The following is a 57,671-nucleotide window of genomic DNA, read 5'->3' on the forward strand; positions in this document are numbered from 1 at the left end:
CATCTTTTACATTAGTTGAATTGTTAATTTTATCAATAGCTTGATCTTTAAGTTTTTGAACTTCAGCTTTAGCTTGTTCTTTTTGCTGTTCGGTTAAAATTTTATCATTATCAATTTCATCTAACTTTTGTTTAGTAGCTTGATCAATTTGTTGTGATGCTTCATCTTTTGCAACTTGAAGTTCTTTTTCAATAACATCTACAGGGACATCGACAATAACTGATGTATCGTTCGCAAGAGTCACTTCAACTTTCGCAGTTAGGTTATCTGCAACTTTACCTGTGTTAGGTAATGAAATGATTCTTACTTTAAGACCATCAGCTAAAGTCATGGCACTTTCAATTTCACTAAGTGTAATCGTAGCACCTCTATGCACGATGACTTTTCCTGTAACTAACGCATTTTGTAAGCTTAAATCAGGACGATGAAGTATTGATGGCTGTTGATCAGTATCCCATATTACAATTTTCGCAATGTGGTTAAGACTATCATCTTTAACTTTGTTAATTTGATCTACAGAATTAGAGTTCTCTATTTGTTTAATAGCCTCTTTTTCCGCTTTATTGATTTCAGCAAGTGCGTGTGCTTTTTGCTGGTCAGTCAAATCAGGATTGTTATTGATTGCATCTCGCTTACGTTGTGCTAAATCTTTAATTGATTGTTTAGCTTGTTCTTTTGCAGATATGATATCTTGAGTACCTTTCATTAATTGATCTGCTTTAGCTTTTTCATCTGCAACAGCTTGTTTATTAGTAGCACGATCAATCTCGTTTTTAATGTTCTCGATTGCATGATTTAAATCATCTTTGAGTTTCTCTTTTTCTTGATTAGATAAATTAGGGTTTTGATCAATATTATTCAATAAACCTTTTAATTTTTGATCGATATCATTATTAGCATCAATTTTAGCTTTTGGTAATTCATCAGCATGCGTATGTTTAATAGCTGTTGTTCCTTCATTTTCAGCGTTATAAACGCCTGTATTAGAACTTGCATGATCAATATCAGCATTAGCATGTTTAGCTGCATTCTCTACAGATTTAATAGCTTGTGCTTTTGATTCATCTGTAGCATTAGCATGATTGATTTCATCAAGTTGATGTTTAAGTGCATCGTCAATAGCTTTATGTGCAGCTTGTTGAGCATTTTTAAGGCGTTGTTCACCATTAAGTGCGTCTTTAGCATCTTTAATCGCTTGAGTCATACCTTCAATAACAGTGATATCTAAGTTGTCGCCATCTTTTTTGTTTAAAACATTATTAGCTATATTTATCGCATTATCAAATTGTAATTTTAAATCTTCGTCTGCATTTTGATAATTAATACTATCTTTAGTAGATTGGTTTAATTGTGCAACGGTATCTCTAAGGTCTTTCATTGCATCATTTAGACTTGAAGCATTATCTACTATGTTTGTTATATCTTTAATATTATCAGATTTATTAATCTCATTTGTTAAATAATTGTTTTGAGCATTATTAAGAGTATCAAGTTGTTTTATAAATTGTTTAGATTTCTCTTTAGCTTCGGCAAGACGTTGTTCACCATTTAATGCATCTTTAGTGCTATCAATTGCTTGAGATAATCCTTGAATATCTCTTTCGTTGAGGTTGGCGCCTTTAGTTTTACTTAATGCTTCTCTAGCGTCTTTAATTGCTTTATTAAATTGACGTTTTAAATCATAGTCGGCATTAATGTAATTGATGCTTGATTTAACAGGATTAACTGTTTCTTTTAATTTGGCTTTTAATTCTGACATAGAATTATTTAAATCTGATGCAGTAGAAACGATTTGCGATAAATCTTTTAGATTATCAGTATCATTTGCTTGTTTAATTGAGTCTACACGTTGAGCATTATTTAAATCTTTTAATTGATTAATAAATATCTCAGCTTTAAATTTAGCTTTAGCAAGACGTTGATCACCATTTAATGCTTCTTTAGTATCTTTAATAGACTGAATTAAGCCTTGAACTTCTTCAATTGAAGCAGGTTTACCTGTAGCTTTAGACAATGTATTTCTTGCTTGTTGAAGCGCTTGATCAAATTGATTTTGTAAATCCTCGTCTGCATTGATGTAGTTAACACTCGCATGAACAGGTGTTGCATTACTTATTAAAGCATTGTGTAAATCTTCCATAGCTTTATTTAATTCAGTAACTTTCGAGATTGATTCAGCTAGTGAATTAAGATCTTCTGAATTAGTGATACTATTTTCAGCAACTTTACGTTGAGCATTATTTAAATTTGATAATGTTTGAACGTATTCTTGTGCTTTAGCTTTAGCTTTAGCAAGACGTTCTTCCCCGTTGAGAGCATCTTTCGTATCTATAATTGCTTGTTTTAAACCGTCTACTTGATTTTCATCTAAGTCTTTACCTGTTGATTTGGCTAGGGCTTTTCTAGCGTTATTTAATGCTTCATCAAATTGATTTTTAAGATCGTTATCAGCATTAATATAATTTGAGCTCGCTTGAACAGGTGCAGCATTATTGATTAAGCTATCTTTTAATGCATTCATAGCGTCGTCTAAGTTCATAGATTTGTTAATTAGACGAGATAATTTAGTTAATGAATCTGTACTTGCTACATCTTTGAGTGCATGAGTTAATTGAGCTTTATTAATTTGATTTAAACCTTCTATAAATTTATCTGCTTTCAGTTTTGCAGCTTTCAAACGTTCAATACCATTTAAAGCGTCTTTAGTTTCTGAAATTGCATCTTTAAGTGCGTCAACAGCTTCGAAATCTAGGTTTTGACCTTTAGTTTTATTAAGAACATTTCTAGCATTGTTAATCGCTTGTTTAAAGTTATCTCTTAATTGTGTATCTGCATTAATATAGTTGATGCTCGCCTTAGTTGGTGCATAGTTATCGATAATTGATTGAGCTAACTCGTGCATGATGTCATTTAAGTTTGTTCCATCATCAACGATGTGATTAATTTCAATCAAATCATGAGATTGATTGATCTTATCTACTAAAGCGGTTCTTTGAGCATCATTAATTTTATCTAATGAATTAATGTAAGCTAAAGCTTTAGGTCTAGCCCCCACTAATCTAGCGATACCATTTAAGTCATTTTTAGCGTGGCTAATTTGATGAATTGCTTCTTCTATTTCTTGTTGTGTTGCATTTGTTTTAATTACGTTTTGAGCGTGCTCTAAAGCATCATCATATGCTGTGATTCTATCATCATCTGCTTGACGATAATTATCTCCATGCTCAACAGAATCAGCATCATCGATAAATTGTTTTAATTGTCCCATTGCTTTATTTAGAGCTTGGGCATTTGCTTTAGCAGTTGCTATTTCATCAAGTTTAGTAGCATGTTGAACGTTATCTTTGGCTGTTTGTTGTTGACTCGCATTTAAATATTTAAGTTGATCGATAGTATTATTTGCGTCAGTTTTAGCTTCTTGCACACGTTGATCACCATTAAGGTTTTCAGAAGCTTGATTAAGTTGATTTAGAACTTGCTCTACTTGTTCTTTATTAGCATCTGTACCATTAGTTTTATTAATTATAGCTTCTGCATTATTAAGTGATTGATTAAGTGTTTCTTTTCTATCATCTGAAGACTCAGTATAGTTAGGTGACGCTTTATCTATAATCACTTGTTGGGTTTTATCCTTAAGAGCTTTCATGTCGTTATCAAGATCTTTAGCTTGTTGGAGCAATTGTTTTACTTCTGTTCTTAAAGGCGCATTTTTAATCGCTTTAACAATTGATTGTTTTTGTGCGTCATTAAGGTTTTTCATATCATCAATGTCATATTGTGCTTTAGCTTTATCGTAGGCTAATTTTTCAGCGCCAAGTAGATTGTTCTCAGCAGCCAATACTCTATTTTTTATAATATCAACTTTATTAGGTTCTAATGTTGGATTAGTAGTTTGATTAATCAAATCTTTAGCTTCTGTTACTTTTTGATCATACTGGTCTTGGAATTTAGAATCCTCGTTTAAGTACTTACTACTATTTTTCACATTATTACTTTCAGCTACGACATTTTCTAAAGATTTCATTGCTTGATCAAGTGCTTGCGCGTTATTTAAGTTTTCTGCTACTTCACTACGAGTTTTAGAATTAGTATTTTTGTTGATGATTTGTTCGCGTTGTGCTGTATTAAGATGAGTTAAACCATTAATTGTGTTTGCAGCATCTTGTTTTGCTTGGGCAAGTTTTTGATCACCGTGTAGGTTGCTTTGAGCAGCTTCAAGTCCATGCGTTAAGTTATTTATTACAGTTGGATCCATTTCAGGGTTATCCTGTCTATAAATAACTTTTTCTATGTTTTGAAGTGCTTGTTTATAAGCATCTTGTTCAGGTTGATCTTCATTGATAAATTGACTACTATTTAAGACATTTGTACTTTGATCATACACATGATTAAGTCCATCCATAGCGTTATTTAATGCTTTGGCTTTATCTAAAGCTTGAGTCACTTCAGCTCTTGTATCTGCGCCATAGATTTGTTTAGCAATGTCGCCACTTTGAGGTGAAGTTAAACTTGATAATTTACGTAATTGTTTAGCAGCTTCGTCTTTGGCAATGTTAAGTTTATTTAGGCCATGAAGGTTATTTTTCGCATTTCGAACATTATCAATAGCACTTTGGATGTCGCTAACAGACATTGTTGGTTGAGTCGTTTGATGCAATATATTCTCTACGTTTGTGACAGCATTATCATACGCCTGTTGTTCGGCAGGGTCTTCATTAATATAATCACTAGAATTTTTAACTTGATCTTTATCTTTGATACTATTTTCCAAAGCTTTCATCATGTTATTTAAAACATCTGCTTGTCCTATGATTTGTTGAACCTCAGCTCTCGTTGGTGCATTGTTAATTTGTTCATTAAATGCTTGTTGTTGAGCTGTGTTTAAATGATTCAATGTAGAAATAGTTTGATGAGCAGTTTGTTTATCTTCGTTTAGTAATTTTACACCATTTAAGGCATCTTTAGCCAGATTAACTTGTTGAGTCAACTGTTCAATTGTGTCTTTATTTAATGTTGGATTGTGCTCATTGATAACACTTTCTGCATCAGTTACTGCATGATTATAAGCTTGTTGTTTATCTTCGTTTTCATTGATGTATCTACTTTCTTGTCTAACAGTGGCTTGATCTTGAATACTGTTTCTTAGTTTACCCATTGCATCATTAAGTTCTTCTGCAATATGCATTTGCTGAGTAACGTTATCTCTGGTTGTAGCTTTATTAATAAGTGCTTTTTCAGCAATTTTCTGAGGAGTGTTTAAATTACTTAAGCTATCGATAACGTTATTGGCATTTTCTTTAGCTACTTGTAATTTATGTTCTCCCTCAAGAGTAGTAACTTTTTGTTTTATTTTATTAATCGTATTTTCGATTTCGTCATTTGACATAGTAGGTTGTGTCGTTTGATCAATGATTGCTTGGCCCTGTGCAATAGCATCGTTATACGCTTGTTGCGCTGTACTATCTTCATTAACATAATTGCTAGTTTTTCTTACGCTATCTTGTTGTCCCACAATGTCTTTAAGTTTTTGCATTTCGGAATCTAAAGCTCTAGCTTTGCTGTAGACATTATTAACATCAGAAACTCTAGTTGCTTGTTGTATTTCATGTGTTAAAGCTTCTTTTTGAGCTTGGTTAAGATTATCTAAATGATTTACTGCATATGTTTGTGTGCGTTTATCATCATTAAGTACACGTTCGCCGTGAAGGTTATTCTTAGTTGTTTGAACATTTGACGTATCACGCTCTATTACTAAAGGATCCATAGTTGGATTAGAAGTTTGATTAATAATTTGTTGAGCATGATCTACAGCATTGTCATAAGCATTTTGAATACTTGGTACTTCATTGATGTAATTGCTTGTTTGTTTAATATCATTAGCATCAGCAATACTGTCTCTTAATTTTTTCATTGCTGTATCTAATGGTTTAGCTTTATTAACTGTAGCAACGATGTCTGGTCGTGTTTGGGCTTGTTGAATTTCATGATTTAGCTCGTCTTTTTGAGCATGGTTCAAGCTCTTCATTTGATTAATACGTTCAGTTGCTTGTTGTTTATCTTGTTCTAATTTTTGTTCTCCATGAAGATCATTTTTAGCAGCGTCTAGTTTTTGAGTAATTTCGTTAATATTTTCTGGAGACATATTAGGGTTATCTTGTTGATCTACAATTTGTTTAGCTTGGTTTACATAGTGATCATAGTTTCCTTTTTGAGCTGTATCTTCATTAATGTAATTACTAGTTTGTTTTACAGTTTCATTGCCAGCTAATGCGTCTTCTAATTTTTTCATCGCATCGTTAAGTTGGTTGGCTAATTTAGCTACACTTTGAACACCAGGTCTCGTAGTTGCATCACGAATTTCTTCCTCAAGTTCTTGTTTTTGCGCATGGTTTAAATGCGTTAAATGATCTAAAGTATCTTTTGCATTTGTCTTATCAGTCGCAAGTTTTTGATCTCCATGTAAATTGTCTTTAGCTTGAGTAACTTCATTTACAATATTTTGAACATCACTATTGGATAATGTAGGGTCAGGATTGTCGTTGATAATGTTCTTAGCTTTTGTTACCGCTTGATTATAAGCTGCTTGTTGTTCAGGGTCTTCATTAATATATTTGCTACTATGAAGAACTTGTTCATTATCAGCAATTGAATCTCTCAGTGCTTTCATTGTGTTGTTAAGTTGTTTTGCATTTTCCAATACTTGAGCAACTTGAGTTTTAGTCGGTGCATTGAAAATGTCATCAACTAGCTTGCCATGTTGACCGTTAGTCAAATTGTTAAAGTTGTTTAATTGTGATGAGGCTTCTTTTTGGGCTTCAAGCAATTTATCGCTACCATGTAAATTATTAAGTGCTTGATTAACATTTGCTAAAGCTTTATCTATTTCTCCTTTGTCCATAGTAGGAGGTTGAGCATTGATTAAATCTTTAGCAGCTTGAATTGCTTTATCGTAAGCATCTTTTTGAGTAGGATCTTCATTAATATAATCACTACTTTGTTTAACGTTACTAGCGTTGTTGATAGCTTGTTGCAATTGTTTCATTGAGTCATTTAATTGATTAGCGTCGTTAATGATGTTATTCACTTGTGCTTTAGTTGACGCTTGATTAATCAATTCACGTTCTTTATCCTTTTGAGCCTCTGTTAGTCCATCTAATTTATCAATAGCTTGATTACCAGTTGTTTTAGCTTCAGTTAACTTAGCTTCCCCATTTAAGTTGTTTTGAGCATTAATGATAGTCTGAGTCGTTTTATTAATTACATCTTTATTAAGCTCTGGTGGTTGTGATGTTGTAATAATTTGAGTACCTTGGTTGATGGCAGAATCATAGTTAACTTGATTAGTGTGATCAGCATTAATGTATTTACTTTCTGTTTTGACTTGATTTTCTTTATCTACTTCAGCTCTAAGAGATTTCATGGCTTCATTTAGTTCTTTCGCTTTTTGAAGTGCCTCTTGAACACCAGGTATAGTTTGAGATTGATTAACTAATGTTTTTTCTGCTAATACTTGTCCAGGATTAAGTGATTCTAATCGATCAATTTGACTATTAGCTTGATTTTTCGATTCTTGTAGTTTTTGTTCACCATGTAAAGCTTCACTTGCACTTTGTAATTGATTTAATGCTTGCTCAATTGTAGTTTTATCTAAAGTTTTATCAGGTACTGCATTAATGATATTCTTCGCTTTTTGTAAAGCATCATTATAAGCATTTTGAGAGGCTGGGTCTTCATTAATATAGTTACTTGATTGTTTAATGCTATTCTCTAGATGAACTTCGTTCTCTAACTGATGCATCGCTTCATTTAATGCTTTAGCGTTATTTAAATCACTTTGAACTTCTGTTCTTGAAGGTGCACTATTAATTTCATTGTGCTCTGCTTGTCTTTGAGGGTCATTCAAGTTTCTTAATTGATCTATTTCGTTATTAGCATCTTGTTGAGCTTTTTGTAATTTTTGTTCTCCATGAAGATCGCCTTTTGCTAGTTCTATATTTTGAATAGCATTACTAATATCATTTTTACTTAATACATCAGTAGTATTTCCACTGATGATGTCTTGTCCGCTTTGAATAGCTTTATCATATATTCTTTGAATTTCAGGGTCTTCATTCAAATAATTGCTTTGCTTATGAACGCTAGGTTGTTGTTCAACTAATGATTTGAGTTTGCCCATTTCGCTATTAAGTTCATTTGCTTGGTTAACAATTTCTGCTACTTTTTGTTTAGTTGTAGCTTGATTAATTAAATTATTTAGAGCTTGTTTTTGTTTATCATTTAAGTTCGGTAAATGATTTATAGTTTCATTAGATTCATTTTGGCTTTGAGTTAATTTATCTGCACCATGTAATGCATCTTTAGTTTCTTTTACTTTTTGAGCAGCAGCATTAATTTCTCTTGGATCCATCGTTGGATCATTTTGTTGATTTAACAAATGTTCAGCATTACTCAAAGCATTATCATAAGCTATTTTCTTATCTGGATCTTCGTTAATGTAGTTACTAGAGTTAAGCGTATCGTTTTTGTCGGCAATACTTTGTTTCAATTCTTTCATTGCTTGATTTAAAACTTTAGCTTGTTCTAATTGCTGTTCCACAGCTGTTCTAGTTTCAGATGCTTGGATATCCTGAACTTCTTTGGCAGTTTGAGCACGATTTAAGTTATTCAAACCATAAACATCATTTATTGCGTTGTTTTTGGCTTGTTGTAATTTTTGTTCTCCATGTAATCCATGTTCAGCGCTATTAATTTGTTGAATAACATTACTAATGTCACTTCCATTCATTGTTGGATCGTTATGTGCATCAATAATTGCTTGTCCTTTTTTAATAGCATTATTATAAGCTTCTTTTTGAGGTGTATCCTCGTTGATATAGTCACTAGTTTGTCTAATATTAGAAGCTTTTGCGACAGCTGCTTTTAATTCTTCCATTTCATTATTAAGGAATTTAGCTTCTTTTAATTTTTTACTTATCTCAGTTCTATGTGTTAACTGATCTATAGCTTCATCTAAGGCGTGTTTTTGAGAATCAGTTAAACCTGTTAAGTTTCCAATTTCTTGTTTAGCATTATTTTTATCGTCTTGAAGTTTTTGAGCTCCATTTAAAGCATGTTTTGCGTTCTCTAATGCTTGAGTAGCTTGATTAACACTTTGAGGATCCATAGTCGCATTAGTTTCAGTAATAATATTGTTGATATTATTAACAGCATTATCATAAGCGTGTTGTTGAGTAGAATCTGCATTCGCATAATCACTACTTTGTCGTACTTGATCTTGATCCTTAATACTAACTCTCATAGCCTTCATAGCGTTATTAAGCTCTTTAGCTTTTTGTAATTCTTGAGATAATCCATCTAATGTCGTTGCATTGTTTAAATTATCTTCAAGTTTTTTACGTTGCGGTTGATTAAGGCTATTTAATGTACCAAGTTCTTTGAGTGCCTCTTTTTGAGCAGCGTCAAATCTTGATTGACCATTTAATGCGTTTTGAGCATCATCAATTTTATTAATCAATTTTTGAAGTTTAAGATGATCTAATGTATCAGGATGATTATCTATTAATTCTTTAGCTTCTTTAATAGCATTATCATAAGCCTGTTTAGTAGCATCGTCAGCATTAACATAATTACCTGATTGGTGTACTATGCTTTGTTTTGCTATTTGATCTTTAATGTCTGACATATCACTATTTAATTGTTTAGCAATATCTAGTTGTTTTTTAACTTCGGCTCTAGTATCAGCGTTATCAATTAATGGTTTAAAGTGAGCTTTTTGTTCATTAGTTAAATCATTTAAATGATTTAATTGATCATTTGCTTCTTGTTTAGCTTGTTCTAATTTTTGCTCGCCGTGTAAATGATTAACAGCATTCTGGATATTGTGAAGCGCATCATCAATTTTATTTTTATCTAATGTTGGATTAGAAGTTTGATTGATAATATCTTTAGCAGCGTTTATAGCGTTGTTATATGCTTTTTGTTGTTCTGTATCTTCATTCTCAAACTTACTACTAGATGTAATTGCTGGATCTTGATTAACTTGATTTTCAAGTTGTTTCATGGCATTATCCAGTGCTTTTGCTTCTTTAAGTTTTTCTGCTACTTGCTCTCTAGTTGTAGCGCCATCGATAGCTTGTTTTAAAGCATCTTTTTGTGGTTGATTAAGATGCGTCATATGATCAATTGAATTATTAGAAGTGTCTTTTTCATTTTGTAGACGTTGCTCACCATGTAAATTATCTGTTGCTGTTTTAATATTATTTAATGCTTTAATGATATCTTGTGGATTGATATTTGGATCATTAGTATTTTTGATTATGTCTTCAGCATGTTTAATCGCGTCGTCATATGCTTGTTTTTGAGCAGAATCTTCATTGAAATAGTTACTACTTGAATGAACGCTATCCTTAAGGGCAACTTGATTTTTAAGTTGTTCCATTGCGTTATTAAGTTGCTTAGCTTGTTCAAGTTCTTGTTTGATATCATCTCTACTATCAGAATGGTTAATTAATTCTTTAAGTTTCTCACGTTGGGCATCTGTTAAGTTAGTCAAATTATTTAGCTCTTTTGAAGTAGTAGTTTTATCTTGATTTAATTTTTCTACTCCATGAAGGGCTTGTTCAGCATTTTGTACAGCCTGAGTAGCTTGTTCTATAGTGCCTTTATTGAGTTCTGGATTTTGAGTCGCATTAATAATATCTTCAGCACGTTGAACAGCTTGATCATAATTTGCTTTTACAGTTGGATCTTCATTTAAATATTTGCTTTCGGATTTAACTTGATCTTGGTTAGCGATACTTTGTCTTAAAGATTCCATAGCATGATCTAAATCTTGAGCAGTTTGCAGGTGTTGTTGAACTTGCTCAAGTGTAGTTGATTGATTAACTAAATGTTTTTCAGCATCTTTTTGAGCGTTATTTAAATTAGAAAGATTAGTTATCGTTTGAGTCGCATTTTGTTGAGCTGCTTCTAATCTATGATTACCATCTAATGCATCTTTCGTAGTATTTACTGTTTGTGATGCTCTAGAGATATCACCTTTATTAATAGTAGGTTGATTTGTACCATTAATGAGGTCGTTGGCATGTTGAACAGCTTGATCGTATGCTTGTTTTTTCGTTGGTTCAGCATTAATGTAATTGCCATTTGAAATAATAGTCGCATTATCTTTAATACTCTCTTTTAAAGTCCCCATTAAACCGTTTAATGCTTGAGCTTCTGATAAATCATGAGCCACACTCGTACGTGTGTGTTGACTATCAATGAGTGAATCTTCCATGTGTTTTTGAGCGTTATTAAGATTTGGTAATTGTGAGATAGTTTGCTTAGCACTGTCTTTATCTTGTTGAAGCTTAACATCACCGTGTAAATTAGACTTCGATTGTGTAACGGCGTTAGTTAAATTATTAATAGTGTTAGTATCTAATGTTGCTTGAGTTTCATCTACAACCTGTTGTGCATTGTTAACTGCGTTATCATACGCTTGTTGTTCAGGTTGATCTTCGTTTATATACTTACTACTATTTTTAATCTCTGCTTTATCTTTTATGCTTTCTCTTAAACCATGCATAGCAGTATTTAAAGTTTTTGAAGATTCAAGTAATTGATTAACCTCTGTACGAGTTGTTGCAGCTTTAACTTTTGCAATTTCCGCAGTTTTTTGTGGGTCATTAAGACTCGTTAAACCACTTATCTCAGTTTCTGCTGATTGTTGATCTTTTTTGAGTTTTTGAATACCATGTAAAGCATTTTCCGTATTATTAACAGTGTGAGTTAATTGTTCTATTTCTGCTTTATCTAAGACTGGATGAGTATTGTTATTAATAGTACTTTCAGCATTATTAACTGCAATATTATAATCACGTTGTTGAGTTGGATCTTCATTGATATAATTACTACCTTGTTTGACTTGGTTTGTATTTTGAATGCTATCTCTTAAAGCTTTCATCGCAGTATTTAATCCATTAGCTTGAGTTAATAGTTCTTGAACTTTAGGTCGAGTTTCTGCATTAGAAATGAGTTTATTTATTTCGCGTTTTTGACCATCGTTAAGACTAGTTAAACCATTTACATTCTGAGTTGCAGATTGTTTAGCTGAAGCTAATTGACTTACACCATCGAGTGCTTGTTGAGTTTGTTGAACACGTGTTAACGCTTGTTGAATTTTATCTTTATTTAATTCAACTTGAGGTGCGGCGTTAATGATGTTTTCAGCATTTTGTAGAGCTTGGTCGTAGGCGGAAATCTTTGTAGGATCAGCATTGATATAAGCACTACTATGTCTTACTTCATCTTTATTGTTAATACCATCTCTTAAGGCTTTCATTGCATCATTTAACGCTTTAGCAGATGCTAAATCTTGTGCAACGTCAGTTCTTGTTGTTGCTTGATTTACTTGATTCTTTTCAGCACTTATTTGTTGAGGATTTAAGCTCGTTAATCCCTCTATCTCCCTATTAGCATTTTGTTGCTCAGTGTGTAATTTATTTTCACCATCTAATGCATTTTTAGTTGTGTTGATTTGGTTAGTTGCTTGTTCAATTTCACTTTTATTCATTACTGGATCGTGTGTTTTATTAATAATGTTTTGTCCAGCTCGAATAGCTACATCGTAATTATTTTTAGGTTGTTGATCTTCATTGAAATAGTTACTTTGTTGATGAACTTGATTTTGTTGATTAACAGCATCTCTTAACAATTTCATAGCATTATTTAATTCTTTATCAGTAGTTAATTGTTGATTAACATCTGGAATTGTGGTTTGTGCTTGAATATTTTGGATTGCTTTTTGACGTTGTGCATCGTTTAATCCTGAGAGTTTATTAATTTCACTAATAGCATTATTTTTAGCATTGTCAAGAAGACGTGCTCCATGTAATGCATTTTGAGCATTAGTTAAGTTTTGAACTTTTTGTTCAATTACTGTGTTATCTAAAGTAGGCTTACTACTTTCATTAATAATTGATTGTGCTTGTTGAAGCGCTTGATCGTATGCGCTTTTATGTTCAGGAGTCTCATTAATATAATCACTACTTTGTTTTACTCTAGTACTTTCGCCAACTTTATCTCTCAACTGTTTCATTGAGTTATTCAAAGCTTTAGCTTCGTTAAGTTGATTTGCAACGTCAGTTCTAGTAGTTGAACTATTTACAAGAGCCTCTTCTCCAGTTTTTTGAGGATCATTTAAATAACCTAATTGATTGATAGTTTGATTAGCTTCATTTTTAGCTTGTTGTAATTTATTAGCACCATGTAAAGCATTTTTAGCGTTATTGATTTGATTAATAGCTTGGTCAATTGTTGTTTTATTCATAATTGGATTTTGTTGACCGCTAATAATGTCTTCGCCATTATCAATTGCATTATTATAAGCATTTTGTTGAGCTGTATCTTCATTAATATAGTCACTTGAATGGTGAACTTGATCCTTAGCGTTGACCAAATTACGCAAAGTTTTCATAGATTGATCTAATGCTTGAGCTTCACTTAAAGTGCTAGAAACTTGGTCTCTAGTTTTAGCTGAACTTATAGTGTTATTTTCATTGGATTTTTGGGCATTAGTTAAACCATTGAGATTGTTAATTGTTGCTTGAGCATCTTGTTTAGCTTTAGCTAATTTAGTTTCTCCATTTAAGTTATTAATCGCTGAATTAATTTGATTAATAGCTTGTTGAATTGAATTTTTATCTAATTCAGGGTTCTGAGTTTTATCTTTAATTGCTTCAGCATTCGCTATGGCAGAAGTATAAGCGTTTTGTTGAGCTGTATCTTCATTTATATACTTACTACTACTTAAAACATTATTCTTATCATTTATAAGATTATTAAGTTGTTCCATCACTTTATTAAGTTCTTTAGCTTTATTTAATTGTGATGCAACTTCTGGTCTTGTTTGAACTCCATTAATCAATTCTTTTTCTTTAGTTCTCTGAGCATTTGTAAGTTGATTTAATGAATTTATCGTATTATCCGCATCTTCTTTAGCTTTACGAAGCTGAGCTTCACCATCTAAGGCATTTTTGGTAGTTATAATAGCTTGTGCTTTTTGATTAATAATATTTGGATCTAAAGTCGCTTGTTTTTCATCAATAATACCTTTAGCTGTATTAATAGCATCTGTATAAGCTTGTTGTTTATCTGGTTCAGCATTAATGTAATTACTTTGAGTCGGTACATTAGCGTTATCAGTAATGTTTTGTCTTAGCGTATGCATTGCATTGTTAATAGTTTTAGCTTTTTCCAACTCTGATGATATCTCAGTTCGTGTATTAGAGCTATCTATTACACCTTTAATAGCCTCTTTTTGAGGTGTGTTTAAATTAGATAATTTATTTAAAGAATTATTTGCACTAGTTTTATCAGCTTCTAATTTTTGTTCACCATGAAGTTCTGATTTCTTAGTATTAATATTATTTATTGCTTGTATAACAGTATTGTTATTTAATATTGGATCAGAAGTTTTATCAATGATAGTTTGTCCCTCAGTAATAGCGTTGTTATAGGCAGTTTTCTGAGGTTGATCTTCATTAATGTAGTTACTTGTTGATTGAACTTGACTTTGATCATTAACTAATGATTTTAAAGAGCCCATTGAACTATCTAAAGTTTTAGCATCATCAAGTTGTGTTTGAACTTCTGTGCGAGTGTTTTTGTTATTGATTAATGCTTTTTCAGCTGATTTTTGTGCTGGTGTTAAGTGAGTTAAATTATCTATTTCAGTGTCTGCATTATGTTGTGCTTCTTGTAATTTTTGTTGACCATGTAAATTATTTTGAGCTGTAGTCACAGCTTGAGCTTTTTCATTTACAGTGTTTACGCTCATAACAGGATTGCTTGATGCATTTATTAATGTCTGAGCATTTGTTACAGCTTGATTATATGCTTCTTTAGATTCATTATCTTCGTTGATATAATTACTACTTGCTTTAATATGATTAACATTATTTACGCTCTCGCGTAACGATTTCATAGCATTATTCAAGTTAGCGTAGTCTTGTAATTGGCTAGTAATATTTGATCTAGTAGTAGCATGCTCAACATTCTCTTTAGCTTTAGCACATTGTGCATCATTCAAATATGTTAAACCATCAATTGTATTCTTAGCATTAGTTTTAGCTTCAGCTAATTTATTATTACCGTTCAAATCATTTTTAGTTGAGTTAACTTTTTCAGTAATTTTACTTATCTCACTAGGGTTTAGTTGAACATTATTTTTATTGGATTCATTAATGATTTGTTTAGCTTGATTAACTGCACTATTATAAGCGTCTTGTTTATCTTTATCCGCATTTATATAGTTGCCTTGTTGAATTTCACTATTGTTGTCTGTGACACTTTGTTTTAATCCAGTCATTGCTGTATTAACGACATTTGCGTTGTCTTTAATATGATTAACTGATGTTATGTTATCTGAATGATTAATTTGATCAGTTAAAGCTTGGCGTTGAGCGTTATTCAAATCATGTAAATCACTTAGATGATTAATAGCATGTTCTTTAGCTTCAGCTAATCTTTGTTGACCGTCTAACGCGTCTTTAGTTTGTTGTACCTTTTGAGCTTTTTGATTTACTACATCACTACTCATTGTTGGGTTATGAGTTTGATTTAAAATCTCATTAGCTGAATTAACAGCGTCATCATAAGCTAGACGTTTATCATTTGATGCATCGATATAATTTTCAGTTTGTTTAACATTTTGATAATTAGAAATGCTGTCAGCTAAAGTTTTCATAGCTTGATTTAATATGTCAGCGTTATTTTGAATAGCTTTTAAATCACGATAATTACCAGCGCTATTAATTTGTTGAATAAAGTCCTCTTTTTGTGGTGCGTTAAGATTTCCTTCACCATTGATATGTGTAATAAATGGCTGTCTATCTAAAACTAATTGGGATCTTGCGTTATCTAAAGCCTGTTGAATTTTACTTGTCTCACGTGCGGCTGCTCTAATCTCTGCTACTGTAGGACTTCCGCTTAATATACCTTTATCTTTATTTAATTCTTGTTTAGCGGCTTCTAATTTTTCATTATAGTTTTGTAAAGATTGTGTAGTCATACCCTCTGTATCAGTTTGCTGAGTGATGCTATTTTCAAGTGCTTGCTTAGCTATTTCGAGTGGATCTTTGTCAGGTATTAACGAATCACGAGCGTGATTTAGATCCTTAATGACTTGATTAGCATCTGCCACTGCTTGGTTGACTTGTTCTACTGTTAGAGTATCTGGGTGTCTTGTTAATTTATTGATTTTTGTTTTTTCACTAAGTGCTTCACTCAACGAATCATTAAAATCTTCAACTGAGTCGGCTGTCATACCGTCAGTGTTAGTACCTGCGTCAATTGCTGTTTGAATATTTTTCATAGCTGTTTTTAAAGGTTGTATATCAACTTTGAGCGTTTGTTTAGCTTGAGTTAATTCATTATTAATTCGCTCTGCGGTCGCTTTATTAGTATTAATAGCTTCAACATTAGGGTTGTTAGCAAGTACGTTATTAATAGTATTGATTTCATCTTTAGCCGCTTGCAGTTTTTGATTGTAGACTTGAACAGACTGCTTTGTCATACCCACAGTACTAGGGGCAGAATCGATATTGTTTTGTAATTGTTGTTTTGCTGATTCTAGAGGTTCTTTATTAACAGTTAAACCATTTATCGCTGATGATAAATTATCAAGTTTTTGGTTTACTTTTTCTATTTCTGTTGAAATCTCTTGATCAGTAGCATTACCATTATTAATTAAAGCTTGAGCTAAATTTGACTCAGTTTGAGCTTCTTGTTTGGCATGTTGATAGGCATTTACAGACTGTTGCGTCATACCTTCCGTATGAACAATTTCATTTATTTTATCTTCAAGTTTAGTTCTCGCTACTTTCAGTGCTTCATTATTTGCTAAAGGTTGAAGTTTATTAATCGCTTCAGTTAATTGTTGGTTAACTTGATTTACTTCTTGTAAAGCTTGATCCACTTCATTTACAGTGCGAATAGCCTTTTGAATTACTGTATTTGCATTATTTTTAGCAGCAGTAATTTGAGATTGTAATGCTTGCATCGCTTTATTATAAGATTCAATACTATTTGGTTTTTTATTGTTAGTATCACCTGTTCTATTCAATCCATTCAATGCATTTTGTAATTTACTTGTATCAGCAGTTAAATGTTGCTTAGCATCATTAAGTGCTTGCAATGCTTGATTAACTTTAGATTTTTCATCCGCAATTTGTTGAGCAGTAGCATCTCCGTTATCAATTATTGAGTTTGCTAGGTTGATGGCACTTTGTGCATCAGCTCTTTTAGCATTGTAATTATTAATAGAGTCTTGAGTCATACCTGTAGTGCTAGGTTGATTATTAATCGCTTCCTGTAATTGATTTCTAGCAGTAACTAATTCGTTATTGTTAGCCTTGTTTTCTAGTAAATGTATTGCACTGTCTAACTTGGGTTGAACAGCTTTAATGTTGTTTAATGCGTTATTAACTTGTTCTAGTCTTGATACTTTTTAATGCTTGCAGGCGTTTTACCCTCAGTACTAACTTGTTCAGTTAATGTATTGTAAGCGTTTTGAAGTTCTGTCTTATCAGCTCTCAAATCATTTTTAGCACTATTCAATGCTTGTAAAGCTTGATCAACTTTATCTTTTTCAGCTGAAATTTGTTGAACATTAGCATCACCGTTTGCAATTACTTGCTCAGCTGTTTGAAGTTCAGCTTGTGCCGCTTGTTTTTTTACATTGTAATTTTGAACAGATTGTTGAGTCATTCCAGTAGTTGAAGGAGTTGAATCAACAGCTTGTTGTAATCGTTGTTTAGCGTTAACTAGTTCGCTATTGTCTGCTTTTTGATGTAATAAGTTGACTGCTTTAGTAACTTCAGGTTGAATAGCTTGGATTTTTCTAAGAGCTTCCTTGACAGCATTAACTGTAGGGTTATCATTCTGAAGTACTGAATTAGCTTCACTTTTAGCATTGTTTATTTGTGAATTAATTTGTGCTATCGCTTTATTATATTCTTTAATACTAGCTGGTGTTTTATCAGAAGTATTAACAGGTTTTGTTAATTCATTATAAGCAGCTTGTAATTGAGATTTATCAGCTCTCAAATCATTTTTGGCTTTATTTAAAGCTGTAGTAGCCTCTTCAACTTTTGTTTTTTCATTAGAAATTTCACTGGCTGATGCATCGCCGTTTGCAATTACTTGATCAGCTTTTTGAAGTTCAGTTTGTGCCGCTTGTTTTTTGGCATTGTAATTAGCTATTGACTGCTCAGTCATACCTTCTGTTGAAGGGACTTGGTTTATAGCGTTTTCTAGTAGTTGTTTTGCATTTACAAGTGCAGAATTATTTTCTTTAGGTTGCAATAAAGCTTCAGCTTGATTTACTTTTGTTTGGACTGCATTAACCTTATTAAGTGCATTTCTAACTTGTTCAACTGAAGGATTATTATTATTAATTACACTATTTGCCTCAGCTTTAGCACTGTCTAGTTCATTTTTAAAGCCATTTAATTCTCGTTCATATCTTTCAACTGACGATGGTTTTTTATCTGTTAAGTTAACTGATTGATTTAAATGATTATAAGCATTTTCTAATTGAGTTTTATCTGCTCTTAAATTATTTTTAGCTTCTGTATACTCTCTTTCGGCTTGGTCAACTCTATTTTTAGCTTCAGTAATTTGTTGAGCAGTTGCATCCCCATTATTAATAACATTAGTGGCATTTTGAATCGCTTGTTCAGCTGCTTGATGTTTATTATTGAAGTTTTGAGTACTTTGTGCTGTCATACCATCAGTTGATACAGTTGTTTGTAATGTTCGTTGTAGTTGATTTTTAGCAGAAACTAATTCACTATTATCTGCTTTATTTTCTAGCAAGTTATTGGCACTAGTTATTTTAGGTTGAACAGCTTTAATTTTATTTAAAGCATCATTAACTTGCGAAACTGTTGGGTTACTGCTATCTAATACATGTTTTGCCTCATTTTTAGCAGAATCAATTTGTGATTGAATTTTAGCAATAGCATCATTGTATTTATGAATACTAGCTGGTGTTTTACCCTCTGTGCTAATATGTTCAGTTAATTTGTTGTAAGCAGTTTGCAATTGAGATTTATCGGCTCTTAAACCATCTTTTGCATTATTTAAAGCTTGTAACGCTTGATCGACTTTAGTTTTTTCTGCAGCAATTTGTTGAGCACTAGCATTACCATCATCTATTACATGTTGAGCATTATTGAGTTCTGAACGAGCTGCTGCTTGTTTAGCGTTATAAATGTCTACAGTTTGTTGAGTCATTCCTGTAGTTGAAGGAACTTGATTTACGGCATTTTGTAATTGCTGTTTAGCTTGAACTAATGCAGTATTGTTTTCTTTATTTTGTAATAAAGCTTTTGCTTCATTAACTTTAGTTTGCATTTCTCTAACTTTACTTAATGCGTTTCTTACATCTGCTACGCTTGGGTTACTAGCTTTGAGAACATTATCTGCCTGTGCTTTTACATTATTATATTCATTTTTAAACTGATTAAATTTATTATTATAAGCTTCTATTGAAGCAGGTTTTTTATTATTTGTATCTGCCGGTTGAATTAATTGATTATAAGCGCTTTGTAATTCTTCTTTATTAGCTCTCAAACCACTTTTGGCGTCGTTTAGAGCTTGTAAAGCCTGATCGACTTTAGTTTTTTCTGCAGCAATTTGTTGAGCAGTAGCATCGCCATTATTAATTACATTCTGAGCTTCTTGTATTTCGTTTTGAGCAGCTTGTTGTTTTGCTCTATATACATTAATACTTTCTTGAGTCATTCCTGTAGTTGAAGGAACTTGATTTACGGCATTTTGCAATTGTTGTTTAGCATTTACAAGTGCAGAATTATTCTCTTTATTTTGTAATAAAGCTTCAGCTTGATTAACTTTTGTTTGAACAGCATTAACTTTATCCAAAGCGTTTTTAACTTGTGAGACTGTAGGATTGTTATTGTTAAGTACACCACTAGCTTCAGATTTTGCAGCGTTTAATTCATTTTTAAAACCTTCTAAGGCTTGTTTATATCTTGTAACAGAAGACGGTGTTTTATCTGTTAAGTTCACTTGTTGATTTAAGTGATTATAAGCTGTTTCTAATTGAGTTTTATCTGCTCTTAAATTATTTTTAGCTTCTGTATACTCTCTTTCGGCTTGGTCAACTCTATTTTTAGCTTCAGTAATTTGTTGAGCAGTTGCATCCCCATTATTAATTACATTAGCAGCATTTTGGATCGCTTGTTCAGCTGCTTGACGTTTAGCATTATAATTTTGAGCACTTTGTTGAGTCATTCCATTCGTAGAGGCAGCTGGTTGTAAAACTTGTTGTAAATGATCTTTAGCTCTTACTAATTGACTATTATCAGCTCTATTTTGTAGTAAACTTTTAGCTTCATTAATCTTTGCTTGTGCTGCTTTAACTTGGCTCAAAGCGTTATTTACTTGTTGAGGTGTTGCAAATTCTGTATTAATAACTTTATCAGCTTCATTTTTAGCTTGATTAATTTGAGCTTGAGCTCGAGCCATAGCTTGGTCAAAGTTTCTAATACTAGCCGGTGTTTTATTTTCTTTACTGATAGTATCATCTAAGTGATTACGAGCATTAATTAATTCAGTTTTATTAACTTTTGTTCTAATAGTTTCTGTGATCTCTTGCGTACTACCATCATTATAGTTAATGGTTACAGGTATTTGAGTTGTACTTCCTCCTGCAAGGTGAGTGGGAAGTGTTGCACCCCTTTTAATTACTGCATTACGTTTATTGGCTACTTGAACAGCATTATTCACATCCTCATTACTTACATTTTGACCTTGTTCTTTAATGATTTCATTAATAACTACGGTGTGAAGTGGAGGTGCAGCTACTGTGTTAGTACTGCTGCTCTCAGTGTTTCCGCTTCCTGCTCTAGAGATAATTGTTACTTGTGATTCAGGTTTAATGCTATTAGCATTGAAAATAATTATTCCGTTGCTTTGATTGAAGGAAACATAGCTAGGTTTGTTAGTAATTGACCAAGTGCCATTATTATTATGAGTAACTGTAAATGATTTAGATAACTCATGGCTATTTTCTAATTTTTCTGTATAAGTAACTTCTACTTTAGCAGTTGGATTATTAGAATGAGCTCTATTATCTGGTGTTATTTCAAATGTACCGTTTTCCCATACTTTAGCACTTGCTTGCTCTGGCTGAGGAGCTTTTACAGTGAATAACCCGCTCTCTGCTGTTGGACTAATAGTTTCCCCAGATCCTTCAGTAGCTAATGCTTGAAGTGTGTCTCCTGTCGCGATAGCAGGTCTATTTATTAATATTGAACTACCATTATCGCTAGCCAATACTCCTCTTACATTTGGCTCACCATTTTGAACAATCCATCGACCTTCATTATTTTTAATAAATGTTGTTAGTTTGTGGCCGTTTTTATTAATTACAATCTTATCTGCAATCGATTGAGTGTGAGAAGTTGTGCCTTCAATTGGTACTTCTCTCACTGCACCTGGAGTTATGGTAACTTCTCCTGAATTAGATTCAGTGATAATTGCATTGTTAGGCTGAGCACTCGTTACTATGAATGTACCAGGTTGTGATTCTTGCCAAGGGTGACCACCAGCATCTAATACATCGTAAGTACCTGTCTTTACAAACGTTTGACTAGTATAAGCTAAACTTTGCCATTGTGAAGTATTTGAACCTGTAGTTTTAGGGTTCCAGTAAAATAAAAAGCCGTTTGTAGGTAAGTCGTCTCCATTTTCTAAATGTACATATTTTTTAACCCAAGTACCTCCAGGGAAGGTTTGGCCAATTTGAATTTTATATACTGAATTAGCAAAGTCAAATTTATACACCCATACTTTTACTGGTACTTCTACTGGTGTGTCAATACCTGGATAATGAATTAAAGCAGTTAAGTTTTGTATACCTGCAACATTTTTGTCTGGTTGGCGATTATCCTTCCAAGAAGTTGTTGCTCCATATCTATTATTACCTTCAAAAATTATATAGTTGTTTACATCAGTTCCTCGACTTAAATCAATACCAAATTTATCTCTATTTGGTGTAACAGCAGATATTGTTGGATAAACCATTACTGGAATATTAACTGTTCGTGTACCTTGATGATTCGGTAAAGTGACATTTATAACTTTTTCTGATTCTCCGATAGTATTTTTCCAAGTGTCAGGACTGTCGACCCAAGAGAACTGTGAACCTGATGGAGCATTACTTATAAAGTTATTAAAGTTATTAAAATTGAAATTAGAACCTTTTACAAATTTAATACCACCATTTTTAGCATGTATACCTTCTGTAACATTAACAGGATTACTAGCATCAGAGGTAACAGTAATATTCTCAGTCACATTATTTACACCATTACTAGTGACTTTTGCGTAAGTTAAATTATTTTCAGTAATTGAGACTTTTGCTGTTATATTACCTGTAGGTAATATGCCTTGAATAGTTACAGTAGCCACACCATTAGAATCTACTGTTTGCGTTGTATTTTGAATAATTGAACCATTAGATTGGTATAGAGATACATTAGCATTATTTGGTACGTTTCTAACTAAAATTTGCTGATGAGTTAATCCGCCTCTATAAATAACGCTATTACTATCTATGACTGGTTTATTAGGTTTAACTTCGTAAAGTACATTCACATTTTCTCTTTCGCCATTAGGATAAATGACTGTTGCAACTCGAGTAAATGCCCCAGGAGTTCTTGAACTTGGTGTTCCTAGGTTGTCTCCCCATTCAAAGTTCATACCTTGTGTCCATGAATGATTGAATGGTTGCACATATGAACCAGCAAAATCAGCATTATCTGGACGAAAAACAAATTGTCCATTTATCGTCGTTTCAAAAATCCTTTTAGGTTGAGATTTGACAATTTTATAGGAAGTACTTTTACGTATTGGCGTAGATTCTCCGTCAAATAAAATATCTGCTTCTAAATTTTGTTCGACGCCAATTTGATTACTATTTATATTTGGACCTCTATTATTAACCCAAGTTAGTCTAGCTTCTATAGGACTACCATTTTTTAGTTTAAAGAAGTCTTTAGGGTTAGCACCTTTTCCTTCAGGGAAATTTTGGCCCTGTACAGTGTATCTAGGTTCTGCAAATATTTCCGGTATGATTTGTTTAACTAATACATTTATTTGAGAAGTCGTATTATCTGCGTAAGTGATTGTAACTGTAACACTTGAATTATTATTTGTATTTGTGACGTTACTGACTTCTTTAGAACGAATTTCATTTTTTGGAGCTGTGACATAAGTTCTATTAGGTTCATTATTAGTAATTGTTAATGAATTAATTACAGTATTCTTTTCAGTTTGAGTTAAAGTGGTACCATTTCGTATACTACTAATTCTAATAGGGTTCTGAATTGTTGAACTACTAGTAACATGATATTTATCTTTTAAAGGTTTAATAAGCACATTAAATGATTGTTCTGTCTGATTATTACTTTTATCAGTGGCAATAACTTTTACTGCCTTAGTAGTTTGACTCGTTACATTAGGAGCTGTGCCTGTTATTTCTGTATTGCTGTTATTTTTTGACACTGCGATATCGCTAGTTTGCGGAATTGAGACTGATTGTACTCCATAATTATCTGTTACAGTCATATTATTTCTAAATGTTTCACCAGAAAAAACGACGTGGTTATTATAATTACCAAAGCTTATTACAGGTTTGACGTTATCACTTGGCACGAAATAAACATCTATTACATTATTAGTGACCTCCATGAGATTAGCAGAGTCATCTGTTGAATCTGTAATGTTATCAATATATTGTTTAGCTCCATATGGCGTTAGTACAAGTTGAGCTTTGTATATAACACCCATAACTCCATTGTTAGACCCATTAGCTTTAATAACTTTGTCGACATTGAATGCTTGAGCACCATTAGCAGCAGGTACTTCCCCACTTGAAACTTGAGAGTTTCTTTCATTATAAATGCTATTAGAGTGACTTACTTCAGCATTTTCAATTCCAGTACTAGCCTGAACTAAATCTAATACTTGTATTACTTGACCATCTTTAGTATAAAAACGCAAGTTATCTAAAGTATTGAGTTTAGTTGAGAAACCAGTGGTTTTATATTTAGGTGTTCCTCCAGCAATTGCTAAAGCCTTATCGTCACCTGATATGTCGTTTCTCAATGAAGGTATGCTTGTGCGAGCAGTTAATAAAGGCAATATTTGATTTAAAGTAATTGATGATCCTTTAGTTGCATCGTATCTATAAATAATCGATTTGTGATCTGGAGACCATGATAAACCTCCATCTGTATCACGGTGAGCTATTTTATCATTCGACCATGAGATAGTATAATCATCTCGAATATTTGTCCAACGTAAAAAGTTCATATCACCTGGATGTGATGTAAAAGTTTTATTATATTTATCTTTTCGAACTACAACATTTACAGTACTTGCACCACCACTAGTTGGGTTATTTACAGTAATATCACTAAGTTGGATGTCTAATCTTCGATTGGCTTCAACAAAAGCTTGTTTAACCTTGTTAACCTCTTCATCACTTAGTGTTGATGGATTTAATCTATAAACTCGTAAATTACCAGATGGCGCTATAACATCCACAGCTTTAACACGCAATGTAAGTGTTGTTGCATTTTGATTATATGCATTGACCGCTGTAATACTATAACTATGCGTTTCATTTCCAAAATGAGCTATCTGATCGCCTGTTGGTAATGTGTCATTAGGGTACATAACTGTAAATGTCGTATTTGTTGGAATATCTTGACCATTACTCAATGAGAAGTACTTTCTTAAATCTCGTCCTATTTCATATCTTGAGCCTTTAGGTACGAATATTGTTGCAATTTTAGGGTCAGTGACATCTGTATCAGCATATATGTCTTTACGAATTGGATCATATGTGTAGATGTTACCAGCATTCACTGTCCCTTGAGACCCATCTTTATAATTCACAAGAATGTTACCGTTATCTTGAGGAACTAAAGCATTTGAGCTTGCTAAGTAAGTCGATTTGTTAGTATTTAGTCTTTGTACTTTATCTTTACCTTGATTTTTTTCTTGTGTAGTAAAATTAGTAGGATTTACTACAAGAATTCTATTACCAGCAGACAAAGGAGTAAGTGGATAGTCAGTCGCTAAGCTCCCAACATTTACATTGATAGTTTTAGTTTGTTGGTTATTATCATTATCAGTAGCTGTTAATCTAAGAGAAATAACACTATTTAGAGCTTGACTACGACTGATAGTACCTGAAACTGTTAAAGTACCAGTTTCGTTATTAGAATTCTTAACAAAGGTCTGAGTCCATCCAGATGGTAATCCCTCTACACGTACTTGATTAAGTCCAGAACCTCCGTGATTTTCAGTTACAGGTATAGAGAATGAGACATGATTATCTCTATAATATTTTGCGTTTAATCCTACAGGTTCTCCAAATGTCGGAGGCGTGCTATCACTTGATAAAGTAATGATATTACTAAAGTTAGATTGAACATTCTCGTTAAAATAAGTGATAGCTTTTAATTCAGCAGCTCTTGGAAGACCTTGTATATAATCGCTAGCTGTAAAAGTAACCGTTCCAGTATGCGTAGCATCTGCACTTGCTATCACTGTATAGTTCTCAGGTTTAGTATAAGGATCTGAGAAAGGATCAGTTGAACCGTTTTGTCCTCCAACAACAAGTAAAACTTTAGCATTAGTTTCGTGTGGCACATTAGTAACTATAATTTCTGGTTTTTGACCTGCTTTGCCTCTAAGTTGCATTTCAGTTGTTTCAATTGTCGGAGGATTAGGTTTAGCACGTACTTCGAATTGTTCTTCTCTATCTCCTAATCTTACTGTAATAAAATAATCTCCAGGTGCTAATGTTCCGACTAAAGAGAAGTTTTTCTCGTTGGCATTATTAGTTTGACCTTTAGATTCTTCTAATCTCAATGTATTTGGGTAGCCATATACCGACCAAGTATTATCTCTAATAGGTTCATTACTTGTTAGTTGAACACGTATATCTTGTTGTTTAGGCGAATTATTATGCATATTTCCAGCCATAACTTCGTATACTGGATGACCAGCTTTTTTAGATTCTGAATAACTTTCAATACTTTGTCCTTCATTGTTATGCCAATAAGAAATCTTTTGTTTAAGAGCTGGTTTAACATACAAATTTACTGGAACTAGAGTTTCTGGGTTATGGTGACGATCTCGCGCGTTAAATCCAATCATTAGCTTAATTGGATTTCCTGTGCGAGCAGCTTCCTCCAGATTATTCTTTGAGAATGTACTCTCGATTTCAACTGGATTTAATTCATCTGCACCGAAAATGCGTACTTGGTCGTAAGCATCATTATATTGCATGAATCCAAAGATAGATTGACTTATATGTTTTACATAACTTAAAGGATCGTCGGCATAATCAATAGTATGATCTCCATCAGAGTCCAATATAGCTCGATCGGTATTTTTACCTATAGATGGATCATATACATACTTAGTATTACCTAAATGCATAGTACGATTTTTAACTTCTACGAAAGATTGAATACGATTTTGATATTCTTTCATTGGTTCAACATATAATTGGTTGTAATTAAATAATTGTCTAAATTCTAGTGCACGACCGCCTGCTGCATAATAAAGACGTTCTGTTGGGAGACCATTAGTTTTAAAGGAAATTCTATAACTTACGTCCCCTTTACCAATAAAGCTATATATTGAATCTAGACCTTGTCCTTGTTCAGGTTTCTCACCATTTAAGAAAGCAAAGTTTTCGTCACCATAATAACGCGCTGTGGATGATGCACCATTTCGGTTGAAATAAGAATTACGATCATATTCATTGCTACCTCGAGCAAAATCCCAAAAGTTATTTATATGAACGGTAGGCGTATTATAAAATGGGTAACCATGAGCGGCACCATGTCTAAAATAATTAGCCACAGATGGTTTAATTCCATCAGCGGTTTGCCAAAATTTAGGCAGAGGTGCGCCTGAACCTGAGCCCACACCACCATAAGCTGTGCTTGTTCCATTTTTGTTTATGATAGAAAATGTCACTTGACCTACCGGTGTTTGATCACGTGGGATTCCAAACCAATAAATCATATTTTCATGATTTGAGTGTCCTTTGTTAAATAGTATATCCCACTCGTAACCATCTTTAACCCTTTTAGCAGTTATATAAGCGATACCTTTGACATCTGATGCATGTAATGTGTTATAAGGTGTTGATGGTAATAGATAAGGCGCCCCTTTATTAGAAGCGTGTAAAAATGTTCCTATTGGATATCCTGAACCATCATCATCGCTCGATACATAATATTCAGTCCATGCATCTAAATAAGCTGAATTAGATTTACTACTAGCCCGATCTTTATTAACACTTCTAGTAGAACGGTTGTTTTTATTTATTTTAGTTGTACGCGTTGGTAGTGTACGAGCTAATTCAATCGCTTGTTCTAATGTTGGTACATCAAATCAAGCTGTTTTGATTCAGGATTATCATTATTACCAAGATAATCATTAAGTTTGTCAAAAGTAGCTTTAACTTTATTATATTCATCTGTATTAGCTTTATCAGTATCTATCATTCTATATTCATGATATGACGCATCATATAAAGCTTGTAGTCTAGTCTTATCCAAAGGCGGTTGAACAAATTTTGGTTTGTAAGTATCTTCAATTTGTTTATTATTTGAATCTTCTTTAGTAGATTGTTTATTGGTAATTGATTTTTCTTTTAAATTATCTTTTTGTTTTTCTTTATCATCTATTAAAGATTTTACAGCTTGTGTTTTTACCTTATGGCTGTTTTTATCATTAAGATAGTTAGATGGTGAGTTCTTAGTATTTTCTTTCGCGCTCTTTTGAGTTTCATCACTATTGCTAATAGATGTTTGTACATTTGTTAAAAGCTCAGTATTATTTTCTGAAATTGTATAGACATCATTTTTATTTTGGTCAATTTTAGAGTTAGTTTGTTGTTTTGCAGTGGAGTCTTTTTCATCTCCATTAAGTGCAGTTTTTTTAACTATTGTAGCAGGTTGATCTGATTCATTTGCTTGAGCTTGACCCGCATTAAAACCAATAAATACCAGGGTTGCGATTACAGTCGAAAATGTTCCAATGGCATATTTTCTGATACTAAATTTCTGTAATTTATCTCGATTATTCAAAGCTATTGTTCACTCCTATTCTAGATGTTATGTCTTTGTTGTTTGATGTGATTTAATATATCGTGTGCTTGAAATTGACCATATTGACGATATTTAAAAAATGAAATGAATACCATTCAAAATGAGTTTAATAAAATTTAGAGCTAATGTCGGATTATAAAATCATAATTTGAATGCGGCATGCTCACTCATCTATCACAATAGAGTTTCGAACAATATTTTATTTGTTCTAAACAATAATATCACTTTATATAAAGAAAGTGAAATTAATTCACAATATTTATATAAAATAAATTTTATGTTGCGTAGATGATGGGTATAAAATAAACCAAATGGCTTTACGAATTAATTTCGATAAGTCCATTTGGTTTAATGATTAAAAGTTGCTTGCTAGATATTTTCCTGAAACATACAACTCATGTTCGTTACAAATTGAAAGTATTTTATTTAGTTCATGTGCGTATGCCATTTCATTAAAGAGCTGTTCTGATTCAAGTGGCACTTGAGTGTGAATTTCAGCTAATGATTTTGATAAATGTAAATTGTTAATGTTATCGTTAATTTTCTTTTGTTGCGCTGGTGTCAATGCAGATATATTTTGAATTACGTTTTCAACGCTATGATGATTTTGAATTAATTTAATAGCTGTTTTCTCGCCGATACCTTTTACTCCAGGATAACCATCTGCCGTATCTCCCATAAATGCTTTAACATCTATTAATTGTTTGGGTTCTAATCCGTATTCATCTTTAAATCGATCTAGAGTATAGCGATTATAAATAGTAAATCCTTTTTTAGTAAGCCAAACTTCTACATTCTCGTTTATACATTGGAGAATATCTCTATCTCCTGTAATGATAAAAACTTCATTGTTATCAGAATAAGTTTGAGCGAGGCTCCCAATCACATCATCAGCTTCATAATTAATTACACCAATATTTACAAATCCAAATTGTTGTGAGATTTCTTTAACGTAATCAAATTGTGGTATAAGTTCTGCTGGTGGTTCTGGCCGATTTTGTTTATACCCTTCAAACATTTCGTTACGAAAGGTTTGTTGCCCCATATCCCAACATACTGCAACATGTGTAGGATTAATTTCTTTAATTGCACTGAAGATATGTCTTACAAAGCCTTGAACGCCATTTGTAGGAATACCTTTAGAGTTATACATAAATTGATTGTGTAGACTCGTTGCATAAAAATGTCTAAATAGTAGAGCCATTCCGTCCACGAGTAATACTCTATTTGTCATGATAGCGTCCTTCTTTCTTCTTATATGATTTCATCAAGTTGTTTCGATTTTGTTTCGAGTTGTTGGATGAGCGTATCATCTAATTTGAATGATAGTAATTCATCAATTTGTTCTTGAATTTGTTGCTCTAATTGTTTGAATTGCGTTTCAGCTTGAAGTGACATCTGCTGAACATAGTCGTTCAGTTCTTGTTTTAATTCACTCAAACCATCTTGTAACAATTCTAATGTTACATTTGAAATTTGTTCTTGGATATCACGCTGTGAATTAGGATTTAGTATTTTACGTTTTGTTAATTGCTTCGGTAAGGCTGCAATCATATCATTTAAATCTATTTTTAAAAATGGTGTTTCCTTTACATCAGGTTCTACATCGAATTGTGCTTTAACTAGAACGTGTATGTGATTCAATTTCTTGATAATTGGTGCGATTTGCTCTTCTAATTGTGAATTAAAATACTTTTTGATTCTTTCAGTAATTAATGATTGTTCTAAATATAATCGTTGATGAATTTGATCAAGATAAGTTTTAGTAGAAATCTTTTTCTCTTCATTAAAATCACTATTTTGAGTCATTTGACTGTTATAAACTGATTTCACTTCGTCTAATAATTGAAGATTGAGTCTATTGTTTAAATGATAGATTTGTTCATCAACTTCGTTATTAGTATGTTGCGATGTAGTATTGATCAATTGGCTATTAAGTCTATCTTGGTCTTTAATGTTTAATAATTTTTCTTGTCTAGCTTGTATTTGTTCCTTATTATTATGGAACTCTTCAATCATTTCTTTATAGGAATCATTCATTTGTTGAATTTGATGAACCATCTGTTGTTCTAAAATGGTTTTAGATTCGACATCAGCAAATCGCTGAACGCTATCGCGCAATTGATCTATACCTTGATCGCCCTCTTTTAAGCTTTTACGACTTGAAACGCTAAATATCTCAGAATGAAGGTTAACTTGTCCAAGTGCATCTGCAACATAATCACGCACTGCGTTGAGGTCGTCTTCATTTTCAGCTAAATCTACTGCATTAATAACCATCTTGAATGCTTGATTCTCGTTTAATTGATTCATCGCTTTCATGTGCTCGATAAACGCTTTATCGTTATCCGTGAATGAATGGTTAAAATAACTTACGTATAAGATTAAATCTGAAGAAGTAAGAATCTGCTCAGTTTCATTAGTGTGTCGTTGATTATTAGAGTGAAGACCTAATGAATCGACGATAATTTTACCTTTTAACCATTCAAGTGGAAGGTTAAGATGCACGGTCTTAACGAATGTAGCGTATTCATCTTCTGCGCTCCATTTTTTAACGTCTTCTTGAGAAACGGTATGGACTTCTCCCTCGTTTAACATGTCTAGATACATATCATAATGTTTCTCAATGGCATCAATAAATGCGAGTTGATTCTTTTCAAGTTGTGTCTTAAGTTTCTTCAAATCACTGTTAATAAATGATTCTAATGAATCATATGACGCATTGTAATATTCAAGAACGTTGTTGACCTCATCTAATAATTGCTCAGATGATTTTAAGGTGATTTGGCTTTCTTCGCCGTATGATAATTCAGTTGTCGCTGCTGTTGTAGGATTTGGTGAACTTACTAAATATTGACCGCCTAATAAAGCATTGATTAAACTACTTTTTCCTGCACTGAAAGTTCCGAATACACCAATTTTAGTGATTTGATTATTGAGGCGATGCATTGTGTCTTTGATGTCCTTTTTCGTACGATCAAATAGAGGGACATCTTCGACTACTTGAAGTGCATTCTGAATATCAACTTGATTTGCTGTTTCTGCTTCATCTTGGTTGACCTGTTCATGTTTGTGGTGGTAAGCCGTTGAATTTTCCTCTTTAAGTTCGAAATTTGCTTCAGTTCTTCCGATTAATTTATCCAGTGAATCATCTAAATGGATGTAATAATGTTGATAATTATGAGTAGTTAACGATTCTCTTAAATTTTTCAACTCAATGAATTTTTCATATTCCTGTTTATCCTCATTATCTTCTGTTGTTAACTCGCTTGCTTGAGCGTGATTCACAGCATCTTTGAAGATAGGGTTTGATTCATGTTCAATATGTTTATTTAAAGCTTTCACTACTTCATCTGAGAATGTAAGAACATACGTATTGCTAATACTTGTCTGAGGTTGATATAAATCAGAAATTAATGATGGCTTTATAAGGTAATCTTGGTTTAGGATTTGATTATTAACTTCACTGTCATTTATAAAGCGTGTTAAGAATGACATGTCTTCTCGAAGTGGCTGACGTATTTGTTGGTTCACTTTATCTTGTAACGCATCAGTAGCTTGATTCAGTCGTTGTTCCTGTTCTTCTTCTTTTTTCTTTTTCTTATTGAAAAGCCCGCCTACTTTAAAGTCTTCAGATTTACTTTCAAGATAAGATCTTAACTGTTCTCGCATATCATGTGTCATGATATAAGCGTTATCTAAAATATCTTTACGTTTCTGCTTTAAATAATTGAGTAATTTATCAGAGTCGTTTAATAGTTGAGCTTCTTCGCTTACTTCTTGATTTTGTTGAAACTTCATGTAAGCTTGCTCAAAGTCTTCCTCTTCGATATCAAGTGTATCGATGATGTCTTGGATTTCATTTTGGATATAAGCAAGTTGTGCTTCAGTAATAAAATCGATAGTACGATTCACGTAATCTTCGACAGATTCTCGGTGATTATCCATTTGAACGAGGTAATCAGATAATTCATTAATTTGGTTCTCTGGATGCTCAAATTTAGATACATAATAAGTATCTGTTAATTCAATATCCCAATCTTTAATTGATTTCTCTACGCGTGATTTAAATGTATCAAATGATATTTCGTCCTCATTATGTTTATCGATTTGATTAATGACAAACACGATAGGAATACCTACTTCATTAATACGTCGCATGAATTTAAAGTTTAATGCAGATTGTACGTGATTGTAATCTACAGTATAGAAGAGAATGTTGCTCGTATACATAAATTGTTCAGTACTAGACTGGTGTGTGGCAACATTTGAGTCTACGCCAGGTGTATCTTGTAGTGTGAAACCGTTGTTAAATTTATTTGATGGGAAGTTAATTTCTACTGATTCAACATCCACATTTTGACGATTCATTTGTTTCACATCATCATAAGTTTTTAATTTAGTGTATTGTTGGTGAGGTAAATTCGCGATGATTCCTGGTTCTTCAGCGACTGACACGACTGCAGTATTACTTGTTGTAGGTACTGGTGAGCTAGGTAAAATATTTTGTTCAAGTAATAGATTAATTAACGTTGATTTTCCTGCTGAAAAGTGACCTACGAAAGAAGCGGTAAATTGATTAAGATATACTTTTTTTATTACTTGGTTAATAGTGTTAACTAAAGCATAGTTGTTCGATTTCTCAACTTCCTTTTTCAACTTATATAAAATATCTAATTGTTCAGTGTTATCCATGTGTTTTGAATCCCCTTTAGATCCCTCGATATGTAATAGAGGTTTTTACTCTGATTATTATCAAAAGTGTAAGAAATTTATGTATATCAACTTCAAAAAAATTAAAAAAATTAGGTTAGTCTAGAAGACAAACCCTAATTTTCAAAAGTTATGATATTTTAAATTTTATCACATAGACAAAGTAAAACCTATGTTTAAATAGCATATTTATTAATCAAACCATGCAGGTTTATCGCCTTCTGTTCCAGGTTTATTAACACCAATATTTTCTTTAGAATGTAGCTCTGGATTTTTAGCGATTTGAACAGCTAATGAAGCAACACTTTTACGTGAAACTTCTGTACCTTTGAATGTCTCATCTTTAGTAGTAACTTCAAAGACATTTTCATTTTTATCAGTTAACCAACCTGGACGGATGATAGTATAATCTAAATTTGAATTTTCAATAATGTCAGACGCTTTGCGATATAGATTTAATTTATCACCAAATTGTTCTTTATTCCATTCGTTAAATTGTTCAGGTAATTCATTATAGATACCAGGTGCTGCCACAAATATTAAACGTTTAACATTCTTATTAGCCATAGCTTCAGCAATTGTCTTAGCTTGTCTATCAAGTGATCCAGATAAACTTGCAAAGACTACATCAACTTCATCTAATGCTTTCTCAAGATCTTCTAAGTTTTTTGCATCGCCTTCATATACTGTTACACGGTTAGAAGCATAGTCAGGGATACGGTGCGCATTTCTTAAGAATAAATCTACATTAAAACTAGAGTTTTCAAGGAAAATTTTAGTTGCTTCGATAGACACTCTACCGTTAGCTCCGATGATTAATACTGTTTTCATATTTATAATCCCCTTTCTAAACATCTTCAATATTTTATTTTTTAGTATTTTTTAAAATTAAAACACTCCTATTCAACTGTACTATAGTCGAGATAAGAGTGCGAATGAATTGAATATTTAGGTTACTACTATTACACGGAAATAATAAAAAGTAAACCTTAATTTTTAAAATCGGGTTTTTTACCCCAATATTGATAATACGTACATTCGATATAACCATTGAATAATTTACGACGTTTAGTTGCTTTACGGTTAACTAAATACTCAAATTCTTTATTACTAGTTAAAATATATGTTGATAAATAAGGATGTTGCTTCATTAGTGAACCAATATAGCGATACATTTCTTCTACTTCTTCGCGATCACCTATACGTTCACCATATGGCGGATTTCCTACTAATGCTACTGGTCCTTCTGAATCAATAGTTAAAGTATTAACGTCTTTAACATTAAATTGAATAATATCGCCCAGTCCAACTTCTTCAGCATTACGTTTAGCAATTTCTACCATTTCAGGGTCAATATCAGATGCGTAAACTTCAATTTCTTTATCATAATCTGCCATTCTATCTGCTTCATCACGCAATTCATCATAAATATTTGGAGGCATGATATTCCATTCTTCAGATACGAAATCTCTATTAAATCCAGGGGCAATGTTTTGTGCAATTAAACATGCTTCAATCGCAATCGTCCCAGAACCACAGAATGGATCAATCAGAGGAGAATCACCTTTCCAATTTGCTAAACGAATTAAACTAGCAGCTAATGTTTCCTTGATTGGTGCTTCCCCTTGTGCTAGACGATAACCACGTTTGTTTAATCCTGAACCTGATGTATCAATAGTTAATAAAACGTTATCTTTGTGTATTGCAACTTCTACAGGATATTTTGCACCAGTCTCATTTAACCAACCTTTTTCATCGTATGCCTTTTTAAGTCTCTCGACGATGGCTTTTTTAGTAATTGCTTGGCAATCAGGTACACTGTGCAATGTTGATTTTACGCTTCGACCTTGAACGGGGAAATTACCTTCTTTATCGATAATTGTTTCCCACGGTAAAGCTTTCGTTTGTTCGAATAAACCATCAAATGTTTTAGCATCAAAGCGCCCCATTACTATCTTAATGCGGTCAGCTGTACGTAACCATAAGTTGCATTTAACGATTGCTGCTTCATCACCTTCAAAGAAGATGCGCCCATTTTCAACCTGTGTTTCATAACCAAGTTCTTGTATTTCTTTAGCCACGACTGCTTCCAGTCCCATTGGACAGACTGCTAATAATTGAAACATTTCATTGCTCCTTTATTCATATTGAGTCTATTTTACCAAATTCATCATCTTTTTTTAATATAAGGATAAACTCATTTTTATTTTTTGAAAATGATTTAACAAATAGCTTTCATGAGAGCATTTGCGCCCATAAATATAAACAATAAAAAAGCTCTCCATATATAAGGGAGAGCTAAACTAGTCGTAATATTTCTGTAAGCCATGTTCTGTACCGTTGTACTCATCACGTGTACTAGTTACACTGGTACGTCGGTGGTAACCATCTGTCTACATACTTTCACGCTCGTGTGAAAGTCGTCTCGTTTATACGTTGAATTCCGCTAAACAAGTGCTCCTACCAAATTTGGATTGCTCACTCGAGGGGTTTACCGCGTTCCACCTTTTATATTTCTATAAAAGCTACGTCACTGTGGCACTTTCAAACTATTCTAACCATATCATGTGACTTAGGTTATTTCGTTGCCGTCAAATTAATGCCTTGATTTATTGTTTCATCAAGCACGAACACTACAATCATCTCAGACTGTGTGAGCATGGACTTTCCTCTATATTGCTATAGCGATTACCCGAAATATCACTTTTGCGATTATAACACAATTTCATGTGAATAAGTAACAAAAATTTATATTACTTACCGAAAACTGCTTTTTCTAAATTAGAAATACGTTTTAAAATATCTACATTGTTTGATGAGTTGTTGCCATTATTAGAAGAAAAGTTTTTATTTTCCTGTGGTCTTGTTGTAGCAACGCGAAGTCTTAACTCTTCAAGTTCTTTTTTTAATTTATTATTTTCTTCTGATAGCTTAACAACTTCATTATTCATGTCCGCCATTTTTTGATAATCTGTAATAATATCGTCTAAAAAAGCGTCTACTTCTTCTCTTCTATAGCCACGAGCCATAGTTTTTTCGAAATCTTTCTCATAAATATCTTTTGCTGATAATTTTAATGAAACATCTGACATCTTTTATCCACCTCATTCGAAACTTTGATCTTGAGACCACTGCAAGTCGTTGATGAAGTCAGTGAGTTCATCAAACGTCACAATATCACAAGTATAGTTTGTTTTATCCATAAATTCAACTAACATAGTCTTGAAGAATTTAGGGCTTGCCTCTTGTTCTTCGTCATAAATTAGAATGGTACAGTCGGTATGATCTAGCATGAATTGATCTGCTTGTTTAAACTGAAAAGGCCCTTGATAATCAGTATGATGAATACTCTCCGTAAAATCTGCTTGTTGAGCGATTGAAGCGTATTTAGCTTGGTTCTGTTCATTCCAACGTTGCGTATGACCTAAGAAAGGTGTGATAATCCCTAACTTTAATTCTGGATAATCTTTCTTTAAGTCTAAAACAACCTCAGCTGTCCATAACTCAATACCCATTTGACCTTGAATCAGCACCCATTCTAGACCTTCATCTAATAATTGTTCTAATTTATGAGATATAAACTTCTTTAAATATGAAACTTCTGGTGCATCATCTTTGAATATATTTAATTCAAAAGATTTGTATCCAGTAACATATACAGTTTTAACCATATTCTCCCTCATTAAACATGATACGTTAAAATATTTTTTAAATCATACTGTACGCTTTTTATTTTTTCTGTGAAAAGCTTTCTACTCGTACGTTTAAAATGACATTCTACAGATAGCGATTGAATGTTTGATATAAGTAAATTAAATTTTAATGGTGTCATATACGGCGTATTAATGATTTGATGATAATAATTGTTTAATTCATTAAGTTTTGAATCAATCGAATGTGCATAAGGTTTTACTACCTTATAAAAGTCATAATCAACTTCTGAAGATTTTACTCTTTCAAAACGATGATTCATTTCATCAATATCCGAGATAAGTTGTTCTATTAGTTTTCGCATTAGGATGCCTCCTACAAAGTTAATTTAACACAATAAGAAAGCTTAAGTCATGCAAAGTATCATTCTTTCATATATTAGACATGATTGGATTTATAAAAAATTTTGTTATCGGTGAATTTGTTTTGAAAGATTTATGTTACTTTTATCATTTAAGTCTCGTTTAAATAACTATAATTTTAATAAATAATAAATTATAGATTACGTTTATCTTTCATTTATGAAAGAAATCGTGACAGAATAGGCTAATCACGTTAAAATAATGAATGATGTATGTTTGTTAAATAACATATACATTCAAATACTAGAGTTTGATTGAGTTTTTTCATTTACATATCTAAAGTTTTCTCATCAAACTTGTGTGGTGAATATTATGAATTATCCTAATGGTAAGCCATACTCAAAAAATAAGTCTTCGGACGGACGAAAGCCTTCACCCTTTTCAAGTAACATTGAATATGGTGGACGCGGAATGTCGCTTGAAAAAGATATAGAACAATCCAATACGTTCTATTTAAAAAGTGGCATAGCAGTCATTCACAAGAAGCCTACTCCCGTTCAGATAGTCAATGTTCACTATCCTAAACGTAGTAAGGCTGTGATTAATGAAGCTTATTTTCGTACACCTTCAACTACCGATTATAACGGCGTTTATAATGGGTATTATATCGATTTCGAGGCAAAGGAAACCAAGAATAAAACTTCTTTTCCCCTTAATAATATACATGCACATCAAGTTGAACATATGAAAAATACATATCTTCAAAAGGGAATTGTTTTTCTTATGATACGTTTCAAAACACTTGATGAAGTCTATATATTGCCATATTCTAAGTTTGAATTTTTCTGGGAAAGATATACTCAAGAAATCAAAAAATCGATTACAGTTGAAGAAATTCGGAAAAATGGTTACCATATTCCTTATCAATATCAACCAAGATTGAATTACCTCAAGGCAGTTGATAAGTTGATATTAGATGAAAGTGAGGACCGCGTATGACGGAAAATAAAGGGTCTTCCCAACCTAAAAAAAATAATAGTAAAAATGGTGGGAAGTCCGACGAACAAAAGAATAGGAATGTTAAGAGAACGATTATCAAGATAATCGGCTTTATGATTATCGCCTTTTTCGTTCTGTTGTTACTTGGTATCTTGTTGTTTGCTTACTATGCATGGAAAGCGCCAGCATTTACTGAGTCGAAACTAGAAGACCCAATTCCGGCTAAGATTTATGATAAGAATGGGGATCTAGTTAAAACGTTAGATAACGGTCAACGTCATGAACACGTCAACATTAAAGACGTACCAAAACACATGAAATATGCCGTTTTAGCAACAGAGGATAATCGATTCTATCATCACGGTGCGCTAGACTATAAACGCTTATTTGGTGCTATTGGGAAGAACTTAACTGGTGGATTTGGTGCTCAGGGTGCGTCAACTTTAACACAACAAGTTGTTAAAGATTCATTCTTAACACAACAAAAATCTATCGGTCGTAAAGCTCAAGAAGCTTACCTTTCATACCGTCTTGAACAAGAATATAGTAAAGATGAAATATTCCAAGTTTACTTGAATAAAATTTACTATTCTGATGGTGTTACTGGTGTCAAAGCTGCAGCTAAATATTACTTTAACAAGGACTTGAAGGACTTAAACTTAGCTGAAGAAGCTTATCTTGCAGGTTTACCACAAGTTCCTAACTTATATAATATTTACAATAACCCTAAAGAAGCGAATAGCCGTAAAGACACAGTGCTCTATTTAATGCATAAACATCACAGAATTACTGATAAAGAATATGCTGATGCTAAGAAACTTGATCTAAAAGCGAACTTAGTAGAACGCTCTAAGAAAGATCGTCAAGTGAACGCTAATAATAATGATTCAGAGTATGATTCTTACGTTAACTTCGTTGAATCAGAATTAATGAATAATAAATACTTCAAAGACAAGAACTTAGGCAACGTCCTACAAAGTGGTATTAAAATTTACACTAACATGGACAAAGACGTTCAAAAAACGCTTCAAGATCGTGTTAATAATGGTGGTTCTAACTACTATAAAAATGATGACCAACAAGTTGGTGCTACGATCTTAGATAGTAAAACTGGTGGTCTTGTAGCTATTTCAGGCGGACGTGACTACAAAAATGTCGTAGAACGTAACCAAGCTACAGATGCTCACCCTACTGGTTCATCATTAAAACCATTCTTAGCTTATGGTCCAGCTATTGAAAATATGCAATGGGCTACTAACCACGCAATCCAAGACGAATCTTCATATTGGGTTGATGGTTCAGAATTCAAAAACTATGATACTAAAAGTCATGGTAAAGTTTCTGCTTATGATGCTTTACGTCAAAGTTTCAATATTCCTGCTCTTAAAACTTGGCAACAAGTTAAGAAACAAGCAGGTAACGATGCGCCTAAGAAATTCGCTTCTAAGGTTGGCTTAGATTACAACAGTAAAATAGGTCCATCTGAAGTACTTGGTGGTTCATCTTCTGAATTCTCACCTACTCAATTAGCTTCAGCGTTCGCTGCAATTGCTAATGGTGGTACTTATAACAATGCTCACTCTATTCAAAAAGTAGTCACTAATGATGGTGACACTATTGAATATGATCATACTAGTCACAAAGCGATGAAAGATTATACAGCTTATATGTTAGCTGAAATCTTGAAAGGTACATTCAAAGCATACGGTTCAGCTTATGGACACGGTGTTTCAGGAGTTAATATGGGTGCTAAAACTGGTACTGGTACTTATGGTTCTGAAATTTATCAAAAATATAACTTACCAGACAGTGCAGCCAAGGACGTATGGATTAACGGATTCAGCCCTCAATATTCAATGTCAATTTGGATGGGCTTCAATAAAGTTAAACAATACGGTACTAACTCATTTGTAGGACATACTGAGCAAGAATATCCACAACATTTATTCGAAGATGTAATGTCTGATATCTCTTCTAAAGATGGTGAAGACTTCAAGAAACCTAATGATGTTAATGGTAGTGATGCGGATAACTTATCTGTTAAAGGTCACCCAGACAACGACACTACTAACCGTAGTGTTCACGGAGATAGTGATTCGTCATCAGGCAATAGCTCATCTTCAAACTCAGGTAATAGTTCTAGCAATAACAGTAGCTCTTCTCAAAGTAGCTCTGGTAACGCACTAACTCGTTTATTTAACTTAAATGCTATATTTGATAACAAAGCATCATAATTGATATAGCAAAGGTCCCAATTTCATGTTTTGAAATTGGGACTCTTTTTATATATTAAAAGAGTCAAATTGCATTGTTTGGAGGAACATCTTCCCTTTCATAACAACACAATTTGACTCTTAAATTTTTAAATAGGCTTAGTTAACGATTGCGCTGCTTCCTTATTTGATAAGAGGCATTCATTTTAATTAACTCACTTTTTAACGTTTTCATTTGTCTATATCCCATAAAATGATATTTTCTAGCAATCATATAATGATACCGTTCATCAAAATTCATAGGTACTACGGGATACTCATTTAAGTGATCAAAATTGATTTCACTGATTTCATTAATTTGTTTAAAGTAATTAAGTATCATCTCAAAATAATCATCAATAATAGGTTGAGCCTCTTGAGATTTTAACTTCTTCTGACTCGCTAACTTATCGAGTAGTGTTTCTAATTGTTCGAAATCATCTTTCTTAATCACTATAAATCACGCTTCCTTCAAACTAGCTTTATAACGTTTCTGACCTTCTCTACAATCATCTAATAAAGGACATATATCACATTTAGGTTTTCTAGCTAAACAATGATATCTTCCAAAGAAAATAAGTTGATGATGACTTCTATTCCATCTTTCACGTGGGATGATATCACAAAGACGATCCTCAACTTGTCTAACATTGTCTTTCCATCGATTAATACCTAAACGTTTAGAAACTCTTTCAACATGCGTGTCCACAGCTAAAGAAGGTTCTCCAAATGCTACACTCATCACCACATTTGCAGTTTTTCGTCCGACACCTGCTAAACTTTCTAATTCTTTATGAGTCTCTGGTATACGTCCATCAAATTGATCGAGTAATGAACGACATAATTTTTTTATATTTTTCGCTTTATTACGATATAGTCCTATTGAACGTATATCATTTTGAAGCTCTTCATCGCTAACATTAAGGTAATCTTCCGGTGTTTTATACTTTTCAAAGAGTGAACGTGTCACACGGTTGACTAAATTATCCGTACATTGAGCTGACAGTAATACAGCAATAGTGAGTTCAAATGCATTATCATGCTTTAATTCACACTCTGCGTCTGGAAATATATTCGCAATGACATCTATCATTTCTAATGCTTTCTTTTTACTTATCATCTGGTTTCTCTCCATTTAACCAATCAAATTTAGGAACTTGTTTGACTACATGTTTCATTTTAGGTTGCTTCTGATTAAATTGTTCTCTTATTTTTTTGGAGTCATCTACTGTTTTAACATTGTTCTTCTTCCAATTTAACAGTATGCGATCTATATATTTAAAACTTAATTTGTTTTGACTCAGTGCTTCGTCTAATGCTGCTTGAATGACGGATAAATCATGTTGATCCACATCTATCCATTGGTTTAATGTTTCTATTTCGTAGGGTGAAAGTGGTCTCCCAAAGGATTGTTCCATCAATTGAAATAGTTGTTTAAATTGCTCTTTACTATCTTGCTCTTGGTTATTTAAATTTTGTTTCTTTAGTATTAGGCTTAATTTCTCATAAAAAGGATCTAAATTCATATACTCAGTGAATTTACCTTCTTCGTCTTTACTCACATTTAATTCTAATAATTCGTGTTGTATTAAATTTTGAATGACGGCAGTGATTTCACGAGGTTGCATATGAGACCCTTTTTGAAGCAATTCTATAGAGGGCTGCTTATTAGACGTCTCTGATGCGTAAATCAATTTAATCAAAATCACTAAATCTTGTTCATCTATACCTAATTCCGCATAATGATCTAATAATTCTCTTCGAATTACGACAGGACGTGTTTTAAGTTGAAACAAATCCAAGTGTTTTCCCCTCCTATTTAAAATGAACGCCCAGCCGTATCAATTGACTGGACGTTTTGGCATCATTTGAAAATGAAGTTCTTACTTCGCCTCTATTATGGGTATAAACGATTTAATAAACGTGGGAATGGTGAAGTTTCACGTACGTGTTCCACTCCTGAAATCCACGCAACTGTTCTCTCTAAACCAAGACCAAAACCACTATGTGGTACACTGCCATAACGACGAAGATCTAAATAATAACTATAACTTTCTTCATCTAATTCATGTTCTTTAATACGTTGTTCTAATAAATCTAAATCATTAATACGCTCTGAACCGCCAATAATTTCGCCATAGCCTTCTGGTGCAATTAAATCAGCACATAATACTGTATCTTCATTGTCAGGGTTAGGTTGCATATAGAACGGCTTAATTTGAGTTGGGTAATTAGTTATAAACACTGGTAAATCATAATGATTAGCGATTGCAGTTTCATGAGGTGCTCCGAAATCTTCGCCCCACTCAATATCATCAAAGCCTTGTTCTTTTAAGAATTCAATCGCATCATCATATGAAATTCTTGGGAATGGTGTTGCTACTTTTTCTAACTTAGTCGTATCACGGTCAAGTGCTTTAAGTTCTAATTCACAATTTTTAAGTACTGATTGTACAACATGAGTGACATATTGTTCTTGTACCTCTAAACTCTCAGCATGATTCGTAAATGCCATTTCTGGTTCAATCATCCAAAATTCAATTAAATGGCGGCGTGTTTTAGATTTTTCAGCACGGAACGTTGGACCGAAAGAAAATACGCGACCATGTGCCATCGCTGCAGCTTCCATATATAACTGGCCACTTTGAGATAAGAATGCATCTTGGTCGAAGTATTCAGTATGGAATAACTCACTTGTACCTTCAGGTGCACTTGCAGTTAAAATTGGTGGATCAATTTTAGTAAAGCCATTGTCGTTAAAGAATTCATATGTTGCACGAATAATTTCATTTCTAATTTTCATCACGGCATGTTGTTTCTTAGAACGTAACCATAAATGACGGTGATCCATTAAGAATTCAGTACCGTGATTCTTAGGTGTGATTGGGTAATCATGCGCTTCATGAATGACTTCAATTGATTTTACTTGCATTTCATAGCCTAAATCAGAACGATTATCTTCAGTAATTGTTCCTGTTACATATAATGAAGATTCTTGAGTAATCTCTTTAGCTAATTGGAAGGTCTCTTCATCAACTTCTGATTTCACTACAACCCCTTGCATAAATCCAGTACCATCACGTAATTGTAAGAACGCGATTTTACCACTAGAACGTTTATTTGTTAACCAAGCACCAATCGTTACTTCTTGGTTTAGATGTTGTTTCGCCTGTTTAATCGTAGTCTTCATAACCAAACTCCTATTTTTCTATTCTTTTTAATACTTATTTATTTTAACAAAATCTTCTATTAACTTCTACATGTTGACTTCTGTGATTGCTTTCTTGAAAATGACTTCGCTACGTCAAATTAAACTCTATTTTCCTTTTTTAATTGATTTCTGAATGTGCCCTAGTAATTTATTGAATTGTTGAATATCCCCTTTTTTCTGGCGATAATTTTCCAAGGTTTGAGCAAAGAAATTCTTAAAATTACTATTGATTAAACGATCATCGAATGACACTATAAGCCCTTTATCATCCTCATTACGTATCAAACGACCTAATCCTTGTCTAAAGCGAGTGACAGCGTCTGGAAGGACGTAATCTTTGAACGTTGACGTAAATTCAGTGTCCATAAGCCAATATTTCGTATTGTGTTTATTCATAAATGGTAGCTTAGCTATCATGACACACTTAATACCATCAGCTTGAAAGTCGAAGCCTTCAAAGAATGTTGATGTACCTAACAAGATAGATTTTTCAAAGTTATTAAATTGTTGAACAATTTTATAATTTTGATTCTGTTGTTGAGTGAGTATCACGTAGTCTTCAAATGGTGGTAATTCGTTTAACATATCTTGAACCATATGCATCATCTTGTAACTTGTAAATAAGACGAGACATTTTGATTGAGTCATAGTGACATATTCGACAAGATAATCCACAATTGATGCCACGTAGTCTTCAATATTCTTATAATTATAAGAAGCTACATCAGTAGGAATAAAAACGCTCGTATTTTTAGAGGCTTTCATCGATGTTGATACTTCAAATGTATTAAATTCGGTATGATCGTTAAACCAATTCTTAAAGTTATCAAATGAATGATTGAAAGTTAACGTACCGGAAATAAAAGTGAGCGAATTAAATTTATCAAGAACTTGAGTTGTTAAAATATCTTTTACTGCAAAGTCTTTAACAAGCAAACGAATTGTAGACTTTTGAGTTAGATTTTTGATTGAAATATAACTTGTATGATTATCTTTTAAACTTTGCTCTATTTGTTTAAATCTATCGTTGAGATAAAGTAACTGTTTGCGAATCGATTTAATTGTTTTATGGCTAATGCCATTAAAAATTTCCAACGTTTTATTTAGTTTATCAATGAGAGCGTGTAAATCTTTTAATATATTATCAGTCTCAAATTGGTAAACATAATGATACTTATGAACTTCATCGTCATAGACTTCAGATGACTGAATAATTTCATAAATCGTTGTAAATAAACGCTCATTCAAGTCGTGGATGTCATTGATGTTTGATTTAAGTCCGAATACATCAATAGGTGCTATATCTAATTTCTCAAGAATACGTTGCTGTTCTAATTTGTCTATAGCTTTAAGTAGTTTTTCATTTTCGTTTCTACCGATTAAGCCTAATTGATATTTAATATCAGAATAGTTCAATTCATTAGTAACTTGATTTAGGGCATAATCTGGTAATCGGTGTGCTTCATCAATGATACAATCGTCGAATAATTGATATATTGAATTTTCTGCATCCGAATGAATTAAATGTGCGTGATTCGTAATACCGATTTGAATATTTTGAGCGTTACGTTTTATAAAATTGTAGTAATGGATGTCATGACGTACAGGAACGTAAGTTTCAATCTTTTGATCGAAATACATTTTCTGTCCGCCTTTTAAGTTTAATTCTTGGATATCACCTGTAGTTGTTTCTGTAATCCAAATTAATAATTGCATTTTTAGAATGCTAACTTCATAGTTATTAGTATCATCTTTTAAGATTTGACTAATCAAACCAAGTGAAATGTAATCATTTTTACTTTTGATCAGAGATGCGTTGATTTTAAATTTTAATGCCTCGTTTAATGCAGGAATATCTTTTTCAAGTAACTGACTCTGCAGTATTTTAGTATTTGTAGATATCATCACGTGTCGCCCAGTCTCAATATTGTACATGAGTGCTGCAAGTAAATATGCAAGGGACTTACCACTTCCTAGAGGCGCTTCAATCATTGCTTTATCACTATGCATCAGTTGATCAAGAATAATTTCTGAAAGATAAAGTTGTTGAGGACGATAAGTCATATTTAGAGCTTTCGTAGCTTTTTTATAAAGTGTTTTAAGAGAACCTTCAAACTTTGTTTGTGGACCTTTTAAATCTACTTGTTTACGATATATGATTTGTTCGAATTGACCAAATTGGTCATCCAATGGTTTCGATTGATTTGTTCTTACCATTTCGAAAAGGATATTGTATAAATCATATTTAAGATTTTTACTTAAATAATAAAGTTGCTTTTGCGTATCTAAAGGTAAACTTTCAAACTTTTTGAAGGCCTTAATCATTAACTTTGCAGTCGTTGTAGCATCTTCATCGGCACGATGTGCTTTGTCTAAGGGTATATCATGTGCTTGAGCGAGCTCGCTTAACTGGTAACTTTTATCTGTTGGGAACGCGATTTTAAACAATTCAAGTGTATCCATCACTTTCTTAGGTTTGAATTGAATGTCACAGTTATTGAAAGCATTTTTAATGAAATTAAGATCAAAAGAAATATTATGTGCCACGAAAATGCAATCTTTAATTTGGTCGTAAATATCCTCAGCAACTTCATTGAAATAAGGTGCTTGAGCGAGCATGTCCTCTTCAATAGATGTCAAAGCTTGAATAAATGGAGGAATTTCTAAATCAGTGCGAATCATTGAATGATAAGTATCAATAATTTTATGATTGCGTACGAAAGTAATGCCTATTTGAATAATTTCATCATAATCTAGTTGATTACCAGTTGTTTCTAAATCAACAACTGCATAGGTTGCAATTCCCATAACGCCCTCTCTCCTTGTCTTCAGTGTTTATAAATCTATATCTGCACTCATTAGTCGATGTAAATTCCCTTCGTCATCTTTCACAAGTAAGAAACCATCTTGGTCGATATCAAATGCCTCACCTATAAATTGGTGACCATTCTCGGTAAATCTTAATTGACGATTCCACATATTTGTTGCTGCAATATATTCTTCTCGAATCTTCTCAAATGGTTGCTCTAAGAATTGTTTATAACGTTTATTAATCTCATAGAGTAGTATTTTTAGAAAATCATAACGATTTATTTTATCATCAGCATGCAACCTCATACTTGTTGCAATGTGACGTATTTCATCATTAAAGTCGTCCTCAACATGATTCATATTAATACCTATACCACATATAATTGCTTCTATAGCATCATAATTAGCTACCATTTCAGTTAAAAAACCACAAATTTTCTTTTTCCCAATGTAAATATCATTAGGCCATTTAATTGCTACACGATCATTAGAGAATTGTTGAATGGCATCCCTAATTCCCAATGCGATAAATAAATTAAATTTAGGAATCATTGCAAATGGAACATTTGGTCTTAATACTAGAGACATCCACAGACCTTTACCCTTAGATGAACTCCAATTACGATTAAAGCGTCCTCGTCCTTCTGTTTGTTCATCACTTAAAATTAAAAATGATGATTTGTTGCCTACTAATGCTTTTTTAGCTTTAGTTTGTGTTGAATCAACTGAGTTATAAACTTCTATCTGATCAATTGAATCAAAATCTTTTACGATGGGTTGAACAATGCCACTGTACCATTGATCGGGGAGTGCATTGAGCTGATGACCTTTATGATTGACGGATTCGATGTCACAACCATCGTTTTTTAATTGATCGATAATTTTTTTAACGCCTGCTCGTGATATATTAAGTTGATCAGCTATAAATTGCCCTGAGATGTAATTTGGTTGATTCTCATATAACATTCTTACTACGTCTTGACTATACTTTGACATTCGCATCCACCCATTCTAGTATTTCAACTTTAGTATTCTTAATTTGTTGTGTGATAATTGCCACTTCTATTTGTCTTAACACATCTTTTAACCACGGTCCTGATTTCGTATTAAGGTGTTGGATAATATCACCACCATTGATAGCCATTTCCTTTCGATGATGGATAGGTAGCTGGTTGTAAACTTCTTCAATAGAACGTTCATTTAAGATTAAAGGATTAGGTGTGTTAAGATTGTTTTTCTTGATTGTTTCCTTAGTAGCTAATACATTTTTAATATTTTTAATGTTATTATCATAAATCACAATAATTAAATCCTGCTTAGATTGTACCTGTGGTAATGTTTTAATTAAATTCGCTAAGGTGTGAATATTAGATTTTTCGTTATTGCTTATCTTTAGTAATTTAAGTGTATCAGTAATCGGTTGCTGAGCTAGCATGATAGCGATCCACATTTCAAATTCTAATGGTTCATCGATATGAACGCGTTGCATATTAAATGAATTAAAGAATGGAATGTGCTTAAAGGCATCTATCTCCTTCATTAGATTAAAACTTTGAGCAACATTGATACCCTTAATGAGTTTCTTTAGTTCAACAACAATGCGTTCTATAGATAGGTATTGAATATCAGCAATCTGCTTGCGCATCGCATCAAATGTATTGTCTACAATCTTAAAATCGAGTTGAGCTTGAAAACGTAGTCCTCGAATGATACGTAACGCATCCTCTTCAAATCGTTCACGAGGTTCACCTACTGTACGAATCAGCCGTTCTTTTAAATCGCGTTCACCCTCAAAATAATCATATGTTTTATAATTAGAATCCATTGCAATGGCATTTACAGTGAAATCTCGACGTTGTACGTCTTGGTATAAATCACGTACGAAGTGCACTTCACTCGGTCTACGATGATCCACATAATCTTCTTCAGCACGAAATGTTGTTACTTCATAATTTTCATGATGATAAACGACATTGATAGTACCATGTTCCTTACCTATTGGAATGGTCTTCTCAAAAATATCTTCAATTTCATTAGGCGTTGCACTGGTAGTAATATCAATATCATGGATGTCTCGTCCCATGAGATAATCACGCACTGAACCCCCAACGAAGTATGCTTCAAATCCATGATGCTGAATATAATCTAATATTGGTTTGGCACGTTCAAATAACTCGTTACTCATCTTAATTTTCACCTTGTTCTAACATTTTTTTATAATAATGTTCATACTGATCAGTAATCAATTCTGAAGCAAAGCGATCACGAATATCTTCAAGCATTTTTGATTGCATTTGTTTATATAAATTGGGATTTTCTAAGAGCTGAATCGCATATTGCGCTGCTTGTTCACTGTCACCAATATTTACTATAAAGCCCGTCTCTTCATGCTTAATTACCTCTTTGATACCTCCAGCATTTGTACCAATTGGTAATACACCCGTCTTCATTGCCTCTAATAAAGTTAAACCAAAACTTTCTTTTTCACTTAAAAGTAGCACGAGATCTGATAGTTGATAAAATGCACTTACATCATTTTGTTTACCTAAAAATAGTACATGCTCTTCTACATTGAGTTCGCGAGCTTTTTGGCGCATATCTAGTAATTCTGGACCGTCTCCAAGTAATATTAGTTTACTAGGAATTCGTTCATGTACTTTGGCGAATGTTTCAATGATTGTATCAATACGTTTTACTCTTCGGAAGTTTGATACATGAATGAGTACCTTCTCTTCAGGTAATATGCCGTAACAATCCTTTAATTCTTCATTATGTCGTGTTGGGAATTCATTTTCACGAACAAAATTATAAATAGGTACAATTTCTTTATTTGTATCAATAATTTCATATGTTTGTTGTGCGAGAGAATGACTCACACTGGTAACAATGTCACTTTGTTCGATACCGAATTTAATAGCATTCTTAAGCGAATGATCATAACCAAGCACTGTAATATCTGTGCCGTGAAGTGTAGTCATGATCTTTACATCTTTGCCAGACATTTGCTTTGCTAAAATGCCACAAACCGCGTGTGGTACGGCGTAATGCATATGTAAAACGTCTAAATCGTATTCTTTAATGACGTCAGATATTTTAGTACTTAATGTGATATCATATGGCGGATATTGAAATACTGCATATTGATTCACTTCAACTTGATGGAAAGTAATATTCGGTAAAGGTTTACGTATTCTAAAAGGAATATTCGAGGTAATAAAATGAACGTCGTGTCCACGTTCAGCCATCTTTATACCAAGCTCTGTTGCAATGATTCCAGAGCCGCCCATGGACGGGTAACAAGTAATACCGATTTTCATCTGTGCCCATCCTTTCTATATATTATTTTCTTTCGAAACGATCTTTATCTCGTGTATTAAATTTCTCCATCGTTTCATTAAAACTTTCAGTCATATCTATATCTAGTGAATTAGCGATACATAATAATACAAATAAGTTATCCCCTAATTCAGCTTTGATGGTATTGTCAGCTTCAGAATCTTTTTTCTTCTTTTCACCATAATGATGATTAATTTCTCTTGCTAACTCTCCTACTTCTTCAGTCATTCTAGCGAGATTTGCTAGTGGTGAGAAGTAGCCTGCTTTGAATTGACCAATATATTCGTCAACTTCTTTTTGCATTTGTTCCATCGATTTCATTTTATGGTATTCTCCTTTAATGCGTTTCTCATATAGTATATTACAATTTGTTAGTTGATGCATTTCAAGTGCAATAATAGAAACTGCAATTTTATGTTGAAAATAAAAAACCTGGTAAGTATTACATCTACATGTAATCTTAACCAGGTTTATAAAAAGTATTTATTAAATTATTCGCTTGATCTTGCAAGTAAAATGATACGTGCAAGTTCAGCTAATGCTACTGCTGTTGAAGCAACATAAGTCATTGCTGCTGCAGATAACACTTTCTTAGCGTGTTTGTATTCTTTCTCATTTACGATATTTAAAGCAGTGATTTGCTTCATTGCTCTTGAACTAGCATTAAACTCAACAGGTAATGTCACGATTGAGAATAATACTGCAAGTGACATTAATCCAGCACCAATCCATAATGCAGTTGAACCAAATGCACTTCCGAAAGCAGTTAACACGATACCTAACATGATAACCATGTAACTTAAAGAACTACCGATATTAGCAAGTGGTACAAGTGCACTTCTAAATCTTAATGGTGCATAACCTTGTTGGTGTTGAATTGCGTGCCCAACTTCATGGGCTGCAATTGCTGTACCAGCAACTGAAGGTCTATCGTAGTTTGCAGGAGATAAACAAACAACTTTTTTACTAGGGTCATAGTGGTCTGTTAAGAATCCGTCACCTTTAACGACATCAACATCGTAAATACCATTTGCATGTAGTATTTCTTCAGCAACTTCTCTACCTGTTTTACCACTAGTGGATCTCACTTGTGAATACTTTTCATAATTAGATTTAACTTTATGTTGAGCCCACATTGGGATGACCATTAATATTACGAAATATATAATCATAGATATTAAAGACATTAAACTCACTCTCCTCTAGTATTATTTTACTGACAAAATAATGTTTAATCAAATGTTTTAACTTTCATAAAACGTTGTAAAACTAAGTATAAAATTAAGGCGCTTATACTCAGACATACTGATAATACTCCGATTTGAAATGTATGTGAAGCAATAAAGTCATAATAAGGAAATTGACCGAAACCATAATCGATTATGTCATTAATCAATACCCATATTAAAGCGACTAAGAACCCAGTCATTGTTACTTTAAAGCGTGGATAAAAATAGATAGCTTCAACGGCCATAATACCGTGGGATACAATTAACATAATACCGTTAATTGTCACTTCACCCTGCTCAACAAACATAAGAATATTCATGATAACTGCCCACACGCCATACTTAATTAAAGTTACAAAGGCTAGAGCATTTAAAATTGCGGAACGTTTGTTAAACAACATGAGCATGATAGATAAGCTTAGAAAAAGTGATGCTGTGGGGCTATCAGGTACAAATGGTTTAAAATAACGTGGAGTAATATATAGTTGTCCACTATACCAATCATAGCCGTAAATCGTTCCTGCCACATTACATATAATTAAGAAAATAAGCACCCATTTCCTATAAAGTGTCATTTCCCATATCCATTTATAGTCACTCATTGTTCTTCCTCGTGTATAGCATCAACGTCTTTCATTTTCAATGCATTTAAAATTTGTGTAAGTTGATAAAATCTCTCTGGTTCATTCATTTGTAAACTCAAATCAATATTTTCTTGTAAATTTTCAATCAAAGAAGATTGCTTTCTTTGATTCATTGAAATCGCATATAAATCTTGAACGTATGCGGAATAACTTGGTGAATGGATCAACTGTGCCAAGATTAAATCGTCGTAGCGAGGTTCATTCTTATGATTATCCGCAAAATGTATTTGAATATCTAGACGAATTGTATTATTAGCGATATATTCAAAGATTTCGTTCGTGTTAATGTATGTTTGATCGTCTTTAGTAAATTGAATTGCAGAAGCATGTGCGTTTACTTCTGCAATTTCTAAAGTATGATGTTGTTTAATTTTTTCGCTTACGAAATGAACAAGGTTCAGTTTGTCATGATTTGCTTTTAAGTAATTAAGTACCCAAACGGTAATGCGTGATTTGAAACGGTATTGAAATAGTAAATACTCTAAAAAGCTTTGTTTCATTCGTATGAGCGATTCATTCATTAGTATTCACCCACTTAAGATTGGATTCTCATAGCTTCATCATGCCAAGTTTCATTACTAGGGTCAATTTCTAATAATTTATCTAAAATTGATTTTGCTTTGTCTTTATGTCCAATTTCTAATAGATAGAAATAATAATCGCTTAAAAATTCAGACTGTGTATTTAAAGTCGGGTATGCTAATTCAAAGAAATGTTGAGCTTCTTTATCGCGTTCTTCATGACCATAAGCATATGCTAAATGCCACATAAACACAGGGTCTAAGTCTTCCTCATCTACAAAGGTAAGAAGTTGAATAATTGCTTCATAATCTTCTTCATTTCGGTATAAATCACTTAATATTAGCAATGGTTCATGATAGGCATTGTCGACTTCAAGTGCTTGTTTTAATAATTCAACACCTTCATTCGCATCGCCATGCTCTATTTCTAAGCTACCTGTAGACACCATAAGCTCTTTGTAGAACTGACTTAGTCTAAGCCCTTCTTTACCTGTTTCAATCGCATCTGGGTAGTTCTTTTCATTTTCATATAATGATTGTAAGTAGAAATAACCTTGAATAAAGTCAGGATCTTTAGACAATAATGTTTTCATGATTTTTATCGCTTCTTGCGTTAAATCGTTCTTTTCATAAGCAATAGCCTTCTTAAAATAATCCTCAGAGTTCATTTCATCTTCACTAATTTCATCAAATAATCCAATAGAATCTGTATAGTTACCACTTTGTAAACTACAGTCGGCCATTCTTGAAAATAAATTAACGCCATTCACTTGATATTCGCCCGTCTCTAATACTGTTTCATACTCAGTTGTAGCGCGTAAATATTGTCCATCAAAGTATAGTAATTCAGCTAAAGCGAAATGAATAATTGGGTCGTTAGGTTCAATTTCTAACGCTTCTTGAAGCTTATCAATGGCAACTTCCAACATATTAATTTGTTGATATAAATCAGCTTCTAGCATTAACTTTTCAGTTGATGTTTCAACTTCAGCTAAATATTCTAATGCTTCATCAGTTTGATTCTCAGACATTAATCCTTCAATAAAGTAAATAAGTAATTCACTTTCATCAGGATATTTATGATATAACGTTCTAAACACTTCTAAACCTTGAGGTGTTAAACCGAAATTATATAATGTTTCACCTAAGATAAATAACGCGTCATCGTTATTTGAACTTAATGCTTCGTTTACACGAGAGTCTAAATTCTCTAATTTTTGTAGATTGATATCGTCTATTAATTTATAGATATCTTCCATAATTTATTTTCCCTCATTTTCTAAAAGCTTTAATTTTGGTAAGAAACCTGGGAAAGATACATTAACTGCGTCAAATTGCTCTATTGTTAAAGGTTCAGAACTTAGTAACGAAGCTACAGCTAACATCATACCTATACGATGATCCGTTTGACTATCTACTGTTGCATTCGCTTTAAATTCAGAAGGATGTATAATCAATCCATCGTTTGTTGGTTGTAGGCTGAATCCTAGCATATTGAGCATATCAGCAGTTGTATCTATTCGATTCGTTTCTTTTACCTTTAATTCTTCTGCATCTTTGATAATACAAGTACCTGAAGCTTGAGTGCATAATAATGCGACTACAGGAAGTTCGTCAATCGCTTTAGGTACTATATCACCTTCAATAGTAATTGGCTTTAAAGTTGGGGTGTATTTAACTCGAATAGAAGCTGTAGGTTCAGCGTCGTGAGTCACGTTGTTTAATTCAATATTACCCCCCATAAGTTCAACGATGTCTATGATACCTGAACGTGTCGGGTTAATGCCAACATTATGAATTGTAATATCGCTTCCAGGTGTAATTAGCGCGGCTACAATAAAGAACGCTGCTGACGAAATATCTCCAGGCACATGGAAATCCTGTGCTTTGATGTGTTGAATTGCATGAGGTGAAGTTCGAATCGTCTTACCCTCAATCTCTATTGGAATATTAAAATGTTCAAACATTGTCTCTGTATGATTTCTACTCACATCAATTTCAGTGACGGTTGTTGCTTCCTCTGAAAAGATACTCGCAAATAAAATTGCACTTTTTACTTGAGCACTAGCAACCTCCATTTGATATTCTATACCTTTAATAATAGATGGCTTAATAATTAAAGGGGTATAATTTCCTTCAATACCTGAAATATGAGCATTCATTTGTAACAATGGCTTTAGGACACGATCCATAGGTCTTTTACCAATAGAAACATCACCAGATAGTACACTTTCAATTCCTAAACCACTAAGTAGTCCCGCTAATAAACGTATTGTTGTTCCAGAATTCCCCGTATATAACACTTGGTGTGGTGTCTTAAATTGTTGATAACCAGGTGAGTCAATAATGATTGTCTCTTCATGTTCAGTTATTTTAACACCTAATAACTCAAATATTTCCATAGTACGGCGACAATCTTCTCCAAGTAAAGGCTTATAAATTGTAGTTTGACCTGTCGCTAGAGATGCAAGCATGATTGCTCGGTGTGTCATGGACTTGTCTCCCGGAACTTCTATTTCACCCTTTAAAGGGCCATTGATGTCGATAACTTCACTATTAGTCATGTTTATCACCTACCTAAAATATGACTGTAATTGATTAAATGCTTTAAGGTGTCTCGTTTTATCAACATGAAGTACAATAGGACTACCCCAATCTTGAAGTAAGACCATTTGAATACCTTCACTGTTATTTTTCTTATCAAGTAACATAAATTGATATGTGTCTTCAAAATTAAGCTTAGGGATAATCTCTAAAGGATAATTTAAACATTGGAGATAATTAATGAAATGTTGAATATCATATTCGGTATGCAACATTTGATTAGCTACAATAAATTGATAGAGTATGCCTATCATTACTGCATGACCATGTGGTATTTTATGTTCATATTCCACAGCATGACCAAAAGTGTGACCTAAGTTAAGAAATTTTCTCATACCTTTTTCTTTTTCGTCTTCAACAACGATGTGCAATTTCGTTTCTATGCCTTTAAATAAGTAGTAGTCTAGTTGATTTAAAGATTTTAACTGTTTATCAGAACTAAAATGCGCCTCTATATTTTGCGTAGCTTCCTTACCATTCAATAATGCATGTTTATAGACCTCAGCATAACCACTCAAAACTTCAGTATAAGGTAGCGTTTCTAAGAAATTTAAATCATAGATGACAGCTTTAGGTCGATAAAAGGCACCGATAAGATTTTTACCATGCTTTGAATTAATACCTACTTTTCCGCCAACACTTGAATCATGTGCGAGAATCGTAGTAGGAACTTGGATAAATCCTACACCTCTTAATAGAGTTGCAGCAATGAAACCGGCGAAATCACCTGTTGCCCCTCCACCTAAAGCGATAATACATGTTTGTCGTGTTAATTGATGACTTAACAATGACTCCATTGTTTGATTGTATTGGGCAAATGTTTTAGTTTGTTCGCCAGCAGGAATGATAATTTTCTGCGCATGATGCTTTTTAGTTAAGGTATCTATTTTCTTTGAAAATTGGTGATACACATTAGCGTCAATAATGAAGAATACTTTGTCATAATCTTTGGTAAAAGAATCCAAGTATTCAATTGCATCGTGCTCCACAATAATTGGATAGTTGTTATTTTCATAAGTTGTTTCAAGTTTCATCTTATCACCTCTTAAGGATGGTGTATTTAAAATTCAATGTTTAACTGACGACGTTCTTCGATTTGTGATTTTAATTGATCGATGTGATTAGATTGGAACTCTTCCAGTAATGCTTTTGCCAATTCAAAAGCTACAACATGTTCACATACCACACTTGCAGCAGGAACCGCGCAACTATCAGAACGTTCAATCGTCGCTTTGAAGTCCTCTTTAGTATTGATATCTACTGAGTTTAAAGGTTTATAGAGTGTTGGAATAGGTTTCATTACTCCATTTACAATGATTGGCATCCCATTACTCATACCACCCTCAAATCCTCCAAGGTGATTCGTAGCTCTATAATAACCACTATCGCTATCGTAATGAATTTCATCTTGAATCTCACTACCTGGTTTTTCAGCGGCTTTAAATCCTTCGCCAAAACTAACACCTTTAAAAGCATTAATACTTACCACGCCTTGCGCGATGCGACCATCTAATTTACGATCGTAGTGAACATAACTCCCTACGCCAACAGGCATATTCTCTGCCATAACTTGAACTACACCACCAATTGAGTCGCCTTCTTTTTTTGCTTCATCAATTTTATCACGCATTTGTTGTGCGATATCTTCATTAATTACACGTACATCGTTTTTGTCAATATTGGCTTTGAAAGTTTCAGTATCATAAAGGCCTTCATCTTTAACGCCACCTATTTCAATCACACGACTGTACATATGAATATCTAGTTGTTCTAAGAGTATTTTAGAGACAGCTCCTACAGCGACGCGTGCTGCGGTTTCTCTAGCAGATGAACGCTCTAATACATTTCTTAAATCACGATGATTATATTTCATTCCTCCAACCAAATCAGCATGTCCAGGTCTAGGTTTTGTAATGGTACGCTTCATGTTTTCTCTTTCTTCATCGCTTATTGGTGCTACGCCCATAATTTTTCTCCAATGCGTAAAGTCATCGTTAGTCACGACTAAAGTAATTGGACTCCCAAGCGTATAACCATTTCTTACTCCAGAAACAATTTCAATTGCATCCTTCTCGATTTGCATACGACGTCCTCGACCATATCCGCCTTGACGTTTAAACATTTCCTTATTAATATCTTCAGCTTTAATTTCTAAATTAGCTGGTACACCTTCAATGATGACTGTAAGTTGTGGACCATGTGATTCACCTGAAGTGAGGTATCTCATGAGCGCACACTCCTTTCTCTTCTTTAATGCATTAAATTGTAATATGTTTAATATATTATCATATTCATACACACAACATAAGTCTTGAACTTTAGCGTCATGTAACTTCATTGGTGAAAATAAAGAGAACCGATTTAACTTTCGCTAAATCGGTTCTTAGTGGATAAAATGAAATTCATTTATTTATATTTTTTATTCGTATAACCAGTCTTCTCTTGGTGATGTATAATCAGCAATTTCATTGCTATTAAACCATAAACTAATTTCACGTTGCGCTGATTCTACAGAGTCAGAACCATGAATAATGTTTCTTCCAACTGTTAAACCAAGATCGCCTCTAATCGTACCAGGTGCGGCTTCAGAAGGATTAGTACTACCGATAATGTGACGAGATACTGCGACAGCATCTTCACCTTCTACAACCATCGCAAAAACAGGAGCTGAAGTTATAAATGAAATTAATTTTTCATAGAAAGGTTTACCTTCATGTTCGCTGTAATGCTTCTCAGCTAATTCAGTAGGTACTTGCATCAATTTACCACCAACAAGTTTTAACCCTTTGTTTTCAATTCTTGAAATAATTTCTCCAATTAAATTTCTTTGTACTGCATCTGGTTTGATCATTAAAAATGTACGTTCCACTTTGCGTGTCCCCCCGTAAGTTGTGTTTCATTCATTTACCGAAATATGTATAGGTTTATTTCCTATCGAACAAGATAAGCTTTTATCCTGCCACCATTTCATAGTAACAGGATAGTGAAGCGCTTTCAATACTTTTCACAGAACTTACTTATTTCTACTGCCCATTTTTTTAATGAGTTTTTTAAATAAATTTTTATTAGGTCCCTCTTCTAATTCCTCAATTAAAGCAATTGCTTTATTTAAATACTTCTCACT

General features: G+C 33.0%; 27 protein-coding genes, 1 other RNA gene and 1 pseudogene (2 of these 29 cut by a window edge). 2 read left to right on the top strand and 27 right to left on the bottom strand.

Features of this window, described 5'->3' with window-relative positions; genetic code table 11:
* The 9 genes and pseudogenes from ebh to AC3WQX_RS04475 all read right to left on the bottom strand — a co-directional run.
* A pseudogene (gene ebh, locus AC3WQX_RS04435) lies at positions 1–28,193 on the bottom strand (hyperosmolarity resistance protein Ebh) (it extends 1,145 nt beyond the left edge of the window).
* Positions 28,194–28,569: 376 nt separating this feature from the next.
* Positions 28,570–29,448, bottom strand: a complete 879-nt coding sequence (locus AC3WQX_RS04440; RefSeq protein ID WP_023350262.1) for a 5'-3' exonuclease — start codon at positions 29,446–29,448, stop codon at positions 28,570–28,572.
* A 20-nt stretch (positions 29,449–29,468) separates the two neighbouring features.
* Positions 29,469–32,909: a dynamin family protein gene (locus tag AC3WQX_RS04445; RefSeq protein ID WP_023350261.1), complete on the bottom strand. Its 3,441-nt coding sequence runs from the start codon at positions 32,907–32,909 to the stop codon at positions 29,469–29,471.
* Positions 32,910–33,119: 210 nt separating this feature from the next.
* On the bottom strand, positions 33,120–33,758 hold the full coding sequence (locus AC3WQX_RS04450) for an SDR family oxidoreductase (protein ID WP_023350260.1): 639 nt from the start codon (positions 33,756–33,758) through the stop codon (positions 33,120–33,122).
* A 158-nt stretch (positions 33,759–33,916) separates the two neighbouring features.
* On the bottom strand, positions 33,917–35,053 hold the full coding sequence (locus AC3WQX_RS04455; RefSeq protein WP_023350259.1) for a THUMP domain-containing class I SAM-dependent RNA methyltransferase: 1,137 nt from the start codon (positions 35,051–35,053) through the stop codon (positions 33,917–33,919).
* 190 nt (positions 35,054–35,243) lie between these two features.
* An RNA gene (gene rnpB, locus AC3WQX_RS04460) (RNase P RNA component class B) lies at positions 35,244–35,627 on the bottom strand.
* Positions 35,628–35,680: 53 nt separating this feature from the next.
* A complete protein-coding gene (gene gpsB, locus AC3WQX_RS04465) occupies positions 35,681–36,019 on the bottom strand; it encodes a cell division regulator GpsB (protein ID WP_023350258.1) in 339 nt (112 codons plus the stop codon).
* A gap of 12 nt (positions 36,020–36,031) precedes the next feature.
* Positions 36,032–36,598, bottom strand: a complete 567-nt coding sequence (locus AC3WQX_RS04470; RefSeq protein WP_023350257.1) for an SLOG family protein — start codon at positions 36,596–36,598, stop codon at positions 36,032–36,034.
* Positions 36,599–36,609: 11 nt separating this feature from the next.
* Positions 36,610–36,942: a DUF1798 family protein gene (locus AC3WQX_RS04475; protein ID WP_023350256.1), complete on the bottom strand. Its 333-nt coding sequence runs from the start codon at positions 36,940–36,942 to the stop codon at positions 36,610–36,612.
* Positions 36,943–37,312: 370 nt separating this feature from the next.
* Here AC3WQX_RS04475 and recU point away from each other — a divergent pair, with 370 nt between their 5' ends.
* Both recU and AC3WQX_RS04485 read left to right on the top strand, forming a co-directional pair.
* Complete coding sequence (gene recU, locus AC3WQX_RS04480; protein ID WP_002433974.1) at positions 37,313–37,939, top strand: Holliday junction resolvase RecU; 627 nt, start codon at positions 37,313–37,315, stop codon at positions 37,937–37,939.
* A complete protein-coding gene (locus tag AC3WQX_RS04485; RefSeq protein ID WP_023350255.1) occupies positions 37,936–40,173 on the top strand; it encodes a transglycosylase domain-containing protein in 2,238 nt (745 codons plus the stop codon). The genes recU and AC3WQX_RS04485 overlap by 4 nt, the downstream gene beginning before the upstream one ends.
* Before the next feature lie 142 nt (positions 40,174–40,315).
* On the opposite strand, the gene AC3WQX_RS04490 is transcribed toward AC3WQX_RS04485, so the two are convergent.
* The 18 genes from AC3WQX_RS04490 to AC3WQX_RS04575 form a co-directional block, all read right to left on the bottom strand.
* Positions 40,316–40,645: a YpoC family protein gene (locus AC3WQX_RS04490; RefSeq protein ID WP_023350254.1), complete on the bottom strand. Its 330-nt coding sequence runs from the start codon at positions 40,643–40,645 to the stop codon at positions 40,316–40,318.
* 6 nt (positions 40,646–40,651) lie between these two features.
* Positions 40,652–41,311, bottom strand: coding sequence for an endonuclease III (gene nth, locus AC3WQX_RS04495; RefSeq protein ID WP_023350253.1), 660 nt, complete (start codon positions 41,309–41,311; stop codon positions 40,652–40,654).
* The gene (locus tag AC3WQX_RS04500; protein WP_002433943.1) at positions 41,301–41,993 is read right to left on the bottom strand and encodes a DnaD domain-containing protein; all 693 of its coding nucleotides are present in this window, start codon (positions 41,991–41,993) and stop codon (positions 41,301–41,303) included. The genes nth and AC3WQX_RS04500 overlap by 11 nt, the downstream gene beginning before the upstream one ends.
* A 95-nt stretch (positions 41,994–42,088) precedes the next feature.
* Entirely contained in the window at positions 42,089–43,381 is a 1,293-nt protein-coding gene (asnS, locus tag AC3WQX_RS04505) for an asparagine--tRNA ligase (protein WP_023350252.1), read from the bottom strand.
* Positions 43,382–43,507: 126 nt separating this feature from the next.
* A complete protein-coding gene (locus tag AC3WQX_RS04510; protein ID WP_023350251.1) occupies positions 43,508–46,210 on the bottom strand; it encodes a helicase C-terminal domain-containing protein in 2,703 nt (900 codons plus the stop codon).
* Positions 46,211–46,237: 27 nt separating this feature from the next.
* On the bottom strand, positions 46,238–47,209 hold the full coding sequence (locus AC3WQX_RS04515) for a biotin--[acetyl-CoA-carboxylase] ligase (protein ID WP_023350250.1): 972 nt from the start codon (positions 47,207–47,209) through the stop codon (positions 46,238–46,240).
* A complete protein-coding gene (locus AC3WQX_RS04520) occupies positions 47,196–48,398 on the bottom strand; it encodes a CCA tRNA nucleotidyltransferase (protein ID WP_023350249.1) in 1,203 nt (400 codons plus the stop codon). Before AC3WQX_RS04520 ends, AC3WQX_RS04515 begins: the two co-directional genes overlap by 14 nt.
* Before the next feature lies 1 nt (position 48,399).
* Positions 48,400–49,530, bottom strand: coding sequence for an N-acetyl-alpha-D-glucosaminyl L-malate synthase BshA (gene bshA / locus AC3WQX_RS04525; protein WP_023350248.1), 1,131 nt, complete (start codon positions 49,528–49,530; stop codon positions 48,400–48,402).
* A gap of 22 nt (positions 49,531–49,552) precedes the next feature.
* Positions 49,553–49,870 (bottom strand): nucleotide pyrophosphohydrolase, encoded by a 318-nt coding sequence (locus AC3WQX_RS04530; protein WP_002453277.1) that lies wholly within the window; start codon positions 49,868–49,870, stop codon positions 49,553–49,555.
* A 170-nt stretch (positions 49,871–50,040) separates the two neighbouring features.
* On the bottom strand, positions 50,041–50,736 hold the full coding sequence (locus AC3WQX_RS04535) for a zinc metallopeptidase (protein WP_002433625.1): 696 nt from the start codon (positions 50,734–50,736) through the stop codon (positions 50,041–50,043).
* A 44-nt stretch (positions 50,737–50,780) separates the two neighbouring features.
* Positions 50,781–51,380 (bottom strand): DUF1405 domain-containing protein, encoded by a 600-nt coding sequence (locus AC3WQX_RS04540; protein ID WP_049307528.1) that lies wholly within the window; start codon positions 51,378–51,380, stop codon positions 50,781–50,783.
* A complete protein-coding gene (locus AC3WQX_RS04545; RefSeq protein WP_030059045.1) occupies positions 51,377–51,943 on the bottom strand; it encodes a YpiB family protein in 567 nt (188 codons plus the stop codon). The genes AC3WQX_RS04540 and AC3WQX_RS04545 overlap by 4 nt, the downstream gene beginning before the upstream one ends.
* 14 nt (positions 51,944–51,957) lie before the next feature.
* On the bottom strand, positions 51,958–53,202 hold the full coding sequence (locus tag AC3WQX_RS04550) for a tetratricopeptide repeat protein (RefSeq protein ID WP_002433612.1): 1,245 nt from the start codon (positions 53,200–53,202) through the stop codon (positions 51,958–51,960).
* Positions 53,203–53,205: 3 nt separating this feature from the next.
* Positions 53,206–54,507: a 3-phosphoshikimate 1-carboxyvinyltransferase gene (gene aroA / locus AC3WQX_RS04555; protein ID WP_492739856.1), complete on the bottom strand. Its 1,302-nt coding sequence runs from the start codon at positions 54,505–54,507 to the stop codon at positions 53,206–53,208.
* A gap of 9 nt (positions 54,508–54,516) precedes the next feature.
* A complete protein-coding gene (aroB, locus tag AC3WQX_RS04560; protein ID WP_023350244.1) occupies positions 54,517–55,581 on the bottom strand; it encodes a 3-dehydroquinate synthase in 1,065 nt (354 codons plus the stop codon).
* A gap of 26 nt (positions 55,582–55,607) precedes the next feature.
* The gene (aroC, locus tag AC3WQX_RS04565; protein ID WP_492739858.1) at positions 55,608–56,774 is read right to left on the bottom strand and encodes a chorismate synthase; all 1,167 of its coding nucleotides are present in this window, start codon (positions 56,772–56,774) and stop codon (positions 55,608–55,610) included.
* Positions 56,775–56,966: 192 nt separating this feature from the next.
* Positions 56,967–57,416 carry a nucleoside-diphosphate kinase gene (ndk, locus tag AC3WQX_RS04570; protein ID WP_023350242.1) on the bottom strand — a complete coding sequence of 150 codons (450 nt, stop codon included), beginning with the start codon at positions 57,414–57,416 and terminating at the stop codon, positions 56,967–56,969.
* Positions 57,417–57,560: 144 nt separating this feature from the next.
* Positions 57,561–57,671, bottom strand: the 3' end of a protein-coding gene (locus tag AC3WQX_RS04575) for a polyprenyl synthetase family protein (RefSeq protein ID WP_023350241.1). The gene runs 849 nt beyond the window's last position; the window shows 111 of its 960 coding nt (coding positions 850–960); the start codon falls outside the window, past its right edge; it ends in the stop codon at positions 57,561–57,563.

This window comes from Staphylococcus sp. FW104-15G4D (assembly GCF_058790135.1).

Excerpts from the sequence above, each read along its gene's own strand:
- AC3WQX_RS04455 (WP_023350259.1), bottom strand. The coding sequence starts at position 35,053 with ATGTTTCAATTATTAGCAGTCTGTCCAATGGGACTGGAAGCAGTCGTG.
- AC3WQX_RS04540 (WP_049307528.1), bottom strand. The coding sequence starts at position 51,380 with ATGAGTGACTATAAATGGATATGGGAAATGACACTTTATAGGAAATGG.
- AC3WQX_RS04550 (WP_002433612.1), bottom strand. The coding sequence starts at position 53,202 with ATGGAAGATATCTATAAATTAATAGACGATATCAATCTACAAAAATTA.
- AC3WQX_RS04445 (WP_023350261.1), bottom strand. The coding sequence starts at position 32,909 with ATGGATAACACTGAACAATTAGATATTTTATATAAGTTGAAAAAGGAA.
- AC3WQX_RS04515 (WP_023350250.1), bottom strand. The coding sequence starts at position 47,209 with ATGTCAAAGTATAGTCAAGACGTAGTAAGAATGTTATATGAGAATCAA.
- bshA (WP_023350248.1), bottom strand. The coding sequence starts at position 49,530 with ATGAAAATCGGTATTACTTGTTACCCGTCCATGGGCGGCTCTGGAATC.
- AC3WQX_RS04535 (WP_002433625.1), bottom strand. The coding sequence starts at position 50,736 with ATGTCTTTAATATCTATGATTATATATTTCGTAATATTAATGGTCATC.
- nth (WP_023350253.1), bottom strand. The coding sequence starts at position 41,311 with ATGATAAGTAAAAAGAAAGCATTAGAAATGATAGATGTCATTGCGAAT.
- AC3WQX_RS04520 (WP_023350249.1), bottom strand. The coding sequence starts at position 48,398 with ATGAGTAACGAGTTATTTGAACGTGCCAAACCAATATTAGATTATATT.
- AC3WQX_RS04485 (WP_023350255.1), top strand. The coding sequence starts at position 37,936 with ATGACGGAAAATAAAGGGTCTTCCCAACCTAAAAAAAATAATAGTAAA.
- AC3WQX_RS04450 (WP_023350260.1), bottom strand. The coding sequence starts at position 33,758 with ATGAAAACAGTATTAATCATCGGAGCTAACGGTAGAGTGTCTATCGAA.
- AC3WQX_RS04475 (WP_023350256.1), bottom strand. The coding sequence starts at position 36,942 with ATGCGAAAACTAATAGAACAACTTATCTCGGATATTGATGAAATGAAT.
- AC3WQX_RS04470 (WP_023350257.1), bottom strand. The coding sequence starts at position 36,598 with ATGGTTAAAACTGTATATGTTACTGGATACAAATCTTTTGAATTAAAT.
- AC3WQX_RS04545 (WP_030059045.1), bottom strand. The coding sequence starts at position 51,943 with ATGAATGAATCGCTCATACGAATGAAACAAAGCTTTTTAGAGTATTTA.
- AC3WQX_RS04440 (WP_023350262.1), bottom strand. The coding sequence starts at position 29,448 with ATGACAAATAGAGTATTACTCGTGGACGGAATGGCTCTACTATTTAGA.
- recU (WP_002433974.1), top strand. The coding sequence starts at position 37,313 with ATGAATTATCCTAATGGTAAGCCATACTCAAAAAATAAGTCTTCGGAC.
- asnS (WP_023350252.1), bottom strand. The coding sequence starts at position 43,381 with ATGAAGACTACGATTAAACAGGCGAAACAACATCTAAACCAAGAAGTA.
- aroC (WP_492739858.1), bottom strand. The coding sequence starts at position 56,774 with ATGAGATACCTCACTTCAGGTGAATCACATGGTCCACAACTTACAGTC.
- aroA (WP_492739856.1), bottom strand. The coding sequence starts at position 54,507 with ATGACTAATAGTGAAGTTATCGACATCAATGGCCCTTTAAAGGGTGAA.
- AC3WQX_RS04530 (WP_002453277.1), bottom strand. The coding sequence starts at position 49,870 with ATGAAATCGATGGAACAAATGCAAAAAGAAGTTGACGAATATATTGGT.
- AC3WQX_RS04510 (WP_023350251.1), bottom strand. The coding sequence starts at position 46,210 with ATGGGAATTGCAACCTATGCAGTTGTTGATTTAGAAACAACTGGTAAT.
- aroB (WP_023350244.1), bottom strand. The coding sequence starts at position 55,581 with ATGAAACTTGAAACAACTTATGAAAATAACAACTATCCAATTATTGTG.
- gpsB (WP_023350258.1), bottom strand. The coding sequence starts at position 36,019 with ATGTCAGATGTTTCATTAAAATTATCAGCAAAAGATATTTATGAGAAA.